50 protein-coding genes and 1 pseudogene (1 of these 51 only partly in view) are annotated in these 56,316 nt (G+C 64.8%); 27 read left to right on the top strand and 24 right to left on the bottom strand.

Annotated elements, in window-relative coordinates; genetic code table 11:
• On the top strand, positions 1–727 hold the 3' portion of the coding sequence (locus P0R31_RS29045; RefSeq protein WP_275517844.1) for a TIGR02186 family protein. Its footprint begins 44 nt before the window's first position; only the last 727 of its 771 coding nucleotides appear in the window; its start codon lies off the left edge, out of view; the stop codon is at positions 725–727.
• 64 nt (positions 728–791) lie between these two features.
• On the opposite strand, the gene P0R31_RS29040 is transcribed toward P0R31_RS29045, so the two are convergent.
• Complete coding sequence (locus tag P0R31_RS29040; RefSeq protein WP_275517843.1) at positions 792–1,703, bottom strand: DMT family transporter; 912 nt, start codon at positions 1,701–1,703, stop codon at positions 792–794.
• 108 nt (positions 1,704–1,811) lie between these two features.
• Between P0R31_RS29040 and P0R31_RS29035 the strand changes: the two genes are divergently transcribed.
• Positions 1,812–2,675: a LysR family transcriptional regulator gene (locus P0R31_RS29035; RefSeq protein ID WP_036041864.1), complete on the top strand. Its 864-nt coding sequence runs from the start codon at positions 1,812–1,814 to the stop codon at positions 2,673–2,675.
• A gap of 23 nt (positions 2,676–2,698) precedes the next feature.
• Here the strand turns inward: P0R31_RS29035 and P0R31_RS29030 are convergent, their stop codons facing one another.
• On the bottom strand, positions 2,699–2,932 hold the full coding sequence (locus tag P0R31_RS29030) for a hypothetical protein (protein ID WP_275517842.1): 234 nt from the start codon (positions 2,930–2,932) through the stop codon (positions 2,699–2,701).
• A 203-nt stretch (positions 2,933–3,135) separates the two neighbouring features.
• Here P0R31_RS29030 and P0R31_RS29025 point away from each other — a divergent pair, with 203 nt between their 5' ends.
• Positions 3,136–5,652 (top strand): glycogen/starch/alpha-glucan phosphorylase, encoded by a 2,517-nt coding sequence (locus P0R31_RS29025; protein WP_275517840.1) that lies wholly within the window; start codon positions 3,136–3,138, stop codon positions 5,650–5,652.
• Positions 5,653–5,818: 166 nt separating this feature from the next.
• Positions 5,819–6,634: an acyl-CoA thioesterase gene (locus P0R31_RS29020; protein WP_275517838.1), complete on the top strand. Its 816-nt coding sequence runs from the start codon at positions 5,819–5,821 to the stop codon at positions 6,632–6,634.
• 168 nt (positions 6,635–6,802) lie between these two features.
• On the opposite strand, the gene P0R31_RS29015 is transcribed toward P0R31_RS29020, so the two are convergent.
• The 3 genes from P0R31_RS29015 to P0R31_RS29005 form a co-directional block, all read right to left on the bottom strand.
• Positions 6,803–8,419 carry a phosphoenolpyruvate carboxykinase gene (locus tag P0R31_RS29015; protein WP_275498295.1) on the bottom strand — a complete coding sequence of 539 codons (1,617 nt, stop codon included), beginning with the start codon at positions 8,417–8,419 and terminating at the stop codon, positions 6,803–6,805.
• A 288-nt stretch (positions 8,420–8,707) separates the two neighbouring features.
• Complete coding sequence (locus tag P0R31_RS29010; RefSeq protein WP_275517837.1) at positions 8,708–11,296, bottom strand: CHAT domain-containing tetratricopeptide repeat protein; 2,589 nt, start codon at positions 11,294–11,296, stop codon at positions 8,708–8,710.
• Positions 11,297–11,360: 64 nt separating this feature from the next.
• A complete protein-coding gene (locus tag P0R31_RS29005) occupies positions 11,361–12,110 on the bottom strand; it encodes a HugZ family protein (RefSeq protein ID WP_275517836.1) in 750 nt (249 codons plus the stop codon).
• A gap of 241 nt (positions 12,111–12,351) precedes the next feature.
• Between P0R31_RS29005 and P0R31_RS29000 the strand changes: the two genes are divergently transcribed.
• The 5 genes from P0R31_RS29000 (at position 12,352) to P0R31_RS28980 (ending at position 16,333) form a co-directional block, all read left to right on the top strand.
• A complete protein-coding gene (locus P0R31_RS29000) occupies positions 12,352–13,053 on the top strand; it encodes a response regulator transcription factor (protein WP_008542552.1) in 702 nt (233 codons plus the stop codon).
• Between the two features lie 113 nt (positions 13,054–13,166).
• Positions 13,167–14,963, top strand: a complete 1,797-nt coding sequence (locus P0R31_RS28995; protein ID WP_275517835.1) for a sensor histidine kinase — start codon at positions 13,167–13,169, stop codon at positions 14,961–14,963.
• Positions 14,960–15,484 carry an HPr kinase/phosphorylase gene (locus P0R31_RS28990; protein ID WP_275517834.1) on the top strand — a complete coding sequence of 175 codons (525 nt, stop codon included), beginning with the start codon at positions 14,960–14,962 and terminating at the stop codon, positions 15,482–15,484. The genes P0R31_RS28995 and P0R31_RS28990 overlap by 4 nt, the downstream gene beginning before the upstream one ends.
• 133 nt (positions 15,485–15,617) lie before the next feature.
• Positions 15,618–16,019 (top strand): PTS sugar transporter subunit IIA, encoded by a 402-nt coding sequence (locus P0R31_RS28985; protein WP_007597752.1) that lies wholly within the window; start codon positions 15,618–15,620, stop codon positions 16,017–16,019.
• Entirely contained in the window at positions 16,016–16,333 is a 318-nt protein-coding gene (locus P0R31_RS28980) for an HPr family phosphocarrier protein (RefSeq protein ID WP_275517833.1), read from the top strand. Before P0R31_RS28985 ends, P0R31_RS28980 begins: the two co-directional genes overlap by 4 nt.
• Before the next feature lie 114 nt (positions 16,334–16,447).
• Here the strand turns inward: P0R31_RS28980 and P0R31_RS28975 are convergent, their stop codons facing one another.
• Entirely contained in the window at positions 16,448–18,073 is a 1,626-nt protein-coding gene (locus tag P0R31_RS28975) for a glycosyltransferase family 39 protein (protein WP_275517832.1), read from the bottom strand.
• Between the two features lie 113 nt (positions 18,074–18,186).
• On the opposite strand from P0R31_RS28975, the gene lepA reads away from it, so the two are divergent.
• Together lepA and P0R31_RS28965 are read left to right on the top strand one after the other, a co-directional pair.
• On the top strand, positions 18,187–19,998 hold the full coding sequence (gene lepA / locus P0R31_RS28970) for a translation elongation factor 4 (RefSeq protein WP_036041840.1): 1,812 nt from the start codon (positions 18,187–18,189) through the stop codon (positions 19,996–19,998).
• Positions 19,999–20,504: 506 nt separating this feature from the next.
• Positions 20,505–21,494, top strand: a complete 990-nt coding sequence (locus P0R31_RS28965) for an ABC transporter substrate-binding protein (protein WP_275517831.1) — start codon at positions 20,505–20,507, stop codon at positions 21,492–21,494.
• Between the two features lie 175 nt (positions 21,495–21,669).
• Here the strand turns inward: P0R31_RS28965 and P0R31_RS28960 are convergent, their stop codons facing one another.
• The 5 genes from P0R31_RS28960 to P0R31_RS28940 all read right to left on the bottom strand — a co-directional run bounded on the left by P0R31_RS28960 (position 21,670) and on the right by P0R31_RS28940 (position 26,709).
• Complete coding sequence (locus P0R31_RS28960; RefSeq protein ID WP_275517830.1) at positions 21,670–22,083, bottom strand: SRPBCC family protein; 414 nt, start codon at positions 22,081–22,083, stop codon at positions 21,670–21,672.
• A gap of 343 nt (positions 22,084–22,426) precedes the next feature.
• Positions 22,427–22,873, bottom strand: a complete 447-nt coding sequence (locus P0R31_RS28955; protein ID WP_275517829.1) for an SgcJ/EcaC family oxidoreductase — start codon at positions 22,871–22,873, stop codon at positions 22,427–22,429.
• A 358-nt stretch (positions 22,874–23,231) separates the two neighbouring features.
• On the bottom strand, positions 23,232–24,194 hold the full coding sequence (locus tag P0R31_RS28950) for a tetratricopeptide repeat protein (protein ID WP_275517828.1): 963 nt from the start codon (positions 24,192–24,194) through the stop codon (positions 23,232–23,234).
• A 143-nt stretch (positions 24,195–24,337) separates the two neighbouring features.
• Positions 24,338–25,639, bottom strand: coding sequence for a serine hydrolase domain-containing protein (locus tag P0R31_RS28945; RefSeq protein WP_275517827.1), 1,302 nt, complete (start codon positions 25,637–25,639; stop codon positions 24,338–24,340).
• 152 nt (positions 25,640–25,791) lie between these two features.
• Complete coding sequence (locus P0R31_RS28940) at positions 25,792–26,709, bottom strand: DUF1127 domain-containing protein (protein ID WP_343299345.1); 918 nt, start codon at positions 26,707–26,709, stop codon at positions 25,792–25,794.
• Between the two features lie 242 nt (positions 26,710–26,951).
• On the opposite strand from P0R31_RS28940, the gene P0R31_RS28935 reads away from it, so the two are divergent.
• The 4 genes from P0R31_RS28935 to P0R31_RS28920 all read left to right on the top strand — a co-directional run bounded on the left by P0R31_RS28935 (position 26,952) and on the right by P0R31_RS28920 (position 31,011).
• Complete coding sequence (locus P0R31_RS28935; protein WP_275517826.1) at positions 26,952–28,028, top strand: winged helix-turn-helix domain-containing protein; 1,077 nt, start codon at positions 26,952–26,954, stop codon at positions 28,026–28,028.
• A gap of 164 nt (positions 28,029–28,192) precedes the next feature.
• The gene (locus P0R31_RS28930; protein ID WP_275517824.1) at positions 28,193–29,410 is read left to right on the top strand and encodes an MFS transporter; all 1,218 of its coding nucleotides are present in this window, start codon (positions 28,193–28,195) and stop codon (positions 29,408–29,410) included.
• Positions 29,411–29,464: 54 nt separating this feature from the next.
• Positions 29,465–29,923: a GNAT family N-acetyltransferase gene (locus P0R31_RS28925; RefSeq protein WP_275517822.1), complete on the top strand. Its 459-nt coding sequence runs from the start codon at positions 29,465–29,467 to the stop codon at positions 29,921–29,923.
• A gap of 107 nt (positions 29,924–30,030) precedes the next feature.
• Positions 30,031–31,011 carry an ABC transporter substrate-binding protein gene (locus P0R31_RS28920; protein ID WP_275517820.1) on the top strand — a complete coding sequence of 327 codons (981 nt, stop codon included), beginning with the start codon at positions 30,031–30,033 and terminating at the stop codon, positions 31,009–31,011.
• 96 nt (positions 31,012–31,107) lie between these two features.
• Here P0R31_RS28920 and P0R31_RS28915 read toward each other — a convergent pair whose 3' ends face one another.
• The 5 genes from P0R31_RS28915 to P0R31_RS28895 are packed head-to-tail and all read right to left on the bottom strand — an operon-like array spanning position 31,108 to position 36,401.
• Positions 31,108–32,346 (bottom strand): efflux RND transporter periplasmic adaptor subunit, encoded by a 1,239-nt coding sequence (locus P0R31_RS28915; RefSeq protein WP_275517819.1) that lies wholly within the window; start codon positions 32,344–32,346, stop codon positions 31,108–31,110.
• Positions 32,347–32,348: 2 nt separating this feature from the next.
• Positions 32,349–34,712, bottom strand: coding sequence for an ABC transporter permease (locus P0R31_RS28910; RefSeq protein ID WP_275517908.1), 2,364 nt, complete (start codon positions 34,710–34,712; stop codon positions 32,349–32,351).
• A 5-nt stretch (positions 34,713–34,717) separates the two neighbouring features.
• Complete coding sequence (locus tag P0R31_RS28905; RefSeq protein WP_275517817.1) at positions 34,718–35,425, bottom strand: ABC transporter ATP-binding protein; 708 nt, start codon at positions 35,423–35,425, stop codon at positions 34,718–34,720.
• Between the two features lie 50 nt (positions 35,426–35,475).
• Positions 35,476–36,150, bottom strand: a complete 675-nt coding sequence (locus tag P0R31_RS28900) for a methyltransferase family protein (protein WP_275517816.1) — start codon at positions 36,148–36,150, stop codon at positions 35,476–35,478.
• The gene (locus P0R31_RS28895; protein ID WP_275517814.1) at positions 36,150–36,401 is read right to left on the bottom strand and encodes a DUF2933 domain-containing protein; all 252 of its coding nucleotides are present in this window, start codon (positions 36,399–36,401) and stop codon (positions 36,150–36,152) included. The genes P0R31_RS28900 and P0R31_RS28895 overlap by 1 nt, the downstream gene beginning before the upstream one ends.
• A 213-nt stretch (positions 36,402–36,614) precedes the next feature.
• On the opposite strand from P0R31_RS28895, the gene P0R31_RS28890 reads away from it, so the two are divergent.
• Positions 36,615–36,863: a hypothetical protein gene (locus P0R31_RS28890; RefSeq protein ID WP_275517812.1), complete on the top strand. Its 249-nt coding sequence runs from the start codon at positions 36,615–36,617 to the stop codon at positions 36,861–36,863.
• 200 nt (positions 36,864–37,063) lie between these two features.
• Here the strand turns inward: P0R31_RS28890 and P0R31_RS28885 are convergent, their stop codons facing one another.
• Positions 37,064–39,229 carry an EAL domain-containing protein gene (locus P0R31_RS28885; RefSeq protein WP_275517811.1) on the bottom strand — a complete coding sequence of 722 codons (2,166 nt, stop codon included), beginning with the start codon at positions 39,227–39,229 and terminating at the stop codon, positions 37,064–37,066.
• 452 nt (positions 39,230–39,681) lie between these two features.
• Here P0R31_RS28885 and mepA point away from each other — a divergent pair, with 452 nt between their 5' ends.
• The 4 genes from mepA (at position 39,682) to modC (ending at position 43,222) form a co-directional block, all read left to right on the top strand.
• Positions 39,682–40,626, top strand: coding sequence for a penicillin-insensitive murein endopeptidase (gene mepA / locus P0R31_RS28880; protein ID WP_275517810.1), 945 nt, complete (start codon positions 39,682–39,684; stop codon positions 40,624–40,626).
• A gap of 367 nt (positions 40,627–40,993) precedes the next feature.
• Positions 40,994–41,779: a molybdate ABC transporter substrate-binding protein gene (gene modA, locus P0R31_RS28875; protein ID WP_275517809.1), complete on the top strand. Its 786-nt coding sequence runs from the start codon at positions 40,994–40,996 to the stop codon at positions 41,777–41,779.
• Between the two features lie 82 nt (positions 41,780–41,861).
• Positions 41,862–42,557 (top strand): molybdate ABC transporter permease subunit, encoded by a 696-nt coding sequence (modB, locus tag P0R31_RS28870; protein WP_275517808.1) that lies wholly within the window; start codon positions 41,862–41,864, stop codon positions 42,555–42,557.
• Between the two features lie 2 nt (positions 42,558–42,559).
• Entirely contained in the window at positions 42,560–43,222 is a 663-nt protein-coding gene (gene modC, locus P0R31_RS28865; RefSeq protein WP_036014214.1) for a molybdenum ABC transporter ATP-binding protein, read from the top strand.
• 113 nt (positions 43,223–43,335) lie between these two features.
• Here modC and P0R31_RS28860 read toward each other — a convergent pair whose 3' ends face one another.
• Positions 43,336–45,129 carry a potassium/proton antiporter gene (locus P0R31_RS28860; RefSeq protein ID WP_275517807.1) on the bottom strand — a complete coding sequence of 598 codons (1,794 nt, stop codon included), beginning with the start codon at positions 45,127–45,129 and terminating at the stop codon, positions 43,336–43,338.
• Positions 45,130–45,337: 208 nt separating this feature from the next.
• Between P0R31_RS28860 and P0R31_RS28855 the strand changes: the two genes are divergently transcribed.
• The 5 genes and pseudogenes from P0R31_RS28855 to P0R31_RS28835 all read left to right on the top strand — a co-directional run.
• Positions 45,338–46,654, top strand: coding sequence for a mechanosensitive ion channel family protein (locus P0R31_RS28855; protein ID WP_275517806.1), 1,317 nt, complete (start codon positions 45,338–45,340; stop codon positions 46,652–46,654).
• A gap of 120 nt (positions 46,655–46,774) precedes the next feature.
• The gene (gene map, locus P0R31_RS28850) at positions 46,775–47,593 is read left to right on the top strand and encodes a type I methionyl aminopeptidase (protein WP_271539584.1); all 819 of its coding nucleotides are present in this window, start codon (positions 46,775–46,777) and stop codon (positions 47,591–47,593) included.
• Between the two features lie 83 nt (positions 47,594–47,676).
• On the top strand, positions 47,677–48,390 hold the full coding sequence (gene radC, locus P0R31_RS28845; RefSeq protein ID WP_275517805.1) for a RadC family protein: 714 nt from the start codon (positions 47,677–47,679) through the stop codon (positions 48,388–48,390).
• Positions 48,391–48,417: 27 nt separating this feature from the next.
• Complete coding sequence (locus P0R31_RS28840) at positions 48,418–49,206, top strand: DUF4239 domain-containing protein (RefSeq protein ID WP_275517804.1); 789 nt, start codon at positions 48,418–48,420, stop codon at positions 49,204–49,206.
• Positions 49,205–49,354, top strand: a pseudogene (locus P0R31_RS28835) (JAB domain-containing protein); the annotation flags it as partial. The gene P0R31_RS28840 and the pseudogene P0R31_RS28835, both read left to right, overlap by 2 nt.
• A 45-nt stretch (positions 49,355–49,399) precedes the next feature.
• On the opposite strand, the gene P0R31_RS28830 reads toward P0R31_RS28835, so the two are convergent.
• From P0R31_RS28830 to P0R31_RS28805, 6 genes are all read right to left on the bottom strand, one after another.
• Positions 49,400–50,059, bottom strand: coding sequence for a tetratricopeptide repeat protein (locus P0R31_RS28830; protein WP_275517803.1), 660 nt, complete (start codon positions 50,057–50,059; stop codon positions 49,400–49,402).
• 364 nt (positions 50,060–50,423) lie between these two features.
• Positions 50,424–51,146 carry an AprI/Inh family metalloprotease inhibitor gene (locus P0R31_RS28825; RefSeq protein ID WP_275517802.1) on the bottom strand — a complete coding sequence of 241 codons (723 nt, stop codon included), beginning with the start codon at positions 51,144–51,146 and terminating at the stop codon, positions 50,424–50,426.
• Entirely contained in the window at positions 51,146–52,135 is a 990-nt protein-coding gene (locus tag P0R31_RS28820) for a 2-hydroxyacid dehydrogenase (protein WP_275517801.1), read from the bottom strand. Before P0R31_RS28820 ends, P0R31_RS28825 begins: the two co-directional genes overlap by 1 nt.
• On the bottom strand, positions 52,135–52,953 hold the full coding sequence (locus tag P0R31_RS28815; protein ID WP_275517799.1) for an ABC transporter permease: 819 nt from the start codon (positions 52,951–52,953) through the stop codon (positions 52,135–52,137). Before P0R31_RS28815 ends, P0R31_RS28820 begins: the two co-directional genes overlap by 1 nt.
• Positions 52,950–53,765 (bottom strand): ABC transporter ATP-binding protein, encoded by an 816-nt coding sequence (locus tag P0R31_RS28810; protein ID WP_275517798.1) that lies wholly within the window; start codon positions 53,763–53,765, stop codon positions 52,950–52,952. Before P0R31_RS28810 ends, P0R31_RS28815 begins: the two co-directional genes overlap by 4 nt.
• Positions 53,766–53,860: 95 nt before the next feature.
• On the bottom strand, positions 53,861–54,883 hold the full coding sequence (locus P0R31_RS28805; RefSeq protein ID WP_275517796.1) for an ABC transporter substrate-binding protein: 1,023 nt from the start codon (positions 54,881–54,883) through the stop codon (positions 53,861–53,863).
• 153 nt (positions 54,884–55,036) lie between these two features.
• Here P0R31_RS28805 and P0R31_RS28800 point away from each other — a divergent pair, with 153 nt between their 5' ends.
• Both P0R31_RS28800 and P0R31_RS28795 read left to right on the top strand, forming a co-directional pair.
• Positions 55,037–55,843: a creatininase family protein gene (locus P0R31_RS28800; RefSeq protein ID WP_275517795.1), complete on the top strand. Its 807-nt coding sequence runs from the start codon at positions 55,037–55,039 to the stop codon at positions 55,841–55,843.
• 140 nt (positions 55,844–55,983) lie between these two features.
• The gene (locus P0R31_RS28795) at positions 55,984–56,247 is read left to right on the top strand and encodes a hypothetical protein (protein WP_210253351.1); all 264 of its coding nucleotides are present in this window, start codon (positions 55,984–55,986) and stop codon (positions 56,245–56,247) included.
• The last annotated feature ends 69 nt before the right edge of the window (positions 56,248–56,316 follow it).

The raw sequence follows: 56,316 nt of genomic DNA, 5'->3' as shown, positions 1-56,316 counted from the left end.
CGGCGCTGCGCAGGCCGAGCGACTGATCGTGTCGGTCTCGAATCATCGCGTCACGGTGACGCCGAACTATTCCGGCGAGGAGCTGGTGCTGTTCGGCTCGGTCGAGAAGGATGCGACGACGCCGGCCGACCGCACGGCCTACGATCTCGTCGTCACCGTGATGGGCCCGCGCGCCGACATGGTGACGCGGCGGAAGGAGCGCACCTTCGGCATCTGGATCAACACCGACTACCGCCAGTTCCTGCAGGTGCCGAGCTATCTCGCGCTGTTCGCCAACCGCCCGTTGGACGCCATCACCTCGCCCGAGATCGCGCGGCGGCAGCAGATCGGGCTCAACAACGTGCTGCTGACGCAACGGGTCAGCGGCGACTTTGCCGACGTGGTGCCGAACGATGCGTTCCGCTCGGCCTTCATTCGCCTGCGCACCCAGCGCGGGCTTTATAGGGAAGACGGCAGCGCGGTCACGTTCCTGACGCCGACGCTGTTCCGCACCGGCATTCCGCTGCCCGCGGAGGTGCCGATCGGCACCTATGAGGTCGAGATCAAGCTGTTCGCCAACGGTGCGTTCATCGGCAAGACCGAGACCGCGTTCGAGATCGTCAAGGTCGGCTTCGAGCAGTTCGTCGCGACGACCGCCCGGCAGAACGGCCTGATCTACGGCCTCGCCACGGTTGCGATGGCGCTGATGACGGGGTGGATGGCCTCGATCGTGTTCAGGAAGGACTAGCCCCCGTCATTGCTTCGTCGCAAGGGCTCCTCGCAATGACGATAGTGAACAGCGGGGCCTCCACCTACACCGCCGCCTTCGCAGGCCGCGTCACGAGATAAATGCCGAGCGCGACCGGAATGATGCCGAGCAGGTCGCGCGCCTCGATGTGCTCGCCGAGGACGAGGAATGCGAACAGCATGCCGAGCGGCGGCATCAGGAAATGATAGGCGCTGGCGGCGGTGGCGCCACACGTCTTCAAGAGGCGAAACCAGAGCCAAGAAGCGACGATCGAGCCGCCGAGCACGAGAAAGGCGAAGGCGCCGATCAGGCTCGGCGTATAGTCGATCGCGTCGACATCGGCGAAGGTGAGCGCGACCGGTGTCAGCACGATGCCGGAAGCGAGGTTCTGCACGCCATTGCCGATCCACAGGGATCCCTTCGGCGCCAGCAGCTTGAACAGGATGGTGCCGGCCACGATGGACGCGAGCGAGGCCAGCGTGAAGACGATGCCGTGCAGCGAATCGGTGCCGACCGACAGGCGGTGCCAGACGATTGCGGTCACGCCGACGATGCCGAGCAGGAGGCCGCTCGCCTTGCGCCAGGTCATGCCTTCGCCGAGCAGCAGCGCGGCAAGGCCCGCGGTGAACACCGGATTGGCTGACACGATCAGGCCGCCGAGGCCGGCGGAGACCGATTGCAGGCCGGTGTAGCCGAGGCCGAGATAGAGCGCGTTGTTGGCGATGCCGAGCATCGCGAAGATCGCGGCATCGCGCCACGACAAGGACCAGACTTCGCCGCGGATCAATGTGGCACCCAGGATCAGGATGCCCGCGAGGGAGAAGCGCGCGGCGAGCAGGATCAGCGGCGGGCAATGGGTGACGCCGATCTTGCCGGCGACGAAGGCGTAGCTCCAGAGCAGGCAGAACAGGCCGATCGCGAGCGGCAATGTGTTGAAGCGGCTGCGAGGGGCGGGAAGCGAGGTCGCGAGCGACATGAGGACATTCTCGGATATTTTCTTCTGCCCTCGATCTAAGGAGGCCGCTTGTCATCTGGAAATTAAATGATTAACTCATGCCCAGTGGATTTCTTAATGGAGGCGGCCATGCTCGATCTCGAGCTGCTGCGCAGCTTCGTCTCGGTGGTCGAGGCCGGCGGCTTCACCCGCGCCGGCGAGCGCGTCCACCGCACGCAATCGACCGTGAGCCAGCAAATCAAGCGGCTGGAAGAGGATGTCGGTCAGGTGCTGCTGCACCGCGACGGCAAGGACGTACGCCCGACCGAGGCCGGCGAGCGGCTGCTGTCCTATGCGCGGCGATTGCTCTCGCTGGCCGAGGAGGCGCGCGACGTGCTGCGCCAGCCTGATAGCGAAGGCGCGATCCGGCTTGGCATCCCCGAGGACTTTGCCGCGTACCGGCTGGCAAAACTGCTGGGCGCGTTCTCGCGCTCGCATCCGGGATTGCGGCTGGACGTGCGCGCCGATCAGAGCAAGCATCTCGCCCGCGATCTCCAACGCGGCGAGCTCGACCTTGCGCTCTACAAGCGCGAGGCTGGCGCGAAGGACGCGATCGCGGTGTGGCCGGAGCGGGTGCACTGGGTCACCAGCAAGAGCCATCCGGTCGACGTCAACGTGCCGTCGGTGCCGCTGATCGGCTTTCCGCTCGGCTGCATCTACCGCGCCGGCGCCATCCACGCGCTGGAAACGGCCGGCCGCGCTTGGCACACCGCCTACACCTCATCGAGCCTCGCGGGCATTCAGGCCGCAGTCGCCGCCGGCATGGGCCTCAGCATCCTGTCGGAGATGGCGATCCAGACCGACCACCGCGTGCTGACGGCGAAGGACGGCTTTGCGCCGATCAACAAGACCGAGGTTGCACTGATGGCTTCGCCAGATGCGAGCCCGGCGACGCTACGGCTTGCGGACCGTCTCGCGGAGTTTTGCGATGCGGTGCAGAGCAAGGCGGCTTGAGCTCGCCAAAGCTCCTACGGCTCTCAATTCGCTGCGGACATCAGCTTGTCGCCGCACGCGCTTGCGTAGAACTTGCCGCCGCATTGGCGCTTGATCGCAGCGCAGCGGGCTGCGGGCGACGCCTTCTGCGACACCGTGAAGCCACAGCTGAGGCCGTCGGCGCTGCGACCGGTTTTGCCGGCGGCGAACGCCGCACTGGTGGCGCTGATGCAGACGACGAGCAGGGCCGCAGTGGCGATTTCGATCAGCAGTCTCACGGTCCGCTTCTCCACACTGATGGCTGATTCTTTCGTAATCTAACACCGAATCTGGGTTTCTCCGTGCTCCTCCGGGTTCCCAATTCGGCCCATTCCTTGCATAAATTTGCGCCAGCGCAATGCACGGCCACGCGGGCGACAGTTCCGCTGCAAGGGCAGGACGCGTAGAGTTAAGAGTTGTTTCGACCTAGGAAGTAACGGCTTTGCAGGATTCATCGTTCCAGCCCAGTTTTCCGGCCCCCGGGCAGCCCATCGACGAACTCGCGCTGGCCGAGATCAAGGGCGCAATCCTGGCAAAGCTGCGCCTTGCCATCGGCAAGGACGCTGGCATGGCGACCAGGCACGATTGGTACCAGGCCGCGGCGCTCGCGCTGCGCGACCGCATCGTGCATCGCTGGCTCACGGCCGAGAAGCACAGCTACGACGCGGGCCGCAAGCGGGTTTACTATCTCTCGCTCGAATTCCTGATCGGCCGGCTCTTCACCGACGCGCTCAACAACATGGGCCTGCTCAAGATCTTCGAGGTCGCGCTCGGCGATCTCGGCGTCTCGCTGCCGGAGCTGCGCAAATGCGAGCCGGATGCGGCGCTCGGCAATGGCGGCCTCGGCCGGCTCGCCGCCTGCTTCATGGAGAGCATGGCGACGCTGTCGATCCCCGCGATCGGCTACGGCATCCGCTACGATTACGGCCTGTTCCGCCAGATCATCAATCAGGGCTGGCAGCAGGAATATCCCGACGAATGGCTGAGCTTCGGCAATCCCTGGGAATTGCAGCGGCCCGAGGTGATCTACGACGTCAATTTCGGCGGCGGCGTCGAGCATGTCGACGACAAGGGCCGCGACCGCTCGATCTGGCATCCTGCTGAAACCGTGCAGGCGATCGCCTATGACACGCCGATCGTCGGCTGGCGCGGCCAGCACGTCAACGCGCTGCGGCTGTGGTCGGCGCGCTCGCCCGATCCGCTCAAGCTCGACGCCTTCAACAAAGGCGATTACGTCAGCGCCAGCGCCGAGCAGGCGCGCGCGGAGGCGATCTGCAAGTTCCTCTATCCGAACGACGAGAGCCCGGCGGGCCGCGAGCTGCGGCTGCGCCAGGAATATTTCTTCGTCTCCGCCTCGCTCCAGGACCTGGTGAAGCGGCATCTCGCCTCCGACGGCCAGCTGCGCAACCTCGCCGGCAAGGTCGCGGTGCAGCTCAACGACACCCATCCGAGCCTTGCCGTCACCGAGCTGATGCGCATCCTCGTCGACCTCCACAATTTCCGCTGGGACGAGGCCTGGAAGATCACGGTCGCCACCCTCTCCTACACCAACCACACGCTGCTGCCGGAGGCGCTGGAGACCTGGCCGGTCGAGCTGTTCGAGCGGCTGCTGCCGCGGCATCTGGAGATCATCTACCGCATCAATGTGCAGCATCTGGCGCTCGCCGAAGCGCGCTGCCCCGGCGACATCGACTTCCGCGCCTCGGTCTCGCTGATCGACGAGAAGAGTGGCCGCCGCGTGCGCATGGGCCAACTCGCCTTCGTCGGCTCGCACCGCATCAACGGGGTCTCGGCGATGCATTCGGACCTGATGCGCGAGACCGTTTTCCACGACCTCAACCATCTCTATCCCGGACGGATCACCAACAAGACCAACGGCATCACCTTCCGACGCTGGCTGATGCTGGCGAACCCGAAGCTGACCGATTTGTTGCGCGAGAGCTGCGGCGATGCCGTGCTCGACGATCCGACCCAGCTCTCGCTGATAGAGGCGCGCGCCAGCGACGCCGAGTTCCAGAAGAAGTTCCGCAGCGTCAAGCACCACAACAAGGCCCAGCTCGCCCGCCTGATCGGCGAACGGCTCGGCATCAGGGTCGACCCGGGCGCATTGTTCGACGTGCAGATCAAGCGCATCCACGAGTACAAGCGCCAGTTGCTCAACGTCATCGAGACGGTCGCGCTGTACCAGGCGATCAAGGACGAGCCCAACGGCAATTGGGTGCCGCGGGTCAAGATCTTCGCCGGCAAGGCGGCGGCGAGCTATCGCTACGCCAAGCTGATCATCAAGCTGATCAACGACGTCGCCGAGATCGTCAACAACGATCCCGCGATCGGCGGCAAGCTCAAGGTCGTGTTCCTGCCCGACTACAATGTCAGTCTCGCCGAGGTGATCATTCCCGCCGCCGATCTGTCCGAGCAGATCTCCACCGCGGGCATGGAAGCCTCCGGCACCGGCAACATGAAGCTGGCGCTGAACGGGGCCATCACCATCGGCACGCTCGACGGCGCCAATATCGAGATCCGCGACCATGTCGGCGCGGAGAATATCGCGATCTTCGGCATGGAAGCCGGCGACGTGATGATCAGGCGCAAGCAGGGGCTGGATGCTTCCGACGTGATCCGCCGGTCGCCGAAGCTGCAGCGTGCCATCAACGCGATCGGCGCCGGCGAGTTCTCGCCCGGCGACCCCGGCCGTTTCGAATCCATCGCGCACGCGCTGCGTTATCTCGACCATTACATGGTCAGCGCCGATTTCGATTCCTATTACGAGGCGCAGCGCGCGGTCGATGCGCGCTGGCAGGTGGCGCCGGCCTGGACCCGCGCCTCGATCCTCAATGTCGCGCGCATGGCCTGGTTCTCCTCGGACCGCACCATCCGCGAATATGCCGAGGAGATCTGGAACGTGCCGGTCAATCCGACCACGCCGCTGCTGCCGAACCTGCGCGACGCCGCGGGCTGATTTTCCGCGGCGTGGAAGCGGCGTTACCTGACACGTAATTGCACATGCAAGCAATGGCTGTGATATGACGACCGTCATTCCGGGGCGGCTCGCAGAGCCGAACCCGGAATCTCGAACTTCCGGGTTCGATGCTGCGCATCGCCCCGGAATGACAGACGGAAACGCAATGCACGCCAAGCTCCCGCACCCCTTCGACGAGGCCACGCGCGTCACCGCCGGTGACTCTAGCTGGCAGGGACACACCAGCAATGATTACTGGGCCTTTGTCGGCCCGTTCGGCGGCGTCACCGCCGCGACGATCCTGCGCGCGCTGATCGAGCATCCGCAAGCCGCCGGCGATCCGCTCGCCCTCACCGTCAATTATTGCGCGCCGATCGCCAAGGGTCCGTTCGATCTCGACGTGCGCCTCGTCAAGGCCAACCGCTCCAGCCAGCACTGGAGCGTCGAGCTCAGCCAAGGCGGCGGCGAGGTCGCAACGCTCGCCACCGCGGTGTTCGCCGAGCGCCGTCCGTCCTGGGAGCACAGGGTAGCGCAATATCCGGATGCCAAGCCGTTCGAGGAGACGCTGCCGTTCCCAAGAATCTCGGCATCCTGGGCCAACCAGTACGAATTCCGCTTCGTCGAGGGCGAGATGCGGATCGGCCCGCCGCAGGCCGAGCCCGCCAGCACCTATTCGAAGATCTGGATCAGCGACCGCACGCCGCGCAAGCTAGACATGCTGTCGCTGATGTCGATGTCGGACGCCTTCTTCGGCCGCATCTTCCATGCAAGGCGCGAGCTGGTGCCGTTCGGCACGGTGTCGCTGACGACCTATTTCCACACCGACGCCGAGGAGCTCGCGGCTGAGGACATCACGCGCGTGCTGGCGACGGCGGATTCGAAGATCATGCATAAGAGCTACGCCGACCAGAACGCCGAGCTGTGGTCGCCGAACGGCCGGCTGCTCGCGACCACGACGCAGATCGCGTATTTCAAGGCGTAGCTGCTTCCAGACTCGTCATTGCGAGGAGCGCTAGCGACGAAGCAATCCAGAGCGTCTCTGCGCGGGGATTCTGGATTGCTTCGCTGCGCTCGCAATGACCGTGGAGAGATATGCGGCAAACAAAAAGGGCGGCCTTGCGGCCGCCCTGCTGCGTTGAAGACAGAGCGTTTACTCCGCGGCGAGCTTCACGTCCGGCGCGGCGGCGCGCACTTCGGCGTCGACCTGGGCTTCGAACTTTGCGAAGTTCTTCTGGAACATGCCGACCAGCGCGCGGGCGGTCTTGTCGAACTCGTCCTTGTCCTTCCAGGTGTTGACCGGGTTGAGGATCTCGGCCGGCACGCCCGGCAGAGCGGTCGGGACCGCAAAGCCGAAATACTTGTCAGTGCGGAATTCGACGTTGCGAAGCGAGCCATCGAGCGCGGCGGTGAGCAGCGCGCGCGTCACCTTGATCGGCATGCGCGAGCCGACACCATACTTGCCGCCGGTCCACCCGGTGTTGACCAGCCAGCAATCGACATTGTGCTGGGCGATGAGGTCGCGCAGCATGTTGCCGTAGACGGATGGATCGAGCGGCAGGAAGGGCGAGCCGAAGCAGGTCGAGAATTCCGGCTGCGGCTCGTTGCCGAGACCGCGCTCGGTGCCGGCGACCTTGGCGGTGTATCCGGACAGGAAGTGATACATCGCCTGCGCCGGCGAGAGCTTGGCGATCGGCGGCAGCACGCCAAAGGCGTCGGCGGCCAGCATCACCACGTTCTTCGGCTGCGGCGCGCGGCCGGTGCGCGAGGCGTTCGGGATGAAGTCGAGCGGATAGGCCGAACGCGTGTTCTCGGTCTTGGAGCCGTCGTCGAAATCGACGACGCGGGTGTCCTCATCGAGCACGCAGTTCTCGAGCACCGCGCCGAAGCGGGTCGAGGCGGCATAGATCTCAGGTTCGGCTTCCTTCGACAGCTTGATGCACTTGGCGTAGCAGCCGCCTTCGAAATTGAAGACGCCGTTCGGGCCCCAGCCGTGCTCGTCGTCGCCGATCAGGGTGCGGTTGGGATCGGCCGACAGCGTCGTCTTGCCGGTGCCCGACAGGCCGAAGAAGATCGCGGTGTCGCCCTTGGCGCCGACATTCGCCGAGCAGTGCATCGGCATCACACCGCGCTCGGGCAGATAATAATTCAGGGTCGTGAAGACCGACTTCTTCATCTCGCCGGCATAATAAGACCCGCCGATCAGGACGATCTTGCGGGCGAAATCGATCGCGACCACGTTCTCCGAGCGGCAGCCATGGCGTTTAGGATCGGCGCGGAAGCTCGGCATGTCGATGATGGTGAGCTCCGGCACGAAGGTCGGCAGCTCGATCGCCTCGGGGCGGATCAGCAGCGTGCGGATGAACAGCGAGTGCCAGGCAAGCTCGGTGAAGACGCGCGTCTTGATCCGGTAGGCCGGGTCGGCGCCGCCATAGAGGTCCTGCGCGAACAGGCGCTTGCCTTCGGCGTGCTTGAGGAAGTCCTGGTAGAGCGTCTCGAACTGTTCTGCGGTGATCGACTGGTTGCCCGCCCACCACATCTTCTTGTCGGTGGTGGCGTCGCGCACCGTGAACTTGTCCTTCGGGCTGCGCCCGGTGAACTCGCCGGTGTCGGCGCAGAGTGCGCCATCGGCGGAGAGTACCGCCTCACCCCCTGCGAGCGAGTATTGATAGAGTTGCGGCGCACCCAGATTCCAGTGAACCTGCTTGAGATTCTTTAAGCCGAATTTGTCGGCGCCGAAGGCACCGTTGCGCACGCCCGTCTCTTGCACGAAAACATCCTCCTAGAACCCGCGACATCAAGCGCGGCCAAGTTTGGGCGCCATCGCGATCACCGTGATTAATGGGCCGTTCGGCCTTGGCTGAACGACCTAATACTGATGAACGCTGGCGTTGCCAAGCTGATCCCGCAGGATTTGGTTTATTCAAGGACCGCGCCAAACGTCGCGCATGTCAGCTCTGAAAGGCCGCATCGAGAAAGTGCGGATGATCGCGCAACCAAATGCACATTCGCGCGTTATGCCCGGTTATTGCGACGCACAATCGCTTCGCCAACACCCCTATCTTACCTCGCCCTCGCCGATCAACGCGAACGGTCCCCACATCGCGGGATAAGCGTTGCGCGGCGATGAGGCATCGTCGAGATAGGTTAACATCGCGCGGCGCAAGGCTTCGGCACGACCGAGCTTCGGTTCGTTCTTGAGCAGCTCGAACGTCGATGTGGTCAAGCGGGTCGCAGCCTCCGAATCCACGGCCCAATGCGACACCAGGAGCGCGCGGGCACCTGCGTAGAAGAACGAGCGCGCCAATCCCGACAACGCCTCGGCACCGGGCTTGTCGCCCGCGATGGTGTTGCAGGCGGACAGCACAACCCAATCGGCATTGAGCTTGAGCTGGGCCACTTCGCTCGCGGTGAGAAGACCATCGTCGAGCTCCGTCGGCTGGTCGGGGATGGAGAGCGCCAGCGAGGGCTCCCCCAATCCCTTGACGTCGCCGGCGACAAGGCCGTGGGTGGCGAAGTAGATGATGCCGTATTGGGCAAGCGCTGCACGCTTGAGCGTCGTTTCGCTGGCGTCGCGGCCGAGATGGATGTCAGCCTCGGCAGCGCCGACGTCCCTCGCCACCGCGTTCAATTCGTCGGCGGTATCGGGCAGCTGCGGCAGCGCCTGGGCCAGCCGCGCACGATCCACGCCTGCGCCGCGCCAGAAGTCGGCATAGGCGATCGTCGCGATGCTGCGTGCGGCGACCTTGCCGTTCGCGGCACGCCGGTCGGCAGGCCCTTCGGCTGCAGGGTTGAACACAGGATCGCCGAAACCGGTCATCGGCTTGACACTTTGATCCCTGCGGGCAAAAGCGCGCAGCGATTTGAGGCTGATCACCGACGGCAGGACCGAAACGGCCTGACCCCGCAGCAGCCAGGCAGCACTGCGATAGCCCTCGAGCCGGTCCGGGATCGCAGCCTGTGGCTTTTCCGTGACCAGCAGATGAAACGGCAATGCGGTCAATGCCGCCGACGGTACGACCAGCAGGTTGCGCTTGTCCTTGGTCAGCGCCTCAACCGGGCCGAGCAGCGCGACATAGAGCTCGTTGGCAAGACCGAGGTCGAACAATCCCGATTTGCCGGATGCATCGCGCGCCTTGCCGACATCGAGCCCCCTGCGGAAAGCCGTGACCTTCTGTGCGACCGCGTCCGCTCCGAGCGGAATCTCCTTCCAGTCGACGCTCTCGCGCGTGATCGCGACGACATAGCTCCGCCTGTCGACGACGGAATAGACCACCATCGCCTCGTCGGACGCCAGCAGCGGCTGGATGTCCCTGACGGTCAGCGGCAGCGGGTTGGACAGCGAGGAATAGTCGGGAAACTCGACGGCGAGCGTCTTCTGCAATCCATTGCGCGCGCCCGCGATCGCCGCGATCCGCACGCGGCTGCGCTGCTCGGCCGCGACGTCGCGCTGGGCCGATGGCTTCGACACTGCAGCGATGATCGCCTTGTCGAGCGCTTCGGACTCGGCCGCGAGATCCTGATCCTTGCGCACGAGCTCGGCGAGCCGGTCGCTGCCGGCGGCGAGCCGCACCGCGAGCTTGTTCACGGCAGAAGCGGCAGAGGATTGCGTGCCGCGCTGGATCGCACCGAGCGCATCGTCGAGCGCCTTCTCGCTCGAAAGCAGCGATTGCTGCCGTGCCGCGAACAGGATCGGCAGCACGACGCGCAGCTGCGCACGATTGGCCGCGAGCGTCTTCTGCGCCAACGGCAACGCATCCGCCGTCCGCCCCGTCGCCTGCAGGAAATCGGCAAGATTGCTCGTCGAGGCCGCGACATCAGGGTGATCAGGCCCGAGCGCACGCTCGCGGATCGCCAGCGCGCGGCGATACAGCGGCTCGGCATCGGCAAAACGCTGCTGGTGCTGATAAAGCCCGGCGAGATTGTTGAGCGAGCGCGCGACGTCGGGGTGTTCAGGCCCCAGCACCTTTTCGCGGATCGCGAGCGAGCGCTTGATCGGCGCTTCGGCATCGGCGTCGCGATTGAGGTCGCGCTCGACCTGTCCGATGTTGTTCAGGACCGTGGCGACCGCGGGATGCTCGGGACCGGCAGCCTTCTGATAGATCGCGAGCGCACGGCGGAACAGTGGCTCGGCATCGGCCGGACGCTGCTGCTTGGCGTAGAGCGTGGCGATATTGTTGAGGGATTGACCGACGTCGGGATGCTCGCGCGGCAGCGCCTTCTCGCGCACGGCAAGTGCACGCTTGAACAGCGGCTCGGCCTCTGCGAAGCGACCCTGCCGCTGATAGAGCGCGGCAAGATTGGTCAGCTCGGCCGCAACCAGGGCGTTGTCGGAGCCGAGCGATTTTTCCATGAGTGCGATCGCGCGCTTGTAGAGCGGCTCAGCCAGATCGTCCCGCCCCTGACCGGCATGGACCTGGCCGAGATTGTTCAAAGCGGCCGAGAGATCGCGGCCGTTGTCCTTCTCCAGGCTGGCGACCATCGCCTGCGCCAACGGCAGCGCTTCCGAATATTTTCCGGCACCGATGAGCGCGTTGAGCCGCGCGCTCTCCGCGGCGAGACCTTTCTGCGCAAGGGCTGGCGTGGCGAGCGAGGTGGTGATGACGAGCGCGAGAGCCGCCGTCCATGCCAAACGTTGACGCGTCATGACCCCTCTCGCTGCGAGCCCGAAAACCATCACGGTCATGGGTCGCGGCGATCGGTAGCCGCGTTCAAGCGGTTGCGCCCTGGTCCACCTTCGTGCGCGCTTCGCCAGCGAGACGGACCAGCATCTTGCGCAGCGCCGTGCCATCCGTCACCCGCTCCGGGAAGTCCAGCCGCAGCGCGGCCTGGCCGACCTGCATGTCGAGGCCTTCAGGATCACAGCCGGTACAGCGCCAGTCGCCCTCGGCGGCGCCGAGCAGCTTTGTGGCATAAAGATTGAGGGCGTCGCGATGGTCGGCGTTCATGTGCTCGACGGCGCTTGCCTCCGCCACCAGCAGGTCCTCGGCGCCGGTGAGGTCCGTCAGGAATTGCTCCGGCTTGAGGTCGACGATCCGGCCAAAGCCGGCGACCAGATGGGTTCCCGTGGGCCGGATCCGGAAGAAGGAGAAATCCTTAAAGGAAACAAAGCCTTCTGCCGAGGGATGAGCACTCAGATACCGTCGCTGGAGCAGATCCCTGTCGGAATCGGCCTCCTCGGCCCGGCCGGAGAGCATGATCCGGGCGCCTTCCAGGGGATCGCCGGCCGCGCGCTCGTCCAGCATCAGCGAGACCCTGGAGTCCGCGAGGACGTTCTTGGTGTGCACGGCAAGGCGCGAGATCAGCAGGATCGGCGAGCCGTCGGGATGGCTGGCCAGATTGACCAGGGAACAATAGGGATCGCCGCTGCCGGCCATCAGCGTCGCCAGAGCCCCCTGCCGAGACCGCCTCAGCAGCGATTTGGCGAGCTTTGCGGGGTCGAAATCGGGGGTCGGTTGCATCGGCTTTCTCGGCTCAGGTGGTTGCAAGGAGGGCCTTTTTTCGGGTAAACGGGGGTCCGGTTATGGGTCGAGATGCGGCGAATCTGCCGTGTTTCGTGGAACTTGGTCACACTTCAGCCCAGCTTGCATTGCTCGGTGACAAGGTTCGAACGCCACTTCGGCACCCATGTATGCGGCGCATCACTGATTGCTCGCCGTTTCAAGCCACGACCCAAACGGAAAGCAGAAAGCAGAGAGGCTCATGCCCACAATCGCTTTGGTCGACGACGACCGCAACATTCTCACATCCGTCTCGATCGCGCTGGAAGCCGAAGGCTACCGTATCATGACCTACACCGACGGCGCCTCCGCGCTCGACGGTTTCCGCACCACCCAGCCCGATCTCGCCATCCTCGACATCAAGATGCCGCGCATGGACGGCATGGAGACGCTGCGTCGTCTCAGGCAAAAGTCCGACCTGCCGGTGATTTTCCTCACCTCCAAGGACGAGGAGATCGACGAGCTGTTCGGCCTCAAGATGGGCGCCGACGACTTCATCCGCAAACCATTCTCGCAGCGTCTGCTGGTCGAACGCGTCAAGGCGGTGCTGCGGCGCTCGGCGCCGAAGGACCCGACCGTCGCGCCGAAGGAGAATGACGCCAAGGCGCTCGACCGCGGGCTGCTGCGCATGGACCCCGAGCGCCATACCTGCACCTGGAAGAACGAGCCGGTGACGCTGACCGTGACCGAATTCCTGATCCTGCAGGCGCTCGCGACCCGGCCCGGCGTGGTGAAGAGCCGCAACGCGCTGATGGACGCCGCCTATGACGACCAGGTCTATGTCGACGACCGCACCATTGACAGCCACATCAAGCGGCTGCGCAAGAAGTTCAAGGTGGTCGACAACGAGTTCGAGATGATCGAGACGCTCTACGGCGTCGGCTACCGTTTCAAGGAAGCCTGAGGGCGCCCCCTCCACGGCGATCGAGAGCATCTCCGGTTCTCGTTCCATCGGGACGAGGATCGCTCTAGGATGCGCGGACCTTCGCACGGGCCGTCCTAACGCGGGCGTAAGCATTGCTTGACCGAACGCAGCCTGACCCTAACCAGAGCGCCGGGGATATCGCATCCGACGGCGTTCAGGAGCACGTTGCCGACAACAAGCCGCAGGGCTTCCGGCCGCTGAACTGGCTGAAACGCGCCGGGCAGTTCTTCTTCGCGCTGTCCTTCTCGAGCCTGACCCGCCGCATCGTCTCGCTCAACCTCGCCGGCCTCGTCGCGCTGGTGGCGAGCATCCTGTACCTGTCGCAATTCCGTGCCGGCCTGATCGATGCCCGCGCCCAGAGCCTCCTGGTCCAGGCCGAGATCATCGCCGGCGCGATCGCGGCGTCTGCCACGGTGCAGACCAACGCCATCACCATCGATCCCGACCGGCTGCTCGACCTCAAGCCGGGTGAGACCTATGGCGGCTCGGACGAGTATTCGCCGTTGGACTTTCCGATCAATCCGGAGCGCGTCGCGCCGGTGCTGCGCACCTTGATCTCGCCGACCAAGACGCGCGCCCGCATCTACGATCCGAACGGCAGCCTGCTGCTCGACAGCCGCAACCTCGAAAACGTTCTGCGCTTTCCGCTGCCGCCTCCGGCCGAGAAACCCGGCATCATCGAGCGTGGCAAGGTCGCGGTGCGCACCTGGCTGAACCGCGGCGACCTGCCGCTCTATCGCGAGCTCGGGCCCGAGAACGGCAACGGCTATGCCGAAGTGGGCGACGCCCTCCAGGGCCAGAAACGCTCGATGGTGCGGGTCAATGCACGCGGCGAGGTGATCGTCTCGGTCGCCGTCCCCGTGCTGCGCTCGCGTGCGATCCACGGCGCCTTGATGCTGTCGACGCAAGGCGACGACATCGACCAGATGGTCACCGCCGAGCGCCTCGCCATCCTGAAGGTCGGCGGCGTCGCCGCCGCCGTCATGATCATGCTGTCACTGCTGCTGGCGAGCACGATCGCAGGTCCAGTGCGCCGGCTCGCCGACAGCGCCGAACGCGTCCGCCGCCGCATCAAGGCCCGCATCGAGATTCCCGATTTCACCCGCCGCCGCGACGAGATCGGCCACCTCTCCGGCGCGCTGCGCGACATGACCAGCGCGCTCTACAGCCGCATCGAGGCGATCGAGATGTTCGCCGCCGACGTTGCCCATGAATTGAAGAACCCGCTGACCTCGCTGCGCTCGGCGGTCGAGACGCTGCCGCTGGCGCGCAACGAGAACAGCCGCGCCCGCCTGCTCGAGGTGATCGAGCACGACGTCAAGCGGCTCGACCGGCTGATCTCCGACATCTCCGACGCCAGCCGCCTCGATGCCGAGCTGCAGCGCCAGGATGCGATCCCGGTCGATTTGCGCCGGCTGCTGACGACGCTGGTGTCCGTCGCCAACGAAACCAAGCTCGGCCACGAGGTCGCGGTCGAAACGCGCTTCGAGGGCCGCAGCCCGACCGACACCTTCGCCGTGAGCGGCCACGATTCCCGGCTCGGACAGGTCGTCTCCAACCTGCTCTCCAACGCGCAATCCTTCTCCGAACGCGGCAGCAAGGTGCGCCTCACCTGCCGCCGCGTTCGCTCCGAGATCGAGATCGTGGTCGACGACGACGGTCCCGGCATTCGCGAGGACGCGCTGGAGCGCATCTTCGAGCGCTTCTACACCGACCGCCCGCATCAGGGCTTTGGCCAGAACTCCGGCCTCGGCCTGTCGATCTCCAAGCAGATCGTCGACGCCCATGGTGGACGCATCTGGGCGGAGAACCGCCCTGGCCCGCCGGACGTCGACGGCACTCCGACAATTGCCGGTGCGCGCTTCGTGGTCAGGCTGCCAGCGCTATGAGCGAAGGCGGGCCCAGCGTTCACGCCTCTGCCGTCAAGGTCGGGCCTTACGCCGTGCTGATCCGCGGGCCCTCGGGGTCCGGCAAGTCGCGGCTTGCCTTCGATCTGATCATGGCGGGGCGCTCGGGCATCGTGGAAAGGGCCGTTCTGGTCGGTGACGACCGTGTCCATCTGGCGACACTCGGCCACGAAATTGAGGTCCGCCCCGCGCCTCGCCTGGCGGGCCTGATCGAGATCCGGGGCCTCGGAATCCGCCGCTGCGACTTCGTGGAGCATGCGACCGTCGGTCTCGTGGTCGATCTGGCCGCAGCCGACGCGGAGCGCCTGCCACCGGCCGAAGCCCTGAAAACCAGCATTTTTGGTGTCGAAATACCGCGAATCCCCGTTGCCCGCGACTATTCGCCCCTCCCCCTGGTTGTTGCGGCCTTGACCACTACCAAGAGTTCATCTTCCGTTAACCCCTCAGGCGATTGTTTGAAGGGAAATGGTAACCATATGAACCCCACTATCGCGACCGAATAGACCGGCGCAGCTCCCCTCATCCATCCGTCTAGATTCAGGGAGATACGCAACATCCCCTCTTGCGCGGGGGCTCTGGATGGTCAAAGTGGCGCGTTCGTGCGGTGCACCAAAAGCGCCCGCGAGGAGTTTTCCGATGATTGGTCTAGTACTTGTGACCCACGGGCGCCTTGCCGACGAATTCAAGGCAGCGCTTGAGCATGTCATGGGTCCACAAAAGCAAATCGAAGCGATCACGATCGGCGCCGAAGATGATTCCGATCTCTGCCGAAGCGACATCATCGAGGCGGTGAACCGCGTCGATTCCGGCGACGGCGTTGCGATCCTCACCGACATGTTCGGCGGCACGCCGTCGAACCTGGCAATATCCTGCATGAGCCGGCCCAAGGTCGAAGTGCTCGCGGGCATCAACCTGCCCATGCTGGTCAAGCTTGCCAAGGTGCGCGAGGAGCGACCGCTGCCCGACGCGATCGCGATGGCGCAGGAAGCTGGCCGCAAATACGTCACCATCGCCAGCCGGGTGCTCGCCGGCAAATGAGCGAGGAGGCGCCACAAGCCGCGACCGGCGTGCCCGCGGGCGCGATCTCCAAGGATCTCCTGATCATCAACAAGCGCGGCCTGCATGCGCGCGCCTCGGCGAAATTCGTCCAGGCGGTCGAGCGCTTCGATGCGCAGGTGTGGGTGACGCGCGGCGGCGAGACCGTCGGCGGCACCTCGATCATGGGCCTGATGATGCTCGCCGCGGGTCCCGGCACGACGATCACGGTGGCGGCGGCAGGAACCGACGCCGAAGCCGCGCTCGCGGCGATCACAGAGCTCGTTGAAAGCAAGTTCAACGAGGAAGGGATTTAGGGGCTTCGTCATTCCGGGGCGATGCGCAGCATCGAACCCGGAATCTCGAGGTTCTCAGGTGCGCAATCGCGCACCATAGTTCACGCTTCGCGTGCCCCGGAACGACAATAACCCTCACTTCCCCGGCGGCGCGAAGTAGATGTTCCAGCTCATCGACGGGCCGGCCTTGCCGTTGGTGAAGCGGCGCGTGGCCATGACGATGCGCTCGGCGTTGGGCGCTGCGTCCGACACCCATTTCTCGAACGCGGGCAGGCGGCCGTCGGTCGGATCGAACACGCCGATGAAGCCGTACTTCCTGGCGTCGTCGCGCGAGGTCAGTCCGGAATCCCAAGCCTCCAACGGCAGCAGCGCGGACGGATGATCCGGGCTGTAGAACACCAGCGGCTGGATCTGCTCCATCGTGCCGGCAACGACGGCCCAGCGCGTACCGAAGCGGCTGTGCCAGGCCTGGGTCAATTCGCGCGCGAGCTCCGAGCGGGCGCCATAGATCTGGGCGTTGCCGGCATTGGCCGCCATCTCGCGCGCGGCGATCCAGGGCGACGCGGCGAGCGTCGCGGCGCTGAGCACGAGCCAGATCGCGGCGATGTTGAACAGCGCGGCGCTCTGCACGCGCAGCGTCGGAATCGCGACCAGTGCGAGCGGCACCAGGAAGAACAGCGAGATGCCCCAATCCGTCTTCATGTAGATGCCGAAGGCGAGCGCGCCGAGCGGCGGGCCGACTGCGACGATGACCTGGACGATCCAGACATTCAGCGCCTGCGAGACATTGACCCCTGCATTGGCGCCACGCGCCCAGGCGCGCGTGACGATGCGCAAAGGCGCAGCCAGCAGCAATTTGACCCATGGCGGCACCAGCGCCATGGCCAGCGCCGCGAGCGCAACCGGCAAGGCCAGCAGCGCGAAGTTATGCAGCACATAGCCCGCGACCAGCTGATGCAGCTGGGCCTTGTCCTTGAGGCTGTAGGTGTCGCCGGCATAGGTCAGCGGCACGAAATGCGCATCCGCCAGCCAGATGAGGTGCGGGATCATCGCCGCGACCATCGTGCCGATCGCCACCCATGGCGCGGGCGATGACAGGAAACGCAGCCGGTCGCGATGGATCAGCGCAGCGAGGCCGATCGCGCCGATCATGGTCAGCACCCAATATTTGGTCATCAGCGCCAGCGCGCCGGCAAGCCCGAGCAGGATTCCGGATTGCCAGCTCCGCTTCTCGAAGGCGTTGAGATAAGCGAGCACCAGAAGCGGCAGCGTGACGAGCTGCAGCAGGTCCGGGTTGTACTTGAAGCCCTTGAAATTGAAGATCGGGTAGAGCGCGATCATCACCACGACCAGGAACGCGCGGCGCGCATCGACCACGCGCAAGGCGATCAGCCAGCAGATCACCATGCCGACGCTCACCGTCGTCATCGCCAGCGCATAGGTCGCCCAGTCCGCCGCCGGGAGCGCCTTGAACCAGAGGCCGGCCACCCAGCCCGACAGCGGCGGGTGCTTGCCATAGCCCCAGAGGAATTTCTGTCCCCAGCCCCAGGCTTCTGCGACGTCCATATGAACGTCCTGCGCCGCCTTCAGATTGATCAGGATGAAGGTCCAGAGCACCGCATGCAGGATGGCGAATTGGATCACCAGCCACAATCGCGCCTCGGGGCGGGTCGCACAGGCGACCAGGAAGGCCCGGAAGCGGTTGTAACTCAGGCGGGTCCTTGCCCGCGCTCCGGCAGTGGAAATTGAGGTCGTGGACATGGCCGTTGCGTAGCGCGTTTTGGCCCGTCGTGGAATCAGCTTGGCGTGAACAAAGGCCCTGAAAATACAGCATTATGGTTGCCGCACGGGGATGTGAGTGGTATCCCGCGCCCATGACGACCGTCCCCATTTCCAACATCCGCAACTTCTCCATCGTCGCCCATATCGACCATGGAAAATCGACGCTGGCCGACCGCCTGATCCAGATGACCGGCGGTCTCTCCGACCGCGAGATGGCGGGCAAGGAGCAGGTGCTCGATTCCATGGACATCGAGCGCGAGCGCGGCATCACCATCAAGGCGCAGACGGTGCGCCTCGCCTACCGCGCCAAGGACGGCAAGGACTACATCTTCAACCTGATGGACACGCCCGGCCATGTCGACTTCGCCTACGAGGTCTCGCGGTCGCTGGCGGCCTGCGAGGGTTCCCTGCTCGTGGTCGACGCCAGCCAGGGCGTCGAGGCGCAGACGCTCGCCAACGTCTACCAGGCGCTCGACAACAATCACGAGATCGTCCCGGTCCTGAACAAGGTCGACCTGCCCGCGGCCGAGCCCGAGAAGGTCAAGCAGCAGATCGAGGACGTCATCGGCATCGACGCCTCCGACGCGGTGATGATCTCGGCCAAGACCGGCCTCGGCATCCCCGACGTGCTGGAAGCCATCGTCACCCGCCTGCCGCCGCCGAAGGGCGACCGCGACGCCACGCTGAAGGCGCTGTTGGTCGACAGCTGGTACGACGTCTATCTCGGCGTCGTCGTCTTGGTGCGCATCGTCGACGGCACGATGAAGAAGGGCCAGCGCGTGCGCATGATGGGCACGGGCGCCGCCTACGACGTCGAGCGCGTCGGCTTCTTCACGCCGAAGATGCAGCAGGTCGAGGAGCTCGGCCCCGGCGAGATCGGCTTCATCACCGCCGCGATCAAGGAGGTCGCCGACACCCGCGTCGGCGACACCATCACCGACGACAGGAAGCCGGTCGCCGAGATGCTGCCGGGCTTCAAGCCGGCGATCCCCGTCGTGTTCTGCGGTCTGTTCCCGGTCGACGCCGACGACTTCGAGACGCTGCGTGCCGCGATGGGCAAGCTGCGCCTCAACGACGCCAGCTTCTCCTTCGAGATGGAGACGTCAGCTGCGCTCGGCTTCGGCTTCCGCTGCGGCTTCCTCGGGCTTCTCCACCTCGAGATCATCCAGGAGCGACTGTCCCGCGAGTTCGACCTTAACCTGATCGCGACCGCGCCGAGCGTGATCTACAAGATGAAGCTCACCGACGGGCAGGAGATCGAGATCCACAACCCCGTCGACATGCCCGACGTCGTCAAGATCGCCGAGATTGACGAGCCCTGGATCGAGGCGACGATCCTCACGCCCGACGAATATCTCGGCAGCGTCCTGAAGCTGTGCCAGGACCGCCGCGGCGCGCAGAAGGAGCTCACTTACGTCGGCTCCCGCGCCATGGTGAAATACGACCTGCCGCTCAACGAAGTCGTGTTCGATTTCTACGACCGCCTCAAATCGGTCTCCAAGGGCTACGCCTCGTTCGACTATCACCTCACCGACTACAAGCCGGCCGATCTCGTCAAGATGCAGATCCTGGTCAATGCAGAGCCGGTCGACGCGCTCTCGATGCTGGTCCACCGCACCCGCGCGGAGGGGCGCGGCCGCGCCATGGTCGAGAAGATGAAGGAGCTGATCCCGCCGCACATGTTCCAGATCCCGATCCAGGCGGCGATCGGCGGCAAGGTGATCGCCCGCGAGACGGTGCGCGCGCTGCGCAAGGACGTCACCGCGAAATGCTACGGCGGCGACATCACGCGCAAGCGCAAGCTTCTGGAGAAGCAGAAGGAAGGCAAGAAGAAGATGCGGCAGTTCGGCAAGGTCGACATCCCGCAGGAAGCCTTCATCGCCGCGCTGAAGGTCGACAGCTGAGGCGACGCACGGGACGGGCCGCCCCGGTCTGCGGGGTGGCAAACAAAAAGTTTGAGAACAACCCCATGCACAGTAGCCGCCGCCTTGGCGGCACTGTGCTTTTTTGATTTTTACGAAATCGGTTTGCTCCGTCGGGCAAAACAGGGGTATGGTGGCATCATCGGAGGGGGCCGGATGAGCCAGCACGATCGTCGATCTGATCTTTTCAAGTGTCGATCATTCATGCACGGAGTTATTTCATGGTCCGTGCAAATATCATCCGTCGCAGGATATTTGACAGCCTAGGCGCTGCGGCAGGCCAGGTTTCTGCAATAGCGTCGGGGACGTTCATTGCTTCGGCCCGCGCGCAATCGGCTCAGAAAAGATAGGGGTCGTTCCCGCGCGCATGACGGAGCCCGGTCGTGACATCGCGTCACAGAACAATTGCGTGGGGCGTTGGGCACGTGGTTGTTGGCTCGGGTCCGCGCCCGCGCTATTGTGGTTGAGCCTCAATGAGCGGAGGTGACATGCAGCGACGCGAATTTCTCGTACTGATCGGTGCCGCGGCGGCCTGGTCACCCCTTGCTCGCGCGCAACAGCCAAAGAAAGTCCCCCAGATTGGCTTCTTGACCACCGGCTCGATCGAGCAAACTCGCACTTCGATGGCTGCCTTTCATCAAGGACTACGCGAACGCGGTTATATCGACGGAGAGAATATCATCGTCGAGTTTCGAGCAGCCGATTCGAAGGTCGAACAACTCCCGGCCTTGGCGAGTGACCTCGTCCGTCTCAATCCTGCTCTTATCGTTGCACAGAATTCACTTGCTGCGCGGGCAGTACAGCAAGCTACCAAATCGATTCCTGTTGTTGTGCCAGTCATGGGCGACCCAGTCGAAGACGGACTCGTCGCCAGCATCGCCCGACCAGGAGGTAACATCACGGGACTAACCTTCATCGGCCCGCAGCTTGTTCCCAAGCGGCTTGCGCAATTGAAGGAAGCATTGCCCAAGGCGTCTCGGATAGCAGCGATTTGGCACCCGGCTGCATACGGCAAGACGACAACTCAAGGCATGATCACCGCTGCGGAGTCCGCATCAAAAGCCGTGGGCGTTCAGCTGCAACTCATTTCCGTCCAAGATCCTGACGGGCTGGGCGAAGCGTTTTCCGCGCTTGCGGGCGCGCGTGCCGATGCAGTCTTCCTGTTTCCCAGCCCGATGTTCTTCGTTGCACGCAAGCGCATCGCCGACCTCGCCGCAGAACATCGGCTGCCGCTGTTTGCCATCGGCAAGGAATTTGTTCAACTTGGTGCGCTCATGTCCTACGGAGCGGATATCATCGACTTGAACCGGCTATGCACTGATTTCGTCGATAAAATCCTCAAGGGCGCCAAGCCCGGGGATCTGCCGGTCGAGCAACCAACCAAGTATGAACTGTTCGTCAACCTCAAGACTGCAAAGACACTCGGGATCGAACTACCTGCTACATTGCTGGCCCACGCGGACGGTGTGATAGAATGATTTGCTGATGCAAGTCGATGCATTCAAGCCCGCGGACGGCCAGCCTTTTCGAGACCTCGTCCCGTTTCCGATAGACCGTCGTCTGGGTGCCAAGGGGAGTGGTGGACACGGCGCTCAACGCGCCTTTGCCCACCCTACGAAAGCTGTGCTCGCCTTCGCTCCTCGCGGCAAATCCTCATTGCATCTTCTTCGCCTCGACGTACCGGGCAAAATTGTCGAGGATCGCCTGCCAGCCGCCCTGCTGCTGCTCGACCGAGTGCGTGGTTTCGGCGTCGAAGACGACACGGACCACGACGCTCTTCGGGCCGGGTACGAACTCGACTTCGGCCTTGCGATCACCGAACGCGTATTCGATCCGCTTGTGCTCGATGATCCTGGTGTAGGTGCCGGCGAAGTCGAAGCCCATGCTGCCGTCCTTGGCTTCCATCCGCGACGAGAAGGCGCCGCCGTCCCGCAGGTCGACCGTCGCCCTGGTCGTGTGCCAGTCGTCGGACGCGGCATTCCACTTCACGATGTCGGCTGGCGTCGTATAGGCACGCCAGACCTCATCGATCGGGGCGGCGACGCTGGTTTCGACGGTGATCCTCATGGGCATTGCTCCAGTTGCGACTTTGACGCTCGAATTGACGGAATCACGTCACGTGTGCCGGGTCCAATTCCAGCACGCTCGGGACGTGTCCACCCAAGGACGATCGAGACCGACCTATGCCGACATGGTCGGGCCGTCAATGCGCTCAAAAAGTTTGAACGCACCGAGATTGTGTGCTGTCGGGAAGAAATGGCAGCCCGTAGGATGGGTCGAGCTCTTGCGAAACCCGCCGCGGGACCAGCGGCGTCGCATCCGGCAATGCCTGTTAGCTCAATCCGATTGTCAGGATAAGCTTGATGGGTTTCGCTTCGCTCTGCCCATCCTACGAGCTACTGTCCGGAATTTATTGGCGGACGGCCGACAAGGGTGATGAATGATGGTGGACGATTGTCCATCGACCGTCGCGTTTTGCGAGCACCATGGTGAAGCGTGACGGACGAGGCGTATCGTTTTCCGCGGCCCGGGCAAAATTATAGAATCCGGTCCCTACGACTGACGTCTCGCTGAGGACAATGGTACGCCTCTCGACGATCGTGTTCTTCCGACCGCTGCCGGGCAACTCCTGGAAATATTTTCGTATCTCTTCGGTGCCTTCGGAAATCACCGGGCTTGTCGTTCCGAGCAGGATCGCATCGGAGGCGTAAAGGCCGACCAGCGCATCGCGGTCATTCGCGCTGTAGGTGGCCGACCACTGCTCGATCACCGCATTGGCTTCTTCTGCCGGTCCCGCGACCGCAGCCACTGCGGAAGCTCCCAACCAAATGGCCAGCGCGAGCACAAGATGCTTCATCATCGTCTCCCAGATAATCGAATGTCGCGAATGGTCAGGCGAATACTCCGCCACTCTAGCCGTCCGAAACGCGACGGCATAGACCACGGCCGCAACGCTCTCGCATCAGAGACTTGTTGCTGCGGCCATCCTTCGAGACGCCCGCTTAGGCGGGGCTTCTCAGGATGAGGGCGGAGTGCGCGGCAGCAGTTTCAATGGGCACTGACGCTGTCAGCCTCATTCCGAGGAGGCGCGTTAGCGCCGTCTCGAACGACGAGGCGTGCCAGCAGGCCGCGGCCACCAGCAGGGCTAAACTCGACGGCTTTCGATTGCAGCTTCGCTCTTCGAGCAAGGTCGCTCGACCATCCTGCGCCGATCTTCAGATCGGCCTTGTCTTCTCCCGGATGGCCATCGACCGTTTCAGGACCTGCTCGGCATCGGCATAGCGGCCTTGATACTTGTAGAGACCGGCGAGGTTTTCCAGAACGCCGGCGAGATCCGGATGATTGGGGCCGAGGGTTTTCTCGAAAGTGGCCGCCGACCGCTTGAACAGCCGCTCGGCCTCCGCGTTACGGCCCTGACGCCCGTAGAGCGCAGCCAGATTGTTCTGTGCCTGCGCGATGTCGGGATGATCCGGGCCGAACGCCTTCTCGGTCACCGCCATCGACCGCTTCAGCAGGCGCTCGGCATCGGCATAGCGATGGCGATTGATATAGGCGTCGGCCAAATTGTTCATCAGTACCGTGGCTTCGGGATCGTCGGGACCGAGCGCCTTCTGCAGCACGGCGAGGCCTCGCTTGAATAGCGGTATGGCCTGATCGTACCGGCCCTGATGGCTGTAGACCGCGCCGAGGTTGCTCAACGCCATCACGATCGACGCATCATTGGGGCCGACCGTCTTCTCGCTGATGGCGATCGAGCGCTTGAGGAGCGGCTCCGCTTCCGCATAACGCTCTTCCGCGCGATAGAGATCGCCCAGATTGTTCAGCACCATTGCGACTTCGGAGTGATTCGGGCCTAGCGTCTTCTCCTCAATGGCCAGCGCGCGCTTGTACAGCGGTTCGGCGACAGCGTATTGGCCGAGATTGTAATGGATCGTGCCGAGGTCGTTCAGCGGCGTCGCGACGGCCGCATCGTCAGGGCCGAACTCCTTCTCGCGAAGGGCCAGAAACTTCTGGGCCAGAGGCAGCGCTTCCATGTACTTCCCGGCCCGATAAAGCACCTTCATCTGCCGCGCGAGCGTGCTCGCCTCGTCCTCTTCGGCATAGGACGGCACGCCGAACGACAGGCTCAAGGCAAGCGCAGCAACTGCAACGCAGATCGATTTTCTCAGGGTCCTCATCGCGCCTTCCCTCGTCGCGGCTATTGGGACTTACGCGCCGTTGGTGCGCCCGGAAGCCGGACAGGTTCAATGCAGCCGCGGCTTTCCGACCCGACCGACCGCGCGGGCGCGGCCGCATGCCATTGGCAGGCGTGAGTAATTCATCATTGCCCGAGCTGCTGAAGCACGGCAGACCACAACGCGAGCGGCTCCCTGAGGCCTCCGGGTTCGTTCGGCTTCTGGCGAACCGCCGTGTGCACCATGACGAGCTTGGACGCGGGATCGACCAGGATGACCTGACCGCGGATGCCGAGCAGGGCAAATCGGCGCTGCTCGCCGGGGAGGAGCCATACCTGATAGCCGTAGCCGAAATAGCGCGTGGCCACGCGCGGAGCGAGATGACCGTCCTCTGGCCTGACGGTCGTGGCATCCAGCAGCCACTGCCGGGGGATCAGCTGCCGGCCTTCCCAGGCGCCGTCATGGGCGAGCAACCGGGCCAGGCGCGCATAATCGCGCAAGGTTGCGTTGAAGCAGCAATAGGCGATCTCCTGCCCGCTGCCGTCGATCACCCATGAGGCATCAGCCTCGGTGCCGATGGGGTCCCAGATCCGGTCGCGGAGATAGTCGGCGACCGGCGTGTCCGTGGCGGCGCGCAGGACCAAGCCCAGAATCTCGGTTTCAACGCTGGCATAGTGGAATTTGGTGCCTGGCGGCGCGGTCCGCGTGTTGAACTGCGCGACGATGGCGGCGGGATCTTTCGGCGGGCCGGCGAACAGGGCCCGCCCAAGCCGGGCGATGTCGTCGTTCCCATCATAGACTTCCGAGAACTCGACGCCCGACGACATGTTCAACAAGGCGCGGATGGACGTGTTGCCATATTCCGTGCCTGCAAGGCCGCCGACATAGGTCGAGACGAGGTCGTCGATCGACTTGATCCGTCCCTCCGAGACCGCGATCCCGACCAGCATGGCCACCACCGTCTTGGCCATGGACATCGAGACAAAGCGGTGATGGTCGGTCCGCGCATATTGATAGTGCTCGTAGAGGATGGTGTCGTCCCTGGCGATCAGGAGGCCCGTCACCGGGTTGCGCTTGAGGTAGTCCGCGATGCCGAGCTTTTCGGTACCAAAACCGTAGGTGACCTGCGGCTCCGGCGCGCGCTTGAATTGCCAGGCCGTCGTCGCGCGAGCGACCCGGCGCGAGGGATAGATCTCGCCGAAATGGCTGTAGCTGCCGACGAGCTTGTCGAGCGGGGGAGCGGCTCCGCGCGTGCCGACCGGATAGCCTTCAGCCGCGCCGTAGAGCCCGGCATCGGGACCGCTATCCGAAAAGACCGGCCCCGGCGCGGCGGGCGCGCCTCGGACGTCCTGCGCGCAGGCCAACGGCGCCCAGACCGCGGAAGCAAAAATGACGGGCAGGAAAAGGCGGCGGCAGCCGCGTGGCCTCAACAGCGCTCCCCAGTTCATTGCACTTGCCTCCTCGCACGCTCGTATGTGTGCGCTTCACGAGAACAACATCGCAGGCTGGTGACGCGCGGCATGCTATCATTGCGAGCGGGCCGCGTCAGCCTGCGGTGGCAACCCGCCTTGCTCTCGCCCGCGGATGAAATCGCAACATGCTACCTGAGCATCGCCTCGGCCTCCGGAGCTACGGATGTATCGGGTCGCACGAACACGAAACGGGATACCGCAGAGATGTGCGCGTCCTCACGGCCATCCTGGCCGATCAGGATGAGGCCCGCTCCGCCATTCGCCACGGTTAGGACGACCGCCTCACCCGCCCACGTCGCGATCGGTTCCATCCCAATGATGAGAAATTCCCCGATCGGCTGGTCCAAATACTGAAGTCTCAGCTGGGGCGCGATCTCGGGGGGCGCCAGAGCAAAGCCAAGCTCTTGCGCACGCAGATAGATCGCCCGCAGCGAAGCCTCGCCTTGGAAGCCGAGTTCGGCAACCGAGACGGTAACAAGCTCAACATCCGCGTTCTTGCGACTGAGAGTGAAGGCCGGTCGAGCGAGTATCTCATCGGCCGAGTTTCCGACGCCGCATCCTATTGCACTCATCGCGCGGCGGAGAGAGGACGTATCCGTGAATGTCCCGATCCGGATCGTCTTCCACACCGAGACATCCGCAGCGGAGCTGATCGGGATCTCCGATCTGGGCGCTGGCGGATCGACCTTGACCACAAGCTGTCTCCGCAGAACATCCTGGGCAGAGCATTGAGCCTCGGTGCGATCTACGTAAATCAAGCTGAACAGGTTGGCGAGCAACAGGATCACAAGTGCATCGCCAAAGTGTCGAGGTGTCGAACGACACGGTCCTTGGATGCTCTGTCGCGACACGACGTGGTCAATCTCGGCGCGCGTCGCGCCGATATCCACTAGCTCTCGATCGCTGAGGACACAGAGGGAGGCTAGCACCCTCTGTCGCGCGCGGCGCTTCTGCAATGCGCTTTGGACTTGCAGGAAAATGCTGTAGGTTTGCAGGAAAATGCTGGCGATCCATGGCGTCGGCGCAGAGCGGTCAATGATGCTCATCGGCGCTTCCCTTCGCTAACCTCTCCTGTGGAGGCTGTCAGGACTTCGCCGGGCACGCTTGACGTGCGGCTTACATTTTCCTTACCGACGGCTTATTTCGTGGCCATGCCTGGTATAGATCGGCACGCACTGCAGAGCGGACTGACGTTCGCGGCTTACATTTTTGCTTTCGAAGGCCTATTGTCCATTGGTGACTGCTCCGCGCCTCCGGCGTATAGAGGGCAGGCTTGGGGAATGGTGTCATGCGCTGTTTCTTCGAGGACTGTGTGTTGGACACCGAGCGGCGCGAGTTGCGGCGCGGCCCCGCTATCGTGCCCACGACACCCCAGGTTCTGGATCTGCTCGAATTTCTGATCCGCAGCAGGGATCGCGTCGTCAGCAAGGACGATCTCGTCAATGCGATTTGGAATGGCCGAATCGTGTCCGATGCGGCGCTGACCACCCGGCTGAACGCCGTCCGGCGTGCGATCGGTGATTCCGGTCAGCAACAACGTCTCATCAAGACATTTCCACGAAAGGGCTTTCGTTTCGTGGGCGTGGTGCACGATGAGGATCGACAACCAGCAACCGCGGCGGCGGTTACGATCCCAGTTGCCTCTTCAGCCGACGTTGACGAACGGCAATCCGCCCGCTGGCTTGAGAACATCAGAGGTCGTTTGAAGCTCGTCGGCAGGGTGCTGGCATTGGTCGCCACCATCGGCGCGATTGCCGGCGGCCTTGTCGGATACTGGAATGTCTGGAAGACGGTCCGCACTGACGCCGGGCGGGAAGCTCAAAACATCCAAAAACAACCGACAATTGCACCCGAGATTGAGCCTCGCCTCTCCCTGGTCGTGTTGCCCTTCACCAACCTCAACGACGACCCAGCGCAGGACACATTTGCCGAGTCCCTCTCGACAGATTTGGCGACCGATCTCGCGCGAACGCCCGCCACGCGCGTTATTGGACGCGACGTGGCCTTTTCCTACAAGAAGAAGGCGATTGATTTGCAGCAGCTCGGAACGGATCTCCGCATCCGCTGGGCCGTGCGGGGCGCGGTGAGACGCAACGGAGACCAGGTGCGGGTCAACGTATCTCTAACCGACCTTCGGACCGCTCGCGACATCTGGTCGGATCGGTTCGACGACGACCTTGCAAACCTGGCCGCCTTGCACGGTACCATCACGGCGCGACTTCTCTGCGTTGCACACTTGCATCTCCGTCAATACGAGGAAGCCCTCCAACAGTGCAGCCGCTCCCTGAATATGTCCGGTACGGACTATCAGGCTTATATGAGGCTGATCTCGGCTTTCGGGTCGACGGGGCGGAACACATCCTAAGTTCACATTGCCGCGGCCCATCGCACGCTGATTTGTGCTCACGCGCATTCGTGCCTGCTGCTGCTCAGTACCCGCGCTTTGCGAGTAACCTTGCCCTACGCCGCCCGATGGGCCACCATCCCTCCCGCGCACCACCGCCAAAACCAACAGCGCCGAGGAAACGCATGAGCAAGCCGTCACGCTTCGACTATGGCTGGGTCGTTGTCGCCGCGGGCGCACTGATGACCTGCGTCGGATTCGGCACGATGCTGTCGCTGGCGGTGTTCCTGCAGCCGATCTCGGAGGCGATGGGCTGGTCGCGCGCCGGTGTGTCGGCGGCGGCGACGCTGGATTTTCTCTTCATGGGATTCGCCGCGTTCCTATGGGGCACGCTGTCGGACCGCTTCGGCACCCGCATCGTGGTGCTCTCGGGAAGCGTTCTGCTGGGACTGGGTCTCGTCACCGCGAGTCAGGCCGCAAGCCTGTGGCAATTCCAGCTTTGCTTCGGCGTGCTGATCGGCATCGCCGTGGGCAGCTTCTACGCACCGATGATGGCGCTCGCGAGCGCCTGGATCGAGAAGAACCGCAGCCTCGCCGTGGCGCTGGTCTCCGCCGGCATGGGCGTGTCGCCGGTGACGGTGGCGCCGGCCGCGAGCTGGCTGATCACGGCCTATGATTGGCGCACCGCGATGCTGACGATCGGGATCGCTGCGTGGGCGCTTCTGATCCCCGCCTCCTTCCTGGTGCGTCCGGCGCCGGCAGCCGCCCGCCCCTCAACCGCGGATGCTGCGCCGGAGGTCGAGCTGAGCGCGGCGCAGGCGCTGCGCACGCCGCAATTCATCGCGCTCGCAGCGGCGCATTTCGCCTGCTGCGCGGCGCATTCCGGCCCGATCTTCCACATGGTGTCCTATGCGATGGTCTGCGGCATCGCTCCGCTCGCAGCGGTGACGGTCTATAGCGTCGCCGGCGTCTCAGGCCTCGGCGGACGCCTGCTGCTGGGCGTGCTGGCCGATCGCATCGGCGCGAAACCGGTCCTTGTCGGCGGGCTGTTCGTGCAGGCGATGTGCATCGCGACGTATCTCGGGGTGGCGCAGCTCGGCGAGTTCTACGCGCTCTCGGTCGTGTTCGGCCTCGCCTATGGCGGGGTGATGCCGCTCTATGCGGTGCTGGTGCGCGAGTTCTTCGGCGCGCGCATCATGGGCACGGTGTTCGGCGCCGTGTCGGCCTTCGCCAGCCTCGGCATGGCGCTCGGGCCCTGGGCCGGCGGCATCGTATTCGACACGTTCCAGCAATACACCTGGCTGCACGCCGGCTCCTTCGCGATCGGGCTTGCGGCGGTCGCGGTGGCGTTGAGTTTTCCGACCAGACGGCCATCGCTCGATCTTGGCCGCGCGACGGCGTGAGACCGACCTGTGGCGATTGCCGGATCTGATTTTCCCAGCCGAACGAACTGCGTCATGACGATCATTTCCCTGGAACGGACCGCCGACACTCTTCCCGCGGATTTTCCTGCGCTGGAGGTCGATGCCAGGGACGATGGACACGCGCACATGACCCGTCTGGCCGCGGAATTCGCAACGGATCGCGCCATGTTTCACGCGATATTCACGTGCCACCTGGATGGCAGATTGGCGGGCATCGGAGCGATCACCGACGAGCCTGCACCGGCGCCGGTGCCCATGTGGCGGATGCGGCGGTTTTACGTGCACCGGGACTGCAGGAGGCGCAAGGTCGCCAGGGCCATTGCGAACGCCTTGCTGCAAGAAGCTGCGGGCAAGGTCGCAGCGGTCACCGTCCACGCAGGAAATGCCGACGCAGTGCGGTTTTGGGAAGCGATGAGATTCACCGGGGTCGACGGCCAACCCTGGTCTCACCAAGCACATCTGCCGATCCTTGGGCCCTCCCCCAGATCGTGAGCGGCTCTGCCAAGCCTTGCCTCGACGACCGGATGGACTTCTGACGGCGATCGGATTGGTGTAGCATTCCCTTGTGATCAGATCGTTCTGGCATCGCGAGAGGCCAAATGAAGCGACGGGCGTTTCTCGGCTTCTTGGCAAGTGCGACGATATCGGCGCGCGAAGCATTGGCCCAAAAGCGCGTTCCGGTCGTGGGATTCGTCGGATTTGCCACGCCGGAAGTCGACAATGCGGTGCTCGTTCCGTTCCGGAAGGCGCTGGCAGAGCTGGGTTACGTGGAGGGCCGCACCATCGTCATCGAGGCCCACTCGACGGCCGGCGACGTGTCGCGGGGCCTTGCATTGATCGACGACTTCGTGGCCAGACAGGTGGACGTCCTGCTTTCGCCGGGCCCGGCCGCAGCACGCGCGATGATCAGGAAAACCAATATTCCCGTCGTCGCCGTGGCGCTGCCCGCGGTGCAAAGCGACCCTGAATTGTTTCAGAGTCTCGCGCGGCCGGGCGGCAGCCTCACCGGCTTCGCCGCGTTCGGCGAGGAGATGTCGGCCAAGCGCATCGAGATGATCCGGGAGATCCTGCCTTCGCTGAAGCGGATCGGCGTCTTGAACAATGCGACGGACCCGACCTTCAGCGCCTGGGGCGCGCAAACCATCGAGGAAGCACGACGCGCCGGGCTCGAACCGGTGCGCCTCGGACTGACGAGCGCGTCGCCGGCCGCGGTTGCCGAGCAATTCAACGTGCTCGCGGGCGCCGGCGGCAACGCCGTGATCGTCATTCGCGACTACATGACCGCCGCAATGCAGGACGCAATCTGCCGTATCGGCATCGACATGAAGATCGCCGTCATCGGCCAGCACAGGGAGTTCGCGCATGCCGGCGCTCTGATCAGTTATGGCGCCGACATCGGCGACCTGTTTCGTCGCGCTGCGGGCTATGTCGATCTGATCCTGAAGGGACAGAAGCCCGCGAACATGCCGATCCAGCTGCCAACCAAATTCGAGCTGGCCGTCAATCTCAAGACTGCGCGTGCGCTTGGCGTGACGATCCCGCCCACCATTCTCGTGCTGACGGACGACGTGATCGAGTGATCCCTCGTTCAATGTCCGTCGGAGGATCGCGGCGTAGGCCGATATATCGCGGTTGAACCAGCGGATCCGTTCGCGAACGCCCCAGAAGTCCCGCGCCTACTCCACGCCCCTTTGCGCGATCCTGACCCCGTCGGCGATCCGGTCGCTCGGGTGCAGCACGACGCGGTCGCCGGCGGCAAGGCCCGAGAGCACTTCGGCCGTGCGGTTGTTGCGGTGACCGATCTGGATGGGGACGGTTTTGGCGCGGCCGTTGTCGTCGGTAAAAACTGCCCATTGGTCGGCTTTCCGGAACAAGGCGCTCACCGGCACGGTCAGGGCGTCAGGGGCGCTCCAGGCGGTGACGTGGACGATGACACGATAATCGTGTCCGAGCGAGGCCCACGCCTCGGGCGGATCGGTGAAGTCGATGGTGACGCGGACGCGCTGCTCCTCGATGCCGAGCGCGGAGACCTTCAGGAAGCCGGCCGGGTCGACGCGGACCACCTTGCCCTTGATCGGCGGCCCGCCCCAACCGTCGATGCGGGCCGGCGCGCCGACCTTGATCTGGACGGCGTCGGTCGAAAGCAGGTCGGCGACGACCTCGAGGTCGAGCGGGTTGCCGATATCGACCAGCGGCGCTCCGGGCAGGACCGTCGTCTCGCTGTCCTGGATGATCTTCAGCACCCGTCCGCTTGCAGGCGCCAGCACGCGGATGCAGCACATCGGCTGCGCCGAGGGCGCGGCATTGGCCGGATCCATCAGCCGCGCCGCCAGACTGGTACGCACCGCGCGACGCATCTCGACCTGGGCCTTGGCGCTCGCCAGCGCGGCCTCGCTGGTGGCGACCTCGAATTTCGCCTTGTCGAAGGCCTGGGCGGACACGGACTGGGTGCGCAACAAGGTCTGCGCGCGCTGAAATTCGGTCCTGGCAAAATCGAGCGCGGCTTCGATCCGCTTCACCTCGGCTTCCTGCTGCTGAATGGAGGCATCCGCAGCCAGGACCTCGGCCTGGAGCTGGTCTCGCGAGCGCGCGTCGATGAAGCCCGGCAGCGTCGGCTGCATCAAGGCGACGACGGTCTGGTTGGCGGTCACCTCGTCGCCGACATGGAGGGAAGGTCCTTGTTCGCCGAACGGATGCGAGATCCTGAGGACCTTGCCTGCGATCGGCGCCGAGACGGTGTAGACGTGGCGGACGCGGGTCTTGCCGTCGTCGTCAGCCGTGACCTCGATCGGTCCCCTCGCCACGGTCGCGAGATCGACCAGGACCGGCCGCGGCCAGGCGAACCAGGCCAGCCCTCCTGCAATCGCGACCAGAAGCGCGGCGCCGATGATGCGTTTGGTCCAGTTGGCGGGCATGGCTAGTCTCGCGTCTTGAGGACCGCGACGAGGTCCAGTTTGTCGATGCGTTCACGGATCACGGCGGCAGAGGCGATGGCGGCCAGCACCACGACGGAGGTCGCAATGACATAGGTCGAATGCTCGACCACGAGGCGGACGCGCATCAATTCGCCGGCCAGATTCGTCTTCATCACCCATGCCAGCCCATAGCCCATCAGCCAGCCGGGCGGCTGGGCGATCGCGGTAAGGATGGCGAGCTCGAGGAGCAGGATGCGCAGCACCTCGCCACGCGTGAATCCGAGCACGCGCAGGCTCGCCAGTTCGCGCGCCCGTTCAGACAGCGAGATGCGGGCGTTGTTGTAGACCACGCCGAACGCGATCACGGCCGCAAGCCCGGTGTAGATGCTCGCCATCGTGGTGACGAGCAAGGCGACGGTCTTGCGGAAGTTCGCCAGCGAGACGCGCTGCAGACCCACGCCGGCGACGATCGGCATCGACTTCACCGCCGCGTAGAAATCCTCCGTCCTGTTGCCGTCGAGGCTGAGGTTGACGCTGTTCACGACCGGCGCCTCACGCATCAACTTGCGCAGCGCCTCGATGTCCATCATGCCGCGGATGCCGAAATAGTCCTCGACGGTGGCCACGACCGGCAACGTCACCGTGCGACGGGCGCCTTCCAAGAGATCGAGCTCGACGCTATCGCCGGGCGAGACGCCGAGGATGTGAGCGAGCATGTCGGAGATCGCAAGGCCGGTTTCGGGAAGCGCGACGGGCCGCAAGTCGAAGTCGATGATGCGCCTGAGATCGGCGTCGGGAGGCCGGCCGCTGATCGTGATCCGCCGCTCGATGCTGCCGTGACGAATGCGGACGGGCACCTCGCGGAACGGCTCGGCGGCGAGCACGCCCGGAAGCCGGTTCACCTGCTCCACCACATTCGCAATCCGCTTCTCGGCGAAACCGATGGTCGCGTCCTGGCGGTCGGCGAGGAAGTAGGTGACGTCGATCAGGTGCTCCATCGAATCGCGCGTGAACAGCGAGACCACCAGGATCGCCGTGGCCAGCGCCATGCCGAGCGCCGTGAACGCGGCGCGGACCGGATGGCGCGCGATGTTGCGGATCATCATCAGCGTCGGCTGCGACACGAACCGGTCGAGCTGCACGCGCTCCGGCAGCAGCCGGCGGTAGACCGGCGGGGCCGGCGGCTGCATGGCGATGGCCGGCGGCAGCTTCACCACCTCGCGCAGCGCCCGCAACGCGCCGATCGCAGCCGCCGCCGCGCTGAGCGCGCCCGCGATGATGTAAAGGTCCGGCGCCCGCGCGAACACCAGGAACGGGAAGTGGAAGAAGTCGCCGAACAGCGCCGTGACGCGCAATCCCAGCCAGGTGCCGGCACCGCCGCCCAGGATGATACCGATCACCACGATCAACGCCACGAATTTCAGATAGTGCAGCATCACGCTGCCGCTGGAATAGCCCAGCGCCTTGAACAGGCCGATCTGCTCGCGCTCCAGCGCGACAAGCCGGGTCAAGGTGAGGTTGACCAGGAACGCGGCCACCAGCAGGAAAATCGGCGGCAGCGTGCGGCTCATGTTGTTGAGCATGTCGAGCTCGTGATCGAGCCAGGCATGCGAGGTCTGGTCCTTGCGCCCATGGGCCGCCTGGCCGCCATAGGGGTCGAGCAGGGCGTCGAGCCGCGCGATCACCTCGCGCTCGGACGCGCCGGGCTGCAGCTTGATCGACACCGCCGAGAAGGCGCCGTCGAGATCGTAGACGCCGGCAAGCGCCTTCTCCGACATCCAGACGATGGCGAAGCGGCGGTCATCCGGCATCAGGTCGCCCGGGCCGACGGTGTAGACGAACTCGGGCGACAGCGCGGTGCCGACGATGACGAGCTCGCGCTTCCTGCCGTTCAGGATGGCCGAGAACCTCGCGCCCTCCGAAAAGCCGTGCGCGCGGGCGAACGGCTCGTTGACGACGATTTCTTCAGAACGTCCGGGCTCCGGCAGCCGCCCGGACCGCATATAGAGCCGGTTGAGATGCGGCTCGCCGTTGTCGGGCAGCGAGACGAAGTGCGCGCTGGCCGGCGCCGAGAATCCGGGAATGTCGAGCAGCGCCGGCTTGGCGATGCGGACGTCGACGGCGGCGACGCCGGGGATCTCGCCGATCCTGGCGGCGAGCGCCTTGGGAGCGCGCTTGACCTGCGCGAACACGTCGCCGAAGCCGTAGCGTTCGTAATAGGCGATCCGCGTCTCCTCCAGCGACCGATGCGAGCCGACCGCGAGCACCAGCGTGGCAACGCCGCCTCCGACGACCAGCGCGACGGCGAGGACTTGGGCCCAGAGCCGCCTGACGTCGCGAAACAGCTTGATGTCGAGCGCCCGCATGGAAGTCACCAGGTGAGCTCGGCGGCCTGCCGCCGGGTCTCGTTGGTCTGAATCCGGGAGATGCGGCCGTCGGCGAAGAACAGCACCCTGTCGGCGACCTCCTGGATACTGGCATTGTGGGTGATGATGAGCGTGGTGGTTCCGAGCTGCCGGTTGACGCCAAGCAGCGCGTCGATGACGCGGATGCCGGTCTTCGAATCCAGCGCCCCGGTCGGCTCGTCGCAGAGCAGCACCGCCGGCCGCTTGGCGATGGCGCGGGCAATCGCGACGCGCTGCTGCTCGCCGCCGGAAAGCTGGGCGGGGAAATGATGCATCCGCTCTTCCAGCCCGACCAGCGCGAGCGCGTCGGCGGGGCGCATCGGATTTCTGGCGACCTCGGTGACCAGCGCGACGTTCTCGAAGGCGGTGAGGCTCGGCACCAGATTGTAGAACTGGAACACGAAGCCGACATGGTCGCGGCGATACAGCGTCAGCTCGCGGTCCTGGAGGTCGGTCAGGTCGAGATCGCGGAAATACAGCTTGCCGCTGCTCGGCCGGTCGAGACCGCCCATGATATTGAGTAACGTCGTCTTGCCGCTGCCGGACGGGCCGAGCAGCACGACCACCTCCTTCGCGTCGATCTCCAGATCGACGTTTCTGAGCGCATGCACCATCACCTCGCCGGAGACGTAGGTCTTGGTCAGTGACTTCGCGGTGAAGACAGGCCCGCTCATCGACGTCCTTTCAAGCCCGTGCCGTTCGCCGGCATCTCCTTGCGCGAAGGTCAGCCGTGGCGATAGCCGCCGGAAGAGCCCTGACCGGATCGCCGGTTGAGATGGGGAATAAACGCCGGCACCTGCGCGGCGTATTTCGCATAGGCCTCGCCGAACGCTGCCCTGGCATCCCGCTCCTCGTCTTTCGCAAGCTTCACGTACATCGCGGTCAGGACCGGAAACATCGCCAGCGTGAGGATGGTCGGCCATTGCAGCAGGAAGCCGAACATCACCAGCACGAAGCCGACATATTGCGGATGCCGGACGTAGCTGTAAGGCCCGCTGGTCGCGAGGCTGCGGGTCTGTTGCGCGTCGTACAGCACCCGCCAGGCGGCAGCGATCAGAAGGAACCCCGCACCGATGAAGATGAAGCTCAGGACGTGGAACGGACCGGCATGCGGATTGGTCTTCAAGCCGAACATCATCTCCAGCAGGTGGCCGGCATCATGCGAGAACCAGTCGACGTTCGGATAGTGCGACTGCAGCCAGCCCGACAGGAAGTAGATAGTGAGCGGGAAGCCGTACATCTCGACGAACAGCGCAACCAGGAACGCACTGAACGCGCCGAAGGAGCGCCAGTCGCGCGAGGTCTGCGGCTTGAAGAAGGAATAAGCGAACAGGATGAAGACCGCCGAATTGACGATGACGAGGCTCCAGAGGCCATAGGCCGGCGCAGCGTCCTGCATCACACGCTCCTTTGGTCGTTCGGGCCAGCGCCGCGATGGCGGCCGTGTCCGCCATGCATGAAGACGTGCATGAGCGGACAGGCGATGAGGGGCAGCCAGACCAGAAGCCCGAGCACGTGGGCCTGGTGCTCGGTGAACAGCAGCGCGCCGGCGACGACCAGGAACCCGAGCAGGACCAGGCCGGCCTTGGCCCTGGTGGACATGCCCGCTTGCGGGCGCGCTCGAATATCGGAATGGTCTTGCACCGTCATGGCACGCTCCTGCGGCTATCAGAAGCCTAGCGGCGCGACCGTCGTCAGAGTTGATTCACGTCAAGGTCCAGCGCCCATCCGAGCCGCGAGCAACAGCCTTCTCGTCCAGGATGATGCGGACATGAGCACGGGCTCGTCGCACCTTGACATTTCTCAAAGCGCGCCTTCGGCCGCCTCTTATGATGCAGCCTTCACAATCGCTGGAGGATGGACATGATCACGAAGACAGTCTTGGCCGCAGCTGGCATCGTTTGCCTGCTGGCGGCGCCGGCGCTGGCGCAGAGCACGGACAAGGAAAAGAACGGCCACCATTACAGCGGCGGACCGAAGACGGAAGTGCCCCACCACATGGGCAAGAAGGAGACGACCGGCAGTTCGGCGAAAGCGGCGTCAGGCGGCCATCATTACACCGGCGGCCCCAACACCTCGACGCCTCACCATATGGGCGAGAAGACCAAGTAAGCCTGCCCAGGGCCCGCGGCGCGGGCCCGCCTCCGACCGGAGCGCGCGATGCAACGAGCTTGCTCGCGTGCGAGGGGCGGCGGGCTGAGTCTTCACGAGAGACAACCTCCGGGAGGAGATAGCCGCCCGGCATTGCGCCGACCTCTCCCGCAAGCCGGCCGGAGAGCAGCGCGTGACTTGCGCGAGAAGGAAGCGCGTGCTCACGCCACCAGCGCGGCGTCCTCGTCGCCGTCGATGCCGAGCTGTGCGGCCAGCAGGCTGACGATCTCCGCATTCGGCCGGGCCTTGCTGAACAGGAAGCCCTGGCCCTCATGGCAGCCTTCGGCGCGGAGGCAGCTGAGCTCGGCTTCGGTCTCGACGCCTTCGGCGGTGATGGTGACGCCAAGGCCCTTGCCGAGGCTGACGATGGAGCGGATGATCGCCTGAGCCTCGCGGTTGGCCCCGAGATCGCGCACGAAGGACTGGTCGATCTTGATCTTGTCGAACGGGAAACTGCGTAAGTAGCTGAGGCTGGAATAGCCGGTGCCGAAATCGTCCATGGAGATGCGCACGCCGAGCGCGCGCAGCGCATGCAGCGTCGCCAGCACCTGCGCGCTCTTCTCAAGGAGCAGCGTCTCGGTGATCTCGAGCTCGAGCCGGCGCGGCGCCAGGCCGGAATGTTTCAGCGCGTCAGTGACCATCGAAAGCAGATTGCCGCTGCGAAACTGGAGCGGCGACAGGTTGACCGCGACGCGGACGTCGTCGGGCCAGGCCGCGGCGTCGAGGCAGGCCCGGCGCAGCATCAGCCCGCCAAGCGGATTGATCAGGCCGGTGTCCTCGGCGACCGGAATGAACTCGGCCGGCGACACCATGCCGCGCTCGGCATGCGGCCAGCGCACCAGCGCCTCGAAGCCGGTGATGCGGCCGCTCGAGAGGTCGATCAGCGGCTGGTAGTACGGCCGCAGCACGTCGTTCTGGATCGCGTCGCGCAGCTCGACCTCGATCTTGCGGCGGCTCTGCGCCTTGGCATCGAGTGCGGCCTCGAAGAAGGCAAAGCTGCCGCGCGCGTCCAGCTTGGCGCGCGACAGCGCCATGTCGGCGCTCTTGAGCAGCTTTTCGGAATCCTCGCCATCGCCCGGCGCCATCGCAATGCCGATCGAGGCGCCGATCACCACGGAATGACCGTCGAGCAGATAGGGGTCGGCAATGGCCGCAAGGAGACGCTTGGCCAGCATCACCGCGTCCTCGGGGCGCGCCAGCCCGCTCTGCACGATCGCGAACTCGTCGGAATTGAGCCGCGCCAGCGCGTCCTCCTCGCGCAAGGTGGAGCGCAGCCGCTTGGCGACGCCGCGCAGGAGCTTGTCGCCGACCGCATGCCCCAGCGTGTCGTTGACCGCCTTGAAATTGTCGAGCCCCAGCATCAGCAGCGCGACCTTCTCGGCACCGCGGCGCGTGTGCAGCAGCATCTCGTCCATCTGCTGCCGCAGCAGGCTGCGATTGGGCAGGCCGGTCAACCCGTCATGCTGGGCCATGAAGGCGAGCCGCGCCTCGGCGCGCTTGCGCTCGGTGATGTCCATCAGCGCGAGCAGCACCGCGGGCCGCTCGGCATAAGTCAACTCGCGGGAATAGATCGCAAGGTCGATCAGCGCGCCGTCGGCCTTGACGTGCTTCCAGGTGCGGCCGGCCTGATCCTCGCCGGTCCCATCGACGATCCAGGGCGGCTCGCTTTCGAACGCCTGCAAGGACCGGATCTTCAATCGCTCGAACTCGGCCCGGCTGTAGCCGTAATGCGCGACCGCGGCATCGTTGACGCCGAGGATGCGCTCGTCGTCCAGCGCGCAGACGATCATGGGCACGGGATTGCCGTCGAACAGCAGGCGGAACGAGGCCTCGCGCTGCTTGAGCTCGGTGATGTCGACGCGCAGGCCGACGACGCCGCCGTCATCGGTCAAGCGCTCGTCGATCAGGATGACGCGGCCGTCCGACAGCTTCTGCTCGTGGCGCGCGCCGGGCTTGTAGAGCTTTTGCAAGCGCTCGGCGATCCAGGCTTCTTCATTGCCGATGGCCTCGGGATAATCGCCGCGGGCGACGCCGATACGCAGCGTGTCCTCGAGCCGCGCGCCTTCCTCGAACAGATCGGCCGTCTTGCTGTAGATCTCGGCGTATTTCTTGTTCCAGAGGACGTAGCGGCCTTCGGCGTCGAGAAACACGATGCCCTGCGGCAGGATGTCGATGGCCTGGCGCAGGCGCTCATGGGATTTGCGCGCCTCCGCGATCGCGGCTTCCGCCTCGGCACGGCTGCGCAGGATTTCGTCGTGTTCGGAAAGGGCACGGTGCGCGCGCGCGAAGCGCGGCTTGCGCGCCTTTTGGCCGGCGCGGGCAAGCACGCTTTGCTTTCGCTTTCTTGTTTTTCGAGACCCCAAACTCAACTTCACTTGTCCCAGTCGCGTCCAGCGGCCGCAAGTTTTGAGGCAAGTGTCTGAAAAAAAAGTAATCTTAGCCAGCCGCGGTCCGCGCGCGGGGCGCATATTGCCTGTTTGCGCGGCGTGGCGGGCGGCGGCGGGCGCCATCAGACTGAGTGCGGCGCCCGCAATCAGTGAGCGATCTGGCGCAAAATTACGCGCGCGCCTGAATCGGTTCCGAAATTGCGCGCGATTGCATGCGAACCGCAGAATTTTCTGCGCGCCGCGCACGAATTTTGGTCAATGCAGGATACGGTTATTACACCCTTAAGAAACGGCGGGTCGAGACGCGATTCGGGCGCGCCGCGGTGAACCGGCGGCGGGCTCGTCGCCTCGTTCTTAACCCTGGTGCAGCATTGGGCTATAAGAGCATCAGCATGAGTCGCCGCGGCATCACCTTCCTCCTGCTCTCGTTCGTCTGCCTGGGCGCCGGTGGCGCGCTGGCCCAGGACCGTGGCAGCATCAACCCGAAGCCGCTGCCGCCGCTCGCCAATCCCAACGACCCCGATCTCGCCGCCAAGGAGCTGTTCGCGCGAAAGCTGCTGCCGTCGAAGGGGCCGGCCCACGTCGTCGGCTCCTATACCAGAGGCTGCATCGGCGGCGCGCAGCAGATGCCTATGAACGGCGATCATTGGCAGGTGATGCGGCTGTCGCGCAATCGCGGCTACGGTCATCCCGACATGATCGCGCTGATCAAGCGGCTCGCCGCGAAGGCGCACAAGGACGCAGGCTGGCCCGGCATCCTGGTCGGCGACATCGCGCAGCCGCGCGGCGGGCCGGCGCTGTCAGGCCATGCCAGCCACCAGATCGGTCTCGACGCCGACATCTGGCTGACGCCGATGCCGGACCGCCGGCTCTCGCGCGAGGAGCGCGAGGAAATGTCGGCGGTGATGATGGTGCGCCAGGACCGGCTCGACATCGACCCCAAGGTGTTCACGCCAGGCCATGTGCTGGTGCTGCGCGCCGCCGCGCGCGAGCCCGCCGTGCAGCGCATCTTCGTCAATGCCGCGATCAAGAAGGCGCTATGCCGCGAGGCCAAGGGCGACCGCGCCTGGCTGTCGAAGATCCGCCCCTGGTGGGGCCACGACTACCACTTCCACATCCGCATGCACTGCCCGGCCGGGGCCGGCGAATGCGAGGGCCAGCCGTCACAGGCCGAGGACGAAGGCTGCAAGCCCGCCGATCTCGCCTACTGGTTCTCCGATGCGGTGCTGCACCCCAAGCCGCCGCCCGAACCGCCCAAGCCGAAGCCGCCGATGACGCTCGCGCAGATGCCGGCAACCTGCAAGGCGGTGCTGCATGCAGGGGATGCGAAGCCGTAAGGTTCGTGGCCACGGCATCCACCGCAGTGGTACCGGGGCCCGGGACCCCATAACCGCAGGGAGTGGTACTTGCGCGAAGCAGGTCACTCCGAGTCTTCGCCCAACGCAATCCTGTGGTTATGGACACCGGGCTCGCGCTACGCGCGCCCCGGGATGACGGACTCGCCGGCCCGATAGCCGCTGGCCGACAACCGGCCGCCTTTGACCTGCGGCCGCGGCCTGCTATGTTTGCACTGCGATATCCCCGCGGGCCGTAAGCCGTCGCTAGGGACCGTGGAACGGCGCTTCCGCCCGTCGCATCTGACCCAGCCAACGCCAGATTTCGCGCGTGCAACCTTGCGCGCGCGAGCTAGCACGGAGCGCATCCATGTTTCGCCTGCCAGGATTTTTCATCGCCTTCGTCATTTTCGCCGGCACGGCCGTCGCGCCGGCCGCGGCCGAGGACAAGACCATCACCGTGTTCGCCGCCGCCTCGATGAAGAACGCGCTGGACGAGATCGACGCCGCCTACACCGCCAGGACCGGGGTCAAGTTCAGCGTCAGCTACGCGGCAAGCTCGGTTCTGGCCAAGCAGATCGAGCAGGGTGCGCCGGCCGACGTGTTCGTCTCCGCCGACACCGACTGGATGGACTACGCGATCGCCAAGAAGACCATCAACGAGCCGTCCAGGGTCAACCTGCTGGGCAACAGCATCGTGCTGATTGCGCCGAAGGATTCCAAGATCGACAGCGTGACGATCGCGCCAGGTTTCGATCTCGCCAAGCTCGCCGGCGACGGCAGGATCGCGACCGGTGACGTCAAGTCGGTCCCTGCAGGCAAATATGCCAAGGCGGCGCTGGAAAAGCTCGGGGCCTGGCAGGCCGCGGAGCCGAAATTCGCCATGGCCGAGAGCGTGCGCGCGGCGCTGACGCTGGTCGCGCGCGGCGAGGCCGTGCTCGGCATCGTCTATTCCACCGACGCCAAGGTCGAGCCGGGCGTGAAGATCGTCGGCACGTTCCCGGCGGATTCGCATCCTGCGATCATCTATCCGGTCGCGGCGACCAGCACCGCCAAGCCGGAGACGAACGACTATCTCGCCTTCCTGCGCTCGACGGCGGCCAAGACCATCTTGGAGAAATACGGCTTCAAGTTCCTGATCAGCCCCACGACCTGATTGTTGCGACCTGATTGTTGCGACCTGATTCTTGCAAACCTGATTTTGCCACCTGTTTTCTGCGACCTGATATGACGACTTGATGTTCGAGATCTCTCCCGCCGAATGGACGGCGATCCTGCTTTCGCTCAGGGTCGCCGTCATTGCCACGCTGGTCGCGACGCCGTTCGGCATTGCGCTGGCGTGGCTGCTCGCGCGGCGTGATTTCTGGGGCAAGTCGGTGCTCGACGCACTCGTGCACCTGCCCCTGGTGCTGCCGCCCGTCGTCACCGGTTATCTGCTGCTGCTCACCTTCGGCCGCCGCGGCCTCGTCGGCGGCTTTCTCGCCGATTATCTCGGCATCGTCTTCGCGTTCCGCTGGACCGGTGCTGCGCTCGCCTGCGGCGTGATGGCGTTTCCGCTGCTGGTGCGGCCGATGCGGCTGTCGATCGAGGCGATCGACCGCCGGCTCGAGCAGGCCGCGGAGACGCTCGGCGCAGCGCCGTGGAAAGTGTTCTTCACGGTGACGCTGCCGCTGGCGCTGCCGGGCGTGCTCGCCGGCATGGTGCTGGGCTTTGCCAAGGCGATCGGCGAGTTCGGCGCCACCATCACCTTCGTCTCCAACATCCCAGGAGAGACCCAGACGATTTCGTCCGCGATCTATTCGCTGATCCAGACCCCCGACGGCGACGCCGCGGCGGGAAGGCTCGTGATCGTCTCGATCGTGCTCGCGATCGGCGCGCTGATCGCGGCCGAATGGTTCGCCCGCCGCGCCACGCAGCGCCTGCACGGGAATTGACCATGCTGCGCGTCGACGTCGAAAAACAGCTCGGTGAATTCTCGCTGTCCGCTTCCTTCAGCAGCGAGGGGCGCGTCATCGGCCTGTTCGGTGCCTCGGGCGCCGGCAAGAGCTCGCTGGTCAACATGATCGCCGGCCTGCTGCGGCCTGATCGCGGCACCATCGCGATCGATGGCGAGATCGTCGACGACACCGCGGCCGGCATTCACGTGCCCACTTACCGCCGCCGCATCGGCTACGTGTTCCAGGATGCGCGGCTGTTTCCGCATCTGAGCGTGGCGCAGAATCTCGACTACGGGCGGCGGATGAATGGGCTTGCGCCCGACCCGGCGCAGCACAAGCGCATCATCGACCTGCTCGACATCGGCGCGCTCAGGGATCGCCGTCCCGGGAAGCTGTCCGGCGGCGAGCGCCAGCGCGTCGCGCTCGGCCGCGCGCTGCTGTCGAAGCCGCGCCTCCTGCTGCTCGACGAGCCGCTCGGCGCGCTCGATGAGGGCCGCAAGCTCGAAATCCTGCCCTACCTGGTGCGGCTGCGCGACGAGGCCAATGTGCCGATGGTCTATGTCAGCCACGACGTCGCCGAGCTGCGCCAGCTCGCGACGCAGATCGTGATGCTGAAGCAGGGGCGGGTGACGAGTTTCGGCGGGGTGAAGGTGCTGACGTGAAGGCTCGTGGCCCATCCCCGTCATTGCGAGCGAAGCGAAGCAATCCAGAGTCTATCCGTGGCGGCAGACTGGATTGCTTCGTCGCAAGAGCTCCTCGCAATGACGAGGAAACATCAAACTCCCGCCACCGAGGACCACAGCTCCGCGAGCTTCTTACGCAGCGCCCGGGCGCCTGTCAGCGGCGGCGGTGTCTCGTCATCTTCGGGCAGGCGCAGGCCGACGACGTTGACGCGCCCCCCGGAGATGCTGCGGGCGACCAGCACGATCTCGCCCAGGGCGAGCTCGGCGCCCTCCCTCGGCGCGTGGTCGAGATGGACGTCGAAATAATCGGCGAGCGTGAGCTTGCTCTCGTCCTCACTCACCTTGACGCCGTAGATCGCGGCGAGCTCGGCGAGCGTGTGCTCGCCGGAGACCATGAAATCGCCGAGCAGATGCGGATCGGGCGCGGTGCTCGGCTGCATGTCGACGAAGAAACGGTCGAGCGACTCGGCCTTTTCCGGCGGGGCCAGCAGATAGATGTAATCGCCGGGCGCGATCGGATCGGCTTCCGCCGGCGTCAGGATGTTCTCGTTGCGGATGACGAGCGTCGGCTTGGACCAGGACGGGATCAGGCCACGGCGGAAATACAGGCTCTTGGGCCGCACCGGATAGCCGACCAGCTGCTGCTCGAGCTGGCCGGGCAGATCGAGCTCGACGCGGCGCGGGCCGCGCTCGGCGCGGGGCAGCGCCACGTGCAGCTTGCGCGCGGCCGGCGCCAGGGTCCAGCCTTGCAGCAGAAGCGAGATGATGACGACGACGAAGGCCACGTCGAAATAGAGATAGGCCTTGGACAGCCCGACCAGCATCGGGATCGAGGCCAGGAAGATCGCGACCGCACCGCGCAGACCGGTCCAGGCGATGAAGATCTTTTCGCGCCAGTTGAAGCGGAACGGCGACAGGCACACGAACACCGCGATCGGCCGCGCGATCAGCATCAGGACCAGCGCCACGGCGATGGCCGGCAATATGCTGGCACCGAGCCGGCTCGGCGACACCAGGAGACCGAGCAGCACGAACATCACGATCTGCGCCAGCCAAGTCGCGGCGTCCAGGAACGTCACCACCGAATTGTGCGCGCGCGTCGGCCGGTTACCGATGATGATGCCGGCGAGATAGACGGCGAGGAAGCCGGAGGCGTGCATGATCTGCGAGCCGCCAAAGATCACGAGCGCGGCCGTGGTCACGAACGGCGCATGCAGGCCCTGCGGCAGGGCGACCTTGTTGAGAGCGATGACGACGAGGCGGCCGCCGATGACGCCGACGACGGCACCCAGCGCCGCCTCCTGGATGAACTCCATCAGCACATGGCCGGGCGAGCTCGTGCCGACCGAGATGTATTCCACCAGCATCAGGGTGAGAAAGATCGCGAAGGGATCGTTGGTGCCGGACTCCGCCTCCAGCGTCGCGCCGACGCGCGGACGCAGACGCAGGCCCTGGGTGTGCACCAGCAGGAACACCGCGGCCGCGTCGGTCGAGGCCACCACGGCACCGACCAGCAGCGATTCCGACCAGTTGAGGTCGAGCGCGTATTTGGCGAACGGCGCCGTGACCAGCGCGGTCAGCAGCACGCCTGCGGTCGCGAGCACCACGGACGGCGCAAGCACGGTGCGGATGCTGGCAATGCGCGTGCGCAGGCCGCCGTCGAACAGGATCAAAGCGAGCGCGACGGAGCCGACCAGATAGGTGGTGCGGACGTCGTCGAACTGGAGCTGACCGGGGCCGGAATCGCCGGCGAGCATGCCGATGATGAGGAACACGAGCAGCAAGGGCGCGCCGAAGCGCAGCGCAAGCAGGCTCGAGAGGATGCCGGCCATGACGAGGACGGCGCCGAGCAATATGGCGAGACTGACGGAGTCGAGGGAAGCCATCCACCTTCCGGGTAAGAAATCGCTGGAATTTCATCCTTATCGTCGGTGGACTCGTGCGCCAACCCATTTTCGCGCTTCGCGGCAATCTGCCCGCATTTTACGGCCTTAACGCGCTTCACTTCACGGTGTATCGATGGCCCGGCCGCGCCCTTTGTGGGATTGTCCGGCGCCCTCGAATCAATTCCTGCCCGCTTGCCGACGAGACCCGATGGACATGGACCTCAAAGACTTCATGGAGTTCGTGCAGACCACCGCACGCAGCGTCGGGGCGGAAATCTCCTCACCCTGGTTCTACCTGCAATTCGGCCTCATCCTGGCCGCGGCCGGCATCGCCTATGCCGCGGAGGCGGCCATTCGCAGCCGTCTCGATATGACGTCACTGGCGATGCGCTGGCCGCTGCCGCTCCGGCATTTCGTCCGGGTCATGGTCGCCAGCGCCTCGACGGCGGTGTTCACGCTGCTCGTGATCGTCTCGCGCGTGGTGATGTATCACGCGACCTGGCCGAGCCGCTCCTATCTCTTGATGGTCGCGGCCAAGCTGGGTTTCGCCTGGCTGGTGATCCGGCTCGTGACCTCGGTGCTGCGCAACGCCTTCATCGTCAAGCTGGTGTCGATCACCGCCTGGTTCGTCGCCGCGCTCTCCATCGTCGGCCAGCTCGATGCGACGGTCGACCTGTTGGATTCCTTCGCCATCGTGCTCGGCGGCCTCAGGCTGACCCCGCTCCTGGCGCTCAAGGCCGGCGCGCTGCTGCTGATCGCACTCTGGCTCACCAACATCGCCAGCAATTTCGCCGAGAGCCGGATCAATTCGACCACCGACCTGACGCCGTCGGTGCAGGTGCTGCTGGTCAAGATCATCCGCATCGGGCTGCTCACGGTCGCGATCGTGATCGCGCTCGGCGCGGTCGGGATCGACCTGTCGGCGCTCGCGGTGTTCTCCGGCGCGGTCGGCGTCGGCATCGGTATCGGCCTGCAGAAGATCGTCGCCAATTTCATCTCGGGGATCATCCTGCTCGCGGACAAATCGGTGAAGCCCGGCGATCTCGTCACCATCGGCGACAATACCGGCCGCATCAGCGCGATGAAGACGCGCTATATTTCGGTCGCCGCCGGCGACGGCCGCGAATTCCTGGTCCCGAACGAGGATCTGGTGACGCAGAAGGTCGTCAACTGGACCTATACCGACAAGAACACGCTGGTGAAGATCGCCTTCGGCACCAATTACGACGCCGACCCGAAGCTGGTCTGCAAGCTTGCGGCCGAGACCGCGGAAGCCCATCCGCGCGCGCAGAAGGGCAAGCCGCCCACCTGCCTCCTGACCGAGTTCGCGGAAGCCGGGATGAAGTTCTCGCTGACCTTCTGGATCGCCGACCCCGACGGCATGGACAGGGTCAAGAGCGACGTGATGCTGGAGCTGTGGGACGCCTTCAAGCGCGAGGGTATCCGGGTTCCCTATCCCGTCCGCGAAATCCGCATCCGCGGCGGCGCCCTGCCGGTGGAAACCGCCGTGGAAGTCCCGAATTAGGTCACTTTCACCCCCCAAGCAGGCCGCTCGGCTTGCATGAAGCCTGCCAATCATTAGATTGGGGCCTGAAATCAAGCCTTTCCGCCAAAATCGAGATCAGCCCGAGAAGACCTGACACGCATGAGCTACGTCGACGCCACTGAGACCTCCCTGCGCAAGACCGGACAGATCAAGCTGCACGGGCCCGCCGCCTTTGCCGGCATGCGCAAGGCGGGCGCGCTGGTGGCCAAGTGCCTCGACGAGCTCACCGACATCGTCGGGCCCGGCGTGCCGACCTCCAGAATCGACGATTTCGTCCGGGACTTCGCCTTCAGCCATGGTGCCTACCCGGCGACGCTGATGTATCGCGGCTACCGCTACTCGACCTGCACCTCGCTCAACCACGTGGTCTGCCACGGCATGCCCGGCGACCGCCCGCTGAAGGAAGGCGACATCGTCAACATCGACGTCACCTTCATCGTCGACGGCTGGTATGGCGATTCCAGCCGGATGTATGCGATCGGCCCGATCGCCCGCAAGGCCGAACGGCTGATCGAGGTGACCTATGAGGCCATGATGCGCGGCATCGCCGCGGTGAAGCCGGGCGCCACCACCGGCGACATCGGCCACGCCATCCAGAGCTTCGTCGAGCCGCAGGGCATGAGCGTGGTGCGCGATTTCTGCGGCCATGGCCTGGGCCGCATGTTCCACGACGAGCCGAACATCATCCATATCGGCCGGCCCGGCGAGGGCGTGCAGCTCAAGCCCGGCATGTTCTTCACCATCGAGCCGATGATCAATCTCGGCAAGCCGCATGTGAAGATTCTCTCCGACGGCTGGACCGCGGTGACCCGCGATCGCTCGCTGTCGGCGCAGTTCGAGCACTCCGTCGGCGTCACGGCGACGGGGGTGGAGATTTTCACGCTGTCGGCGCGACATGGCGAGAAGCAGATCGGGTGATTTGAGGCGCCGTCGTATGAGGCGCGACTGCTCCCGCAATTGACGGTTGCAAAAACGCCAAGCCCCGGCAATGCTGGCGGCCGATGCCCGCCAAGCCTGACCACGACAAGAGCAAGCCTGACGAGACGCCGCACTATCTCGGCCATCGCGAGCGGCTGCGCGAGCGCTTCTACAGCGCGGGCGCGGATGCGCTGAGCGACTACGAATTGCTGGAGATGGCGTTGTTTCCGGCGCTGCCGCGGCGCGACACCAAGCCGCTCGCCAAGACGCTGATCAAGACCTTCGGCTCGTTCGCCGAGGTCGTGCATGCGCCGGTGGCGCGCCTGCGCGAGGTCGAGGGGGTCGGCGAGTCCGCGATCAACCAGCTCAAGCTGATAGAAGCTGCCGCGCATCGCGTCGCCAAGGGCGAGGTCAACAGCCGCAACGCGCTGTCATCCTGGAACGAGGTGATCGCCTATTGCCGCACCAGCATGGCGTTTGCCGAGAAGGAGCAATTCCGCCTGCTCTTCCTGGACAAGCGCAACCAGCTGATCGCCGACGAGGTGCAGCAGACCGGCACGGTCGACCACACCCCGGTCTACCCGCGCGAGGTGATCAAGCGCGCGCTCGAGCTGTCCGCGACCGCGCTGATCCTGGTGCACAACCACCCCAGCGGCGATCCCTCGCCCTCGCAGGCCGATATCCAGATGACGAAGGCGATCATCGACATCGCAAAACCACTGGGGATTGCCGTGCATGATCACATCATCGTCGGCAGAAACGGGCATGCCAGCCTGCGCGGGATGCGGTTGATCTAGAGCCTCAAATCAGATGACAAGGCAACGATGAGCGATTGGCTGCACAATCTGCCGGTGTCCCTGATGGCGCTGGTGATCTTCGGGTTTACCTATCTTCTGGCCGCGGCGATCTTCGCAGGCATCGCGCTTGTCGCGACAGGAGAGCGCGCAAAATCGCTCAAAGCGATCTCGCCGGGCATGCTGCCCGTGCTCGGCATCATCTTCGGCCTGTTCGTCGCCTTCACCGCAGCGCAGGTCTGGGGCGACAGCGATCGCGCCAGTGCCGCGGTAAGCCGCGAGGCCAGCGCGCTGCGCAGCGCCGTGCTGCTGGCCGGCGGCCTGCCGGCGGAGCAGGAGGCGAAGCTGCGCGGCCTGGTGCGCGACTATGTCGGGCAGGCCGTCGCGGTGGAATGGCCGATGATGGCGCATCAGGAGGCATCGCTGAAGGTGACGCCGCCGGCGCTCGCCGATGCCCTGCAGCTCGTCATCACGATGACGCCGCAAGGCACGGGGCACGCGAATGTGCAGCGCGAGCTCATCGCCGCGCTGGAGCAGGCGCTGGATGCGCGGCGGCAACGGATCATCGTCAGCCTCGCCGCGGTCAATCCAGTCAAATGGTGGTGCCTGTACCTCCAAGCCGCCTGCGCATTGCTGGTGATCGGCCTCGTTCATTGCGACAATCGGCTGGGATCGGCGATCGCGATGGGACTGTTCGCAACGGGGGTGGCCACCTCGGTCCTGCTGATCGCCGCGCACGACCGGCCGTTCGCCGGCCAGATTTCGATCCAGCCAGAGCCGCTGCTCCAGATCATGCCGGAGGCAGCGGCGAAGACCTAGAGCGCGTCAGCTTCGGTCGCAATACCTGATCCTGGTGCACAATGATCCATCCGGCGATCCGTCACCCTCGCAGGCCGACATCCAGATGACGAAGGCGATCATCGACATCGCAAGACCGCTCGGCATTGACCACATCATCGTCGGCTAGAGTGGCCACGCGAGCCTGCGCGGGCTGCGGCTGATCTAGGCCAGTTCAGAACCCCTGGTTCTTGGCGGCTTTCAAATGGTCTTCTGCGGCTGTGATGCCGGCGAATGCCTTGAGCGTCAGAGCGGTCGGTTGCGGTTTCCATCCGGCAACGAGTTTCTCGGCCTGCTCGAGCTCAGGTTTGGACAACATGGAAGCCATTTCGTTCACGTTCTTGGCCGGCGCCACCTTCGAGAGCTTGAAATAGGCATACGACAGGGACAAATCTCTCGGCGTTCCCTTTCCGGCCGAATAGGCGCGGGACAGGCCGAACAGGGCCTCAGGCAGCCCCTGGTCACCCGCCAGCTTCCACCATTTCAGCGCTTCTTCCGAATTGCCTCGCCGGTCATACGTGAGCGCGACGTCGTGCTGGGCGCGCGCATAGCCCGCATTAGCGGCAACGAGCTTGTATTTCAGGGCTTGATCCGCGTCGGTTGCGATGATGCCTGCGCCTTGACCGTCATAGTAGCAACCGAGCTTGTAGGCGCCGAGGGGGTCGTTGCCGGCGGCCGATTTCTGAAACCACTCGAAGGCCTGGCTGCGATCCTGCTGTGTGCCGATGCCGTTGTTGTGCATCATGCCGACATGATATTGCGCCTCGGCATCGCCGCGATTGGCCAATGCGACCATTGCATTGAAGGTGCGGGTGTCATTCGCGCTGGCGGGCATCGCGAAAAGCAGGAGGCACAAGAAGGCCAGGGCAACGAATCTCATGTCAAAGCCCGATCGAGTTTGAACCATTCCGTGTTGGTCGCTCGAGACGGACGAAAAGTTCGAAATCCAACAAATGCCGAAATCAGCGATCTCGCCTGTCGGAATCGGCGCAAGGCACCGCGCTGCGATCGAAGGTGACGGCTTAGAATATGGATGAGGAGGAGTTCTTCTGTGGGAGCAGCTGCGCTCCCTCCCCCGCTTGCGGGGGAGGGCTGGGGAGAGGGCGCCTCTGCAATCGAGAACCCCCAGCCCTCACCCGCGCCTTCGGCGCGACCTCTCCCGCAAGCGGGAGAGGTGACCGAGCCAGCATCGAGCCCGCCTACTGCCGCAGCATGATCAGGGGATCTGCCGTGTCGGGGACGCGGCGCCACTGGGCGTGGTCGTCGGCCTCGAACTGCCAGGCTTCGCCTGATTTCGACATCAGGATGATCTGGCCGCGCTCGAGGCGCCATTGCGTCGGGTTGAACTGCGCAATCGCCGCGTCGCATCTCGGCTTGAGGAAGACCTGAAAATTGTCCGAATCCGCCTCGGTGTTGGTCAGCGTCAGTCCGCAGATCGGCTGACCCTTGCCGCGCACCATCGACCAGTCGCCGATCATCTGGTCCATCGACTTGGCCATCGAGCGCGCGGCGGCAAGGTCCTGCAGGATGTAGACGCCCTCGCCCTGGCGCAGGCCCTCGAAGATGCCGGCCTCGACCTCGGTGAAGTCGATCACGGCTTCGCCGGTCGCATCCTGCAGGCGCACGATGTCGAGGCCCCTCACGCTCCAGGCCACAATGTCCTTGGTGAAGGGCAGCGCGGTCTTGCAGGCCGGCTCCAGCTCCAGCTTGTAGCCCTGGCCTGCGGCGTCAGCCTTGAGGGTGACGACGCAGGTCTTGCTCCGCTCGGTGGTCGAGAGCTCCCATTGTCCGGGCATCTGCTTCTTCAGGCTCGCCGCATCCTGCGCATGCGCGATGCCGATCGCGGCCAAGGGGGCCGCGACGGCGCCGATCGCGGCCAAAAAGGCCGCGGCGGCGAATGCGAGAAGGCGACGAGCGACCATCAGCGCCCCTTGACCGGCGTTTCCGCAACTGGCGTCAGCGGCGCCTTGCCGGCGAACCAGGCCTTGAGATTGTCCACCACGAGCTGGTCCATGGCGTTGCGCGTCACCACCGAGGCTGAGCCGATATGCGGCAGCAGCACGACGTTCTGCATGGATTTGAGCTCGTCGGGCACGTTCGGCTCGGCCGCGAACACGTCGAGCCCGGCGGCGAGAATGGTGCCGGATTTCAGCGCCTGGATCAGCGCGGGCTCGTCGATCACCGAGCCGCGGGCGACGTTGACCAGTACGCCGCGCGGGCCGAGCGCCTTGAGCACCTCTTCATTGATCATCTTGTTGGTGCTGGCACCGCCGGGCACGATCACAACAAGCGTGTCGACCGCTTTCGCCATCTCGATCAGGTCGGGGTAGTGCTTGTAGGAGACGTCCTTGGAGGGGTTGCGCGAGTGGTAGACCACCGGCACCAGCGAGGCGTCGAGCCGGCGCGCGATGGCCTGGCCGATCCGGCCCATGCCGACGATGCCGACCTTGCGGTCGCGCAGCGAGCCGACGCTGAGCGGATAGTTCTGGGTCTGCCAGAGCCCGGAGCGGACATAGCGGTCGGCCTTGATGAACTCGCGCAAGGTCGAAATCAGAAGGCCCATCGCGACGTCGGCGACCTCCTCGGTCAAGACGTCGGGCGTGTTGGTGACGATGATGTTGTGCTCGGCCGCATATTTGGCGTCGATGTGGTCGTAGCCGACGCCGAAGCTCGCCACCATCTCCAGCTTCGGCAGCTGCGACAGCGAGTCCTTGTCCGCACGCACGGTGTGGTAGGTCACCGCGACGCCGCGGATCTTGTCGCGGACCGCGGGCGTCAGCCGCTCGAGATCGCCGCGCGTCTCCGCCTTGTGCACGACGAAATGATCGGAAAACCCGTTCTCGAGGATCGGCCGCACCGGCCCATAGATCAGAAGGTCGATCTTTTCGGACGAAATCGAACCGGCAGCCATCAGTTTTCCTTTCCAAGCGCGCTCTCATGCCAGCGCCGTAAAACGAGGTGGGAAACTAGCGCCAGCACCCCATAGATGACAATCCCGGCCAGCGACAACAGAAGCAGCGCGGCGAACATGCGGGGTATGTTCAAGCGATAGCCGGACTCGGCGATCCTGTAGGCGAGCCCGGAGCCGGCGCCGGCCGTTCCGGCCGCAATCTCGGCCACGACCGCGCCGATCAGCGACAGGCCGCCGGCGATGCGCAGGCCGCCGAGAATGTAGGGCAGCGCCGCCGGCAGCTTGAGGAAGCGCAGGGTTTGCGGCTTCGAGGCGCCATAGAGCTGGAACAGGCCGGCGAGGTTGCGGTCCACCGAGTTCAGCCCGAGCGTGGTGTTCGACAGCACCGGGAAAAATGCGACGATGAAGGCGCAGACGACCACCGCGGTCTGCTGCTCCAGATAGATCAGCAAGAGCGGCGCGATCGCGATGACCGGCGTCACCTGCAGCACGATGGCATAGGGGAACAGCGAATATTCCACCCATTTCGACTGGTTGAACAGCAGCGCCAGCGCGATGCCGCCGATGCTGGCGGCGACAAAACCTTCGAGCGTGGTTGCAAGCGTGGCCGCCAGCGATTGTGACAGCACCGCCCAGTCCTTGATCAATGTCAGCAGGATGACGGAGGGCGCCGGCAGCACGTAAGGCGGGATCTCCCTGATGCGGACCACGAGTTCCCAGGCAAGGAGGCCGGCTGCGAAGACGATGACCGGCAGCACGAAGCGCATCGCGCGTTGCGCGGCGGATCGTTTCGCGATGACCGGGCTTTGCGCGTTCATAGCGTCGACTGCCCCGAATAGGACGGCGCCAGCGCGGCCGACACGCGTCGGCAATAATCGGAATAGGCCGTCGAGGTACGAAACTCCTCGCCGCGCGGCTCGACCGTCTCGATACGGATGTCGGCCTGGATGCGGCCCGGCCGCGCCGTCATGACCACGACACGCTGCGACAGATAGACGGATTCGAACACCGAATGGGTGACGAAGATGACGGTCTTGCGTAAGCGTCGCCACAGCGCCAGCAGATCGTTGTTGAGGCGGAAGCGCGTGATCTCGTCGAGCGCGGCGAACGGCTCGTCCATCAGGAGGATATCCGGATCGGTGACGAGCGCGCGCGCCAGCGACACCCGCATCTTCATGCCGCCGGAGAGCTCGCGCGGAAAGCTATCGGCGAAATCGGCAAGGCCGACGCTGGCCAGCGCCGCGTCGGCACGCGCACGCCCCTCCGCTTTCGGCACGCCGCCGAGCTTCAGCGGCAGGCGCACGTTCTCGCGAACATTGGCCCAGGGCATCAGGGTGGGCTCCTGGAACACGAAGCCGATGCCGTGACCTGGCTGCGGCACGCCCTCGCGCCGTGCCACTCGCACCGTGCCCGATGATGGCGCGCCGAGCTCGGCGATCAACCGCAACACCGTCGACTTGCCGCAGCCGGAGGGGCCCAGCAGCGAGATGAACTCGCCCTTGCGGACGGCAAGGTCGAACGGGCCGAGCGCCATCACGCCGTTGTCATAGACCTTCGTCACGCCGCGCAGGCTGACGGCGAGAGCCGTCAGGCTGGCCTCGACGGCGGGCGATGGATTGCGCTCTACCATTGAGAGCGGGCTGCTGCGTTTCGGGCGCTCTTCAGCTCTCCACAAGGGGGAGAGGTGGGCCCCAGCCGCACCGCCGTGCCGGATCTCAGCATGCGTTACGGCTTGTTCGGGCGCAGCTCGACGCCGACGCCCTTGTTGACGAAGCGCAGCGTGTAGGATTTGCGGTAGTCGAGATCCGCCTTCACGACCCCGGCCTTGACCATCTTGTTGAAGAAGGAGGCATAGCGCTCGTCGCTCATTGCGCCGATGCCGTTCTTCAAGCTGTCGCCGGAATCGACGATGCCGTGCTCCTTCATCTTGACGACGGAATAGGCCAGGAGATCGTCGGTCATCTCCGGGTTGAGCTGCTTGATCAGGGCGTTGCCGGCGGAATTGTCCCGGTAGAGGTAATTGTACCAGCCGATCATGGAGGCATCGACGAAGCGCTGCACGAGATCAGGCTTCTTCTCGACGATCTCACGGCGGGTTTCGATCAGGGTGGAATAGGTGTTGAAGCCGTAATCGGCGAGCAGCAGCACATTGGGCTTGAAGCCGGCGGCCTTCTCCACCGCAAACGGCTCGGAGGTGACGTAACCCTGCATGGCGCTCTTGGGATTGGCGATGAAGGGCTGCGGATTGAAATTGTAGGGGCGCACGTTCTTCTCGCTGAAGCCATATTCGGACTTCAGCCATTGGAAGTAGCTGGTCATGCCTTCCTTGGAGACGAACAGCGTCAGCGGCTTGAGGTCCTCGATCTTGGCGACCTTGGCATCAGGCTGCGTCAGCATCACCTGCGGATCCTTCTGGAAAATCGCGGCGATGGTGATGACGGGAACGTTGTTGGCGACGGCATCGAACGACATCAGCGTGTTCGCGGCCATGAAGAAATCGATCTTGCCGGCGATCAGCAGCATCCGGTTGTTCTCGTTCGGGCCGCCGGGGACGATGGTGACGTCGAGGCCGTATTTCTTGTAGGTGCCGTCGGCGACCGCCTGGAAGAAGCCGCCATGCTCGGCCTCGGCGACCCAGTTGGTGCCGAAGGTGACCTTGTCGAGCGTTTGGGCGCGCGCCGGCGCAAAAGAGGCGAGGGCGGCCAACAAGCCTGCAACTAACGCTCGCCGCAGATGAAAGGGGGTCATAATGGCACTCCGTCGATCGTGGCTGGCCCAATCGCGACTGGTCCGGGTGAAGGCAACGCGATAGAACCGCATGACATCAGGGGATGCGAGCCGGCCGGACCCGCATCCCCTCATACCGCAAATTACGTGACAAATTCGGGCAAGGAAACCTCGATGACGCCCTCCCGCGACTGGATCGACATCGACTGGGCTGATGCGAGCCCCGGCGAGGTGTCGCGCTGGATCGCGGTGCTGCCGCTGGCGGCAACCGAGCAGCACGGTCCGCATCTGCCGCTGTCGACGGACGTGCTGATCGCGGACGCCTATCTGGCACGTGTGCGTCAGCTGTTACCCACCAGCATTCCGGCGAGCTTCCTCCCGGTCGAACGGGTCGGGATTTCGACCGAACATATCGACTATCCGGGCACGCAGACGCTGCCGACTGAAATCGCGCTGAGGAAATGGACAGCGATCGGTGCGGACGTTGCAAGCCGCGGCGTGAGGAAGCTCGTCATCGTCACCAGCCATGGCGGCAACAGCGCGGCGATGATGCTGGTTGCGCAGGATCTGCGTGCGCATCACAAGCTGTTCGTGGTGACGACGTCGTGGTCGCGGCTCTCGGGCGCGGACAAATTGTTCCCGGCCGATGAAGTGCGGCACGGCATTCACGGCGGCGCGGTCGAGACCTCGATCATGCTGGCGCGCTATCCCGATCAGGTACGCAAGGATGCGATCGCCGATTTTCCCGCGAGCAGCATCGCGATCGAGCAGCAGTATCGCTGGCTGTCGACGCAGCGGCCGGCGCCATTCGCCTGGCAGGCGCAGGATCTCAACGCCAGCGGTGCGGTCGGCGACGCGACGCTGGCTGACCCAGCGAAGGGCGAGCAGCTGCTCGATCAGGGCGCGACCGCGTTCTGCGAGCTGCTGGGTGAGGTCGATAACTTCGACGTGAACAGGCTCGCCAAGGGCCCCCTCGGCTAGGGGGCATCTTCCTGGATTCATTCAGGAAAGATCGAGTCTTCGCGAGCGCATTTGCAGTCTTCGAACCGGACGCGAGGAGCCTCCGTCCAACTGGGCACGCGGGCCACAACGGACCGCCTCAACCCCGGATGGAGTTTCATATGTCGATCAAGACCAAGATTGCCGCCGCAGCTCTCGCTGCTCTCGCCGTGACCGGCAGCATCGCGTCCACCACCACCTCGGCCGAAGCCAAGCAGCCCGCCTGGGTCTATGGTGTGGGCGCCGGCATCGCCACCGCCGCCGTCGTCGGCTCCGCGATCGCCGCCACGCACGACCCCTATTATCACGGCTATCGCCGCTGCGGCTGGGTCGCCCAGTACAACGCTTTTGGCCAGTACGTCGGCCGCGTTCGCACCTGCTACTGATCTGAGTATCTGAGGCCGATCTCCACGTGGATCCTGCGTCCGACACGGGCGCCTCATCCACCCCGTGTC

The sequence above is a fragment of the Bradyrhizobium yuanmingense genome (assembly GCF_029167105.1).
In the GTDB taxonomy this organism is placed as follows: Bacteria; Pseudomonadota; Alphaproteobacteria; order Rhizobiales; family Xanthobacteraceae; genus Bradyrhizobium; species Bradyrhizobium yuanmingense_A.
Note: the sequence above shows the minus strand (reverse complement) of the source record. Positions and strands in the feature narration are given on the sequence as shown.

Coding starts and splice junctions, on each gene's coding strand:
- P0R31_RS29040 (WP_275517843.1), bottom strand. CDS start 1,703: ATGTCGCTCGCGACCTCGCTTCCCGCCCCTCGCAGCCGCTTCAACACA.
- P0R31_RS29035 (WP_036041864.1), top strand. CDS start 1,812: ATGCTCGATCTCGAGCTGCTGCGCAGCTTCGTCTCGGTGGTCGAGGCC.
- P0R31_RS29020 (WP_275517838.1), top strand. CDS start 5,819: ATGCACGCCAAGCTCCCGCACCCCTTCGACGAGGCCACGCGCGTCACC.
- P0R31_RS29010 (WP_275517837.1), bottom strand. CDS start 11,296: ATGACGCGTCAACGTTTGGCATGGACGGCGGCTCTCGCGCTCGTCATC.
- P0R31_RS29005 (WP_275517836.1), bottom strand. CDS start 12,110: ATGCAACCGACCCCCGATTTCGACCCCGCAAAGCTCGCCAAATCGCTG.
- P0R31_RS29000 (WP_008542552.1), top strand. CDS start 12,352: ATGCCCACAATCGCTTTGGTCGACGACGACCGCAACATTCTCACATCC.
- P0R31_RS28990 (WP_275517834.1), top strand. CDS start 14,960: ATGAGCGAAGGCGGGCCCAGCGTTCACGCCTCTGCCGTCAAGGTCGGG.
- P0R31_RS28985 (WP_007597752.1), top strand. CDS start 15,618: ATGATTGGTCTAGTACTTGTGACCCACGGGCGCCTTGCCGACGAATTC.
- P0R31_RS28980 (WP_275517833.1), top strand. CDS start 16,016: ATGAGCGAGGAGGCGCCACAAGCCGCGACCGGCGTGCCCGCGGGCGCG.
- P0R31_RS28975 (WP_275517832.1), bottom strand. CDS start 18,073: ATGTCCACGACCTCAATTTCCACTGCCGGAGCGCGGGCAAGGACCCGC.
- lepA (WP_036041840.1), top strand. CDS start 18,187: ATGACGACCGTCCCCATTTCCAACATCCGCAACTTCTCCATCGTCGCC.
- P0R31_RS28965 (WP_275517831.1), top strand. CDS start 20,505: ATGCAGCGACGCGAATTTCTCGTACTGATCGGTGCCGCGGCGGCCTGG.
- P0R31_RS28960 (WP_275517830.1), bottom strand. CDS start 22,083: ATGAGGATCACCGTCGAAACCAGCGTCGCCGCCCCGATCGATGAGGTC.
- P0R31_RS28955 (WP_275517829.1), bottom strand. CDS start 22,873: ATGAAGCATCTTGTGCTCGCGCTGGCCATTTGGTTGGGAGCTTCCGCA.
- P0R31_RS28950 (WP_275517828.1), bottom strand. CDS start 24,194: ATGAGGACCCTGAGAAAATCGATCTGCGTTGCAGTTGCTGCGCTTGCC.
- P0R31_RS28945 (WP_275517827.1), bottom strand. CDS start 25,639: ATGAACTGGGGAGCGCTGTTGAGGCCACGCGGCTGCCGCCGCCTTTTC.
- P0R31_RS28940 (WP_343299345.1), bottom strand. CDS start 26,709: ATGAGCATCATTGACCGCTCTGCGCCGACGCCATGGATCGCCAGCATT.
- P0R31_RS28935 (WP_275517826.1), top strand. CDS start 26,952: ATGCGCTGTTTCTTCGAGGACTGTGTGTTGGACACCGAGCGGCGCGAG.
- P0R31_RS28930 (WP_275517824.1), top strand. CDS start 28,193: ATGAGCAAGCCGTCACGCTTCGACTATGGCTGGGTCGTTGTCGCCGCG.
- P0R31_RS28925 (WP_275517822.1), top strand. CDS start 29,465: ATGACGATCATTTCCCTGGAACGGACCGCCGACACTCTTCCCGCGGAT.
- P0R31_RS28920 (WP_275517820.1), top strand. CDS start 30,031: ATGAAGCGACGGGCGTTTCTCGGCTTCTTGGCAAGTGCGACGATATCG.
- P0R31_RS28915 (WP_275517819.1), bottom strand. CDS start 32,346: ATGCCCGCCAACTGGACCAAACGCATCATCGGCGCCGCGCTTCTGGTC.
- P0R31_RS28910 (WP_275517908.1), bottom strand. CDS start 34,712: ATGCGGGCGCTCGACATCAAGCTGTTTCGCGACGTCAGGCGGCTCTGG.
- P0R31_RS28905 (WP_275517817.1), bottom strand. CDS start 35,425: ATGAGCGGGCCTGTCTTCACCGCGAAGTCACTGACCAAGACCTACGTC.
- P0R31_RS28900 (WP_275517816.1), bottom strand. CDS start 36,150: ATGCAGGACGCTGCGCCGGCCTATGGCCTCTGGAGCCTCGTCATCGTC.
- P0R31_RS28895 (WP_275517814.1), bottom strand. CDS start 36,401: ATGACGGTGCAAGACCATTCCGATATTCGAGCGCGCCCGCAAGCGGGC.
- P0R31_RS28890 (WP_275517812.1), top strand. CDS start 36,615: ATGATCACGAAGACAGTCTTGGCCGCAGCTGGCATCGTTTGCCTGCTG.
- mepA (WP_275517810.1), top strand. CDS start 39,682: ATGAGTCGCCGCGGCATCACCTTCCTCCTGCTCTCGTTCGTCTGCCTG.
- modA (WP_275517809.1), top strand. CDS start 40,994: ATGTTTCGCCTGCCAGGATTTTTCATCGCCTTCGTCATTTTCGCCGGC.
- modB (WP_275517808.1), top strand. CDS start 41,862: ATGTTCGAGATCTCTCCCGCCGAATGGACGGCGATCCTGCTTTCGCTC.
- modC (WP_036014214.1), top strand. CDS start 42,560: ATGCTGCGCGTCGACGTCGAAAAACAGCTCGGTGAATTCTCGCTGTCC.
- P0R31_RS28860 (WP_275517807.1), bottom strand. CDS start 45,129: ATGGCTTCCCTCGACTCCGTCAGTCTCGCCATATTGCTCGGCGCCGTC.
- P0R31_RS28855 (WP_275517806.1), top strand. CDS start 45,338: ATGGACATGGACCTCAAAGACTTCATGGAGTTCGTGCAGACCACCGCA.
- map (WP_271539584.1), top strand. CDS start 46,775: ATGAGCTACGTCGACGCCACTGAGACCTCCCTGCGCAAGACCGGACAG.
- radC (WP_275517805.1), top strand. CDS start 47,677: ATGCCCGCCAAGCCTGACCACGACAAGAGCAAGCCTGACGAGACGCCG.
- P0R31_RS28840 (WP_275517804.1), top strand. CDS start 48,418: ATGAGCGATTGGCTGCACAATCTGCCGGTGTCCCTGATGGCGCTGGTG.
- P0R31_RS28830 (WP_275517803.1), bottom strand. CDS start 50,059: ATGCCCGCCAGCGCGAATGACACCCGCACCTTCAATGCAATGGTCGCA.
- P0R31_RS28825 (WP_275517802.1), bottom strand. CDS start 51,146: ATGGTCGCTCGTCGCCTTCTCGCATTCGCCGCCGCGGCCTTTTTGGCC.
- P0R31_RS28820 (WP_275517801.1), bottom strand. CDS start 52,135: ATGGCTGCCGGTTCGATTTCGTCCGAAAAGATCGACCTTCTGATCTAT.
- P0R31_RS28815 (WP_275517799.1), bottom strand. CDS start 52,953: ATGAACGCGCAAAGCCCGGTCATCGCGAAACGATCCGCCGCGCAACGC.
- P0R31_RS28810 (WP_275517798.1), bottom strand. CDS start 53,765: ATGGTAGAGCGCAATCCATCGCCCGCCGTCGAGGCCAGCCTGACGGCT.
- P0R31_RS28805 (WP_275517796.1), bottom strand. CDS start 54,883: ATGACCCCCTTTCATCTGCGGCGAGCGTTAGTTGCAGGCTTGTTGGCC.
- P0R31_RS28800 (WP_275517795.1), top strand. CDS start 55,037: ATGACGCCCTCCCGCGACTGGATCGACATCGACTGGGCTGATGCGAGC.
- P0R31_RS28795 (WP_210253351.1), top strand. CDS start 55,984: ATGTCGATCAAGACCAAGATTGCCGCCGCAGCTCTCGCTGCTCTCGCC.